The organism is Bacteroides sp. OM08-11 (assembly GCF_003438665.1).
Lineage (GTDB): Bacteria > Bacteroidota > Bacteroidia > Bacteroidales > Bacteroidaceae > Bacteroides > Bacteroides cutis.
In genome coordinates this window covers 1-53,371 of sequence record NZ_QSTJ01000012.1, presented here as the reverse complement: position 1 = coordinate 53,371, position 53,371 = coordinate 1, and the positions used below count along the sequence as shown (strand labels likewise).

The window sequence follows — 53,371 nt, the reverse complement described above, 5'->3', positions numbered from 1 at the left end:
TATTCCTTATGCCAAGTTTCCAACCCTTAAGTTCATAAGTTCCAAGAGAACTTTGTTACATTTCCCCGCATGAGCTTCTTTTCAAAAAGTTTCTTTCCATTCTTCGTACCCTCTGCTATGAAAAATCGTACCTTTGGCAATCATTATTCAATGGATACTCAACTATGGCTAAAGAAAAGACGGTTTATGTGTGCAATAATTGCGGACAAGAATCTCCCAAATGGATAGGCAAATGCCCGTCATGTGGAGAGTGGAACACATATGTAGAAGAGATTGTACGAAAAGAGATGGTAACTAAACGCCCCATATCGGGTATAGAAACAGTTAAACCAAAGCCTGTAACATTCAATGAAATCATAGCTGATGAAGAACCGCGTATCAATCTGCATGACGCTGAACTGAACCGCGTACTGGGTGGCGGATTGGTACAAGGTTCTTTGGTACTGATTGGTGGTGAACCGGGTATTGGAAAGTCGACTTTAGTACTACAAACCGTACTTCATATTCCTGAAAAACGTATTCTCTATATATCCGGTGAAGAAAGTGCCCGCCAGCTTAAATTGCGCGCCGATCGCCTGACAAACACCTCCAGTGACTGTCTCATTGTCTGTGAAACATCCCTCGAACAGATTTATGTGCATATCAAAAATACACATCCAGACTTGGTTGTCATTGACTCCATCCAGACTATTTCCACTGAAACGCTCGAATCTTCTCCGGGCAGTATTGCCCAGGTCAGGGAATGCTCCGCCTCTATTCTCCGTTTTGCCAAAGAGACGCATATACCGGTCATTTTAATCGGACATATCAATAAAGAAGGTAGTATTGCCGGCCCTAAAGTACTGGAACATATTGTCGATACTGTTCTTCAGTTCGAAGGCGACCAACATTACATGTACCGCATTCTGCGCAGTATCAAGAACCGCTTTGGAAGTACTGCGGAACTGGGTATTTATGAAATGCGACAAGACGGATTGCGACAAGTAAGTAATCCATCCGAACTTCTATTAAGTCAAGACCATGAAGGTATGAGCGGCGTAGCTATAGCTTCCGCTATTGAAGGCATCCGCCCATTCCTCATCGAAACGCAGGCACTGGTCAGCAGTGCAGTATACGGCAACCCGCAACGTTCTGCCACCGGTTTCGATATCCGTCGAATGAACATGCTACTGGCTGTACTGGAAAAGCGTGTAGGTTTTAAGCTTGCACAAAAAGACGTATTTCTCAATATTGCCGGAGGATTGAAAGTAAATGATCCCGCCATCGACCTTGCCGTCATCAGTGCTATCTTATCAAGTAATATGGATACGGCAATAGAACCGGAAATATGTATGGCAGGAGAAATCGGCCTTTCAGGAGAAATCCGTCCGGTAAACCGCATTGAACAACGTATCGGTGAAGCGGAAAAACTCGGCTTCAAGCGGTTTATATTACCGAAGTATAATTTACAAGGGCTGAATAGCGCAAAATTAAAAATAGAGTTAGTACCGGTGCGGAAAGTAGAAGAAGCATTCAGAGCACTATTCGGATGATTTTTATCTCTAAAGACAAAGAACTATGATACAAGAATACCAACTCCGTGTATTGCCCGAAATAGCGGCAAACGAACAACGCCTGAAAGAATATCTCGTTTTGGAAAAAGGATTAAATTTACAGGCTATTACCGCAACACGTATACTGAAGCGGAGTATCGATGCACGCCAACGAACCATCTTCGTTAATCTTAGCGTACGTGCTTACATCAATGAACTGCCGAAAGAAAACGAATACCAACCTATTATATATAATAATGTGGAAAGAAAACCACAAGTCATAATAGTAGGTGCCGGTCCCGGAGGACTGTTTGCCGCATTGCGGCTTATCGAACTTGGCCTGCGTCCTGTCATCGTGGAGCGGGGTAAGAATGTGCGTGACCGTAAAAAAGACCTTGCCCTGATCGGACGAGAACAAACCGTGAACCCGGAATCCAACTACAGTTTCGGAGAAGGTGGCGCCGGAGCCTATTCAGACGGAAAGCTTTATACCCGCAGCAAAAAGCGCGGAAATGTGGACAAGATACTGAACGTATTCTGCCAACATGGCGCCTCAACTGCCATACTCGTAGACGCCCATCCACATATAGGTACAGATAAATTGCCGCGTGTCATTGAAAACATGCGGAATACAATCATCGAATGTGGCGGAGAGGTACACTTCGAGACCCGTATGGATGCTTTGATCATTGAAGGCAACGAAGTGAAAGGCATCGAAACCAATACCGGAAAAACCATCCTTGGCCCCGTTGTCCTGGCAACCGGCCATTCTGCCAGAGACGTTTATCGCTGGTTGGCCACCAACCAAGTAGAGATTGAAGCCAAAGGGATTGCCGTGGGGGTCCGTTTGGAACATCCCGCCGATCTGATAGACCGGATACAATATCACAATCGCAACGGACGGGGCAAATACCTGCCTGCCGCTGAATACAGTTTCGTAAACCAAGTAGACGGACGAGGTGTATACAGCTTCTGTATGTGTCCGGGTGGTTTCGTAGTTCCTGCCGCCAGCGGTCCACAGCAAATTGTAGTCAACGGCATGAGTCCCAGTAGCCGCGGTTCCCGTTGGAGTAACTCAGGAATGGTAGTGGAACTCCGTCCGGAAGACTTAAATGACCAAGAATTAAAAATTGACAACAAGGAATTAACTATGCCGCATGAAAGCACAGTACATTCCCAATCTTCCATTCTCAATGCCCAATTAAACATGATGTTCTTCCAGGAGGCCCTGGAACGTCTTTGTTGGCAGCAAGGCAATATGAAACAAACGGCACCCGCACAACGAATGACTGATTTCACCCAAAAAAAACTTAGTTACGATCTCCCTGAGAGTTCATACGCACCGGGGCTGGTTTCTTCTCCCTTGCACTTCTGGATGCCGTCATTCATAGCTAACCGGTTAAGTAAAGGTTTCCAGCAATTCGGAAAGTACAGTCACGGTTTTCTGACAAACGAGGCAATCCTGATAGGAGTAGAGACAAGGACTTCCGCCCCAGTCCGCATACTGCGAGATAAAGAAACCTTGCAACACATCCGGCTGAAAGGCCTGTTCCCTTGTGGAGAGGGAGCAGGATACGCCGGAGGTATTGTATCAGCAGGTATCGATGGAGAACGATGTGCGGAAGCTGTTAAAGCTTACATGATTTAGAACTCTTTCTTTAATAGTACGCACCACTCCTTAATACGTCTATCAGTCATCTTCGACTGGTTCTCGATATCAATCACCAGTCCGCACCATTTGCCGTCGCGCAGAGCCCTGGACTGATTGAAAGAATAATCATCCGTAGGAGTAAAGCCTACGAGAACAGCCCCCGCTTTCTCGAAGGCTTCTCCCAAGATACCTAAACCATCAGCAAAATTATCGGGATAATTCACCTGATCGCCCAATCCGAACAGAGCGACCTTCTTTCCTTTCAAGTCCAGCGCCTCCAGTTCGGGTATCAACTCGTCCCAATAAGTCGGCAATTCACCGTCAAACCAAGTAGATACACCGATTATCAAGTCTTCATACGCTTCGAAGTCGTTTCCCCACGCTTTCTCTACCGGAATTATATCCATATTCTCCGCACCGAACGTCTCGCGGATTTTTTTCGCTATCTGTGAAGTTTTCACGGCATTAGCCGAATAAAACAATCCTATCTTCTTCATACTGTTTACTTTTTTATAGTTATTAGAATTCCAATAACTTTTTAGCAGCTTCATAAATCTTGTCTCCATCCGGCAGAATGGCACGTTCCAATACCGGGTGGAAACCCACCGGGGTAAAGGTAGCCCCAACCCGCTGAACCGGCGCATCCAGATACTTGAACAAATCGGAACCGATACTTGCAGCAATCTCGCCGCCAAAACCGGCAAACACCTTATCCTCGTGTACCACCAACGCCTTACTTGTCTTTTTCACCGACTCGTAAATTGTCTCCTTATCCAGCGGTATCAAAGAACGTATATCGATGACTTCCACACTCCATCCGCCCTCTTTCTCCAAGCGTTCCGCCACATTCAGGCAGAAATGGGTAGTATTACCATAAGTAATGATACTCAAGTCGGAACCTTCCCGGCGGATGCGTGCCTTTCCAAAGGGAACTTCAAAGTCTTCGGGAACGACGGTTGCCGCATCTACCGAGTTATACAATGCCTTCGGCTCAAGGAACAAAGTAAATCCACGCGAGCGCATACTTGTACGTAACAATCCCGCGGCATCATCGGCAAAAGACGGACACACAATCCTTGCACCGGGCAAAGTGGCCAAAGCTCCCTCGATATTTTGCGAGTGATACAAACCGCCACCGATATACCCACCGGAAGCCAGGCGCAAAGTCACATTCGGAACGAACTTACCATTACTGCGCCAATACTCATGCGTACACTCCACATATTGCTCCACAGCAGGCCAAAAGTAATCGGCAAACTCCGCGCCCTCTATCACTACACGTATTTTGGGGTCGTAACGGCTCATGCCGTTTGCTGTTCCCACGATATAATCCTCAGCGATAGGCGCACTGAACACACGGGCTTCCCCAAACTCCTGTTGCATGCCTTTCGTCACATTGAACACGCCCCCCTTATCCTTATTGGCAACATCCTGCCCCCAGATAAAGGTATCCGGATTATGACGGAACTCCGCTTTCAACGTCTCATTGATAGCGTTCACCAAGAACTTCTTCTCACCCTCCGTCTCGTTGTGCGTTCCATCCTTATACTTCCTGGGCTCATACGGTTCGGGAAGTACATAGTCAAAAATGGTTTTCGGGTCAGGATCCTGCGCAGCAAGCGCTTTACGGTTTGCAGCAGACAAGTCTTTTCTGGCTTTTTCTTCTATCGTTTTCAATTCCTCTTCAGTAAGACGTTTGTAGCGCAACAACATCCGGCGAAACTTCATCAATGGATCAGCTGCCTTCACGTATGCCAATTCTCCCTCATCCCGGTACAAGGTATGTTTGTCCGAATTAGAGTGCGAACCGATACGGACACAGTTGGCATGTACAATGACCGGATTGCGATTGAGCAACGCATACTCTTTGGCTTCTGTCATGGCATTCATCGAATCGAACACATCCTTGCCGTTGCAGTGAATGATTTTCAAATTCTTGAAGCCCGAGAAATTGTCGGCAACCTTACGTGCAGCCGTCTGATCTTTCTTCGGGACAGAAATGCCGTAACCATTATCTTGCCAGACAAAGATTACCGGTAGTCGTTCCAGACTGGCACCATTGACCGCTTCATACACAAATCCTTCGGAAGAAGCCGACTCGCCGTGCGAAGTAATAACCACCCCCTTGTGACCATAGTAAACCATGGCACGTGCCACACCGGCCGCATGCAGATCGTGTGTCCCCGTAGCCGAAGATATGTTCTCGATATGCCATTCGGGTTTCGCAAAATGGTTGGACATATGCCGTCCACCACTACCTGGGTCAGTAGCCTTAGAAATACCGTTCAATATCAGTTCTTCCGCAGTCATTCCGGCAGAAAGAGCCGTCAGCATATCACGGTAATAAGGGAAGAGGAAATCTTCTCCTTTAGTAAATATCTGCCCCATAGCCAGCTGGATACCATCGTGTCCGGCATAAGGAGCATGATAAGACCAGCCCAGGGATTGTAACAAATAAGATGGGGCCTTTTCGTCCAGTGCACGCCCCAAAGTCATCAGGTAATACCACTTCTTCAGGGTTTCCACATCCGTGGTCTTTATATCATATTTCTTCATGATGTGATTGTTTTAATGTTTATTCTTTCCAGTTTTCAAGGTACTCTTTAATGAAGTAGAGGAATTTTCCTCCCAACGAACCATCCACCACCCGGTGGTCGTAAGACAAAGACAGATACATCTTGTGGCGGATAGCTATCACATCCCCCTCGGGAGTCTCGATAACCGCCGGTTTTTTCTCAATCACCCCTACTCCCAAAATCGCCACTTGCGGCTGGTTGATGATAGGCGTACCGAACAAAGACTTGAACGTACCGAAGTTGGTGATCGTAAACGTACCTCCGGAGATATCGTCCGGCATCAATTTGTTGATACGGGCTTTGCCGGCAAGCCCGTCAATGGAGATTGCCAATCCGTTCAGGTTCAGCCGGTCTGCATCATGTACCACCGGAACTATCAGGTTACCGTCATTCTGCGTCACGGCAATACCGATGTTGACATGCTTTTTATAAAGGATATTATACCCTTCTACCGACACATTCACCTGCGGATAAGCAACCAGCGCTTTCGCCGTAGCTTCGGTGATGGCAGGCATGTAGGTCAGCTTCACCCCTTCGCGTTTCCGGAAAGCTTCTTTATGCTCTTCGCGCCATTTCACCAGTCTGGTCATATCCACCTCAACCAGCGTAGTAACGTGTGGAGAGGTATGTTTGGACATCACCATGTGGTCGGCAATCATCCGGCGAACACGATCCATTTCTTTCACCTCTACCCACGGATCATTAGGAGCTACGGGACTTTGCTGTGCAGCAGATGATGATACGGTTTCTGAAACAGATTGAGGAGCAGATTGCGGTTTCGAAGCAGAAGCACCGGCAGTACCTTGCTGTTTTTGCACGATATACCGTTTGATGTCTTTCTTGCTCAACCGCCCCTGATATCCCGTTCCGGGAACAGTATCCAGTTCTTCTTTCTGAATTTTTGCCTCGCGAGCCAACTGAAGGACAACAGGAGAATACCAGCGTTCATCATCAGACTTCACAGCCTTAGCCACCGGTTGCCCGGAAACAGAAGCGGAAACGGATCCAACAGCAGATGTAGATGTAACCGTATCCGCAGCAGATACCCCGGCAGATACTTCTTCCGCAATTTCCTCTTCTTCCCCGCCAATATCCACCACAGCAACCACCGTACCGACAGCTACCGTATCACCTTCCTTAAACAGGATTTCCACCATCTTTCCAGCTACCGGGGACGGTATCTCGGCGCTGACTTTGGCAGTATTTACTTCAAACAGCACATCATCCTCTTTGATGACGTCTCCCACTTGTACCGACCAGGAAATAATAGTCCCTTCGGTTATACTTTCGCCCAGCTTGGGCATCTTTATTTCAAATCTTGACATATCGTTAAGTTTTAGGTTTCAGTCCCACTCTCATATAAACAAACATTTAATAAATATGGTTTTAACTTAAGTAAAACTTAATATCACCTTATTGAATATCCACTCCTCGCCGGCATACTTCTGCTGCCTTAAACACTCTATCGCCTTTAAATCTTCACCGGTAAAGCGATATATCGAATTTCCCGCTTCCTCCAGAAACGAATGGAGCAACAACCGCATGAAACGCTTGATGGACATGGCAGGAGACAGTAGTCCGCTGAGATTAGTCACCTCGCTCGGCACGGAAGGCACGGCATGTACCTTCTTCCGAGAACCCGGCAACCAGTTTTCCTCCTCCGAGTTTCCACGCAAGGCAGCATTCAGTTTATTCAAGTCTGTGGAATACAGCAAAGTACAATGATACATTACACGGTTCTTATGGATGCACTGAGCACTGCCCGATATCTTCCGTCCACCCACATAAATCCCCATCCGCTTATCGGCATAAGCATCAATCCCCATCGTTTCAAGGAAATCGACTGTCCGTTGCAGGTAATATTCAAAGTCTGGACGCTCCACGGTTTCGATAAAGCTGAGATTGATATTCCCTTCATCATGATAGACCGCACCACCACCCGAGAAACGACGAGCCAACGCAATACCATTCTGCCGGAGATACTCTTCATCGACCTCTGCCTGTACACTTTGATGTTTCCCTATCACCACCGAAGGCGCAGATTGCCAAAGCATGAAAAAGTTATCCCGTTTCTGTTTCAAAAGATATTCCTCTGCTGCCAGATGAAAATGGACATCCGTACAACGGTTGTCTATGCAGAACATTACGCAAAGAGTGTTTCGTGGAAAATCTCGCCCACCGTGGGATGCGGGAATACGCTCTTCTGGAATTCCTCTACCGTATAACCATGCTGCACGGCAATGCCCGCTATCACAATGAGTTCCGACGCCGGATTGCCCAGCAGATGACAACCTATGATATGGTCACCGTCATCCAGTATCAATTTACAAAGACCATTCGCTCCTTCATTCTCGGCAACGAAACGCCCGGAATATACCATCGGCAGTTTCTGCACATGATAGCTGACACCGGCGGCTTTCAGTTCCTCCTCCGTCTTGCCCACACCGGCAACTTCAGGATTGGTATAGACCACACCCGGGACACAATCGTAGTTCATCCGGTCTTCCACATTCAAAATATGGTTAATGGCAACTTCGCTCTCGCGGATAGCCGTATGTGCCAGCATAGAGCGCCCGGTTATATCTCCACAGGCATATACCCCGGGATGGGAAGTGAGCATATGCTCGTCCACCTTCACGCCGTTACGCAGCAGTTCGATGTTCAGCCTGTCCAGCCCCACTTGTCCCAGATTGGCCTTTCGCCCTACACTTATCAACGTCTTTTCGGCTTCTATCCGAGAAGTCTTACCCTCCCTTTCAATAGTAACCCCCGTATTGGAGACTGCGGTCACTTTGGTATTCAGGTAGAAGTCAACACCCCGTTTCAAGTAGTCCGAGCGAAGCATTCCACTGGTTTCCTTATCCATTGCCCCCAGAATTTCGGGCATCATCTCGATGACGCTGACCTTTACTCCCATACTATTAAAGAAAGAAGCAAACTCCATCCCGATGACCCCTCCGCCGACAATGGCGAGCGACCGAGGAAGTACTTTACTTTCGAGCGCTTCCTTTGAAGTCCAGTAATCGGTTTCGGCCAGTCCCAGGATGGGCGGAATGACGGTATCGGAACCGGTACATATCAACAGATAAGTCACTTCATACCTCTCCCCTCCTGCCGAGATGCGGAACAGCCCGTTTTCCTCGCCCTCAATCACGGCTTCCTGTTCCACAACGGCAGTACCGTATGAGGTGACCGTCATCTTTACACCTCCCGTCAGCATCTTCACGACTTTATCTTTCCGGCCTATAATCTTCTCCATATCAAAGGCAGGAGCATCGGGTAGAGATATTCCATATTTGGAAGTCCCCTTCATGCTGTCCCACAACTTGGCAGAATAGAGTAATGTTTTAGTGGGAATACACCCTTCATTCAGGCAAACGCCACCTATGGTCTTCTTTTCAAACAGAACAGTCTTCAAGCCGCCTGCCGCCGCACGTTCGGCCGCTGTATAACCGGCAGGCCCTCCGCCGATTATGGCTATATCATATTTCATAACGTTAAGGTTTTAAGTTAATTATAAACTGAATAACAAACAAAAGACGGTCAGAGTTCTATGTTTATATAAAAATCGTTCAATAAGACTATCTGTGGTATTCGATATAAAGAGAAAACTTTCGCTACTTTCATAAAAAACTTCTTCGTTATGGCTTACAAAATCTCTCATCATCCATAAAATTCTATATTCGCAGACTAAGAATATAAAATCTTAAGTTGCGAATAATAATTCTAAGCTTAAGTTTATATATTCTTAATCATCGTATAAAAATTATCATAAATAAAATGGAACTTTATACTTAACAAAGAGGAATTTAAAAATAAAGAATGAATAACTTTTCTCTTTATATCAATACCACTGTATCATAACACAAAAATTATCCGTACTTTTGTAGCAAACAAATTATCCTTATGACAGCTCCCGAAATAGCAATCGTCGCTCCCAATACATTGACTTGTATAGGTTTGCAGAACCTTCTGGAAGAAATTATCCCGATGGCTACTATTCGTGTGTTCCACTCTTTCAGCGAGCTGATGGACGATACACCCGACATGTACGCCCATTATTTTATTTCTTCTCAAATCTATTTTGAACATACCGTGTTCTTTCTACCCCGCAAGCCAAAAACAATTGTATTGGCAGGAGGTAATAATCAGCCTCAACTGTCGGGAGTGCCCACACTGAATATTTATCAGGACGAAAAAGGTTTGGTGAAGGATATCCTCCAATTGCATCAGTACGGGCATCATCATGGACATCCGGGCACGCAACCGGATGGTAACCACCCGGGCATGTCTCCTCATGCCCACACCAATGCAGCCAGTGAGCACGACCTGTCCGCACGCGAAATAGAAGTACTGGTGTTATTGACCAAAGGTTTCATCAACAAGGAAATAGCCGACAAACTGAACATCAGCCTAACCACCGTTATCTCACACCGTAAGAATATTGTAGAAAAACTGGGCATCAAATCCGTATCGGGCTTGACTATTTATGCCGTGATGCACGGATATGTGGAGGCAGACCGGATATAAATTGTAATATCCTCATAAATTAGGATTGCATAGACTGAAGATTTCGCTTTCCTTTGCAAACGAAATAAAACCAGTTTATGAACACATATAAAATCATTACCCTAATTCTGACTGTCCTGTTTGCCGGTAACGTATTGGCGGAAGACCTGGATACGCTGAAAGTAGTAGACGTGGAAGAAGTTCTCGTCATTGCAGCACCCAAAGAAAACAGGAAATTACGTGAACAGCCTACTGCCGTGACTCTACTGTCGCAAAAAGACATGCGAGCCACGCAGGTCGGTTCCATCAAGAACCTGACGGGACTTGTGCCGAATATGTTTATCCCCGATTATGGTTCACGGCTGACTTCGGCGGTTTACATCCGTGGTATCGGTTCACGTATCAACACGCCTTCGATCGGACTGTATGTAGACAATATCCCCTACATTGACAAGTCTGCTTTCGATTTCAATTATTCCGATATCGAACGTATCGATGTATTGCGTGGCCCGCAAGGTACACTGTACGGACGCAACGCAATGGGAGGGCTGATAAAAATTCATACTAAATCGCCATTCAGTTATCAAGGTACGGACTTACGTATGGGAGCAGCCACGCATAATGCTTACAATGCATCGGTGACACACTATCATCGTACCTCTGAACGGTTCGCTTTCTCCACAGGAGGTTTTTATGACTATACGGGAGGTTTTTTCCGTAATGCCTTTCTGAACAATAAGAAGGTAGACAAAGGACAATCTGCCGGCGGACGCTTCCGTGGTATCTACCTGCCGGCGGAAAACTGGAAAGCGGATCTTAATATCAGTTACGAATATAGCGACCAAGGGGGATATCCTTATATCTACACAGGTAGCGTAAATCCTGCCGCTCAAAAGGAGGAGTTGAAACCCTATATCGGTACCATCTCCAACAATCAGGAAAGCAGTTATTACCGGAACTTGATGAATGCGGGGTTAAACCTGGAATATCAGGCATGCAACTTTACGCTGAGTGCCGTAACGGGTTATCAGTTTCTGAAAGACCGTATGTTCATTGACCAGGACTTCACGGCAGAAGATATTTATACGCTGGAACAGAAACAGCGTATCCACACACTGAGTGAAGAAATTGTCATGAAAAGTAAAGGTAACCGTCGCTGGCAATGGGCAACGGGTGTTTTCGGTTTCTATCAATGGCTGAACACAAGTGCTCCCGTAACCTTCAGAGAAGGTGGAATGAACATGCTGGACCGTATGCTGGGCAGCGTGATACCTTCTAAGATAGAAGTTCCCATGGGACCGGGAATGAACATGAACATTTTGCCGTCTTTACAGATTAATGGGGACAATCTGCCTATCAACGGCGATTTCGATACGCCGTTGATGAACGGTGCATTATTCCATCAGTCTACTTTCAGGGATTTGTTCGGATTGAAAGGCTTGTCGTTCACAGCTGGGTTGCGTCTGGATTATGAGAAGATGAGGATGGATTATAATTCGGGAACGGCAATGGGATATACGGTAGGTATTAAAGGTGAAATGGTGCAAAACGGTCAGGTTATCAGAGAGATACCAATGATGCCCGAAACCGCCCTGACCGTACAGTCACGTTATCAGGGTTCTATCGAAAAAGATTACCTGCAATTGTTGCCGAAATTCGCCTTGCAATATGATTTCAAAAATAATTTGGGAAATGTGTATACTACGGTCAGTAAGGGCTACCGCTCGGGAGGATATAATATCCAGATGTTCTCTGACTTGTTACAATCGAGTTTGAAGAATGACATGATGAAACAGTCTAAAGATGAAATCATGCCTCATGTACCGGACCGGTTCAAAGAACTGGTTGACGGATATTTTCCCGATGCAGGAGAAAATCCGGATGCACGCTCGGCAACGGAATACAAACCTGAGCAAACCTGGAACTACGAAATAGGAACTCACCTGAACCTTTTTAATAACCGTTTGCGTACTGATGCCGCTCTCTTCTGGTTGGAGACACGCGACCAGCAAATTTCGCGCTTTGCCGGAGAAAGCGGATTGGGGCGTGAAACGGTAAATGCAGGAAAGAGCCGTAGCCTGGGAGCCGAGATTTCTCTTGCCATTGCCGTAACCACAGATTTCACGGTAAACGCCAACTACGGATATACGTATGCCACCTTCAAAGACTATGTAACCAATGCCCGTGTAAACGGAAAACTTCAGGAAATCAGCTACAATGATAATTATGTACCTTTTGTTCCCAAACACACATTGACTGTGGGAGGACAGTATATCTTCCGTATCAATCCGGGACATTGGTTAGACCGTATCCAGCTGAATGCCAACTATACAGGTGCAGGGCGCATCTACTGGACAGAAGGAAATACCGTCAGCCAGTCTTTCTATGGAACATTGAACGGAAGAGTATCTTTTGAAAAAGGCAATGGCGCCATCGCTCTTTGGGTGAAAAATATGCTGGATAAAGATTACGCCGCTTTCTATTTTGAAAGTATGAGTAATGGGTTCTTGCAGAAAGGACGTCCGGTACAGGCAGGAATAGAGTTGAGGTGTAAATTCTGAAAGATTATTTATTGATAGCCCCGCAATGCGGACACACTCCTTTCGCTTTCAATTTCTGCCCACAGTTGCCACAACGATAGCGGGAGGTGGATAATGAAATCCGAAATCTTCTGTAAAATACGTATATAAAAACAGCCAAGAACAAGTAACCGATGTATATGTGGGTGGTCAAAATAAAGAAGAAGTAACAGAAGATACAGCAAGAGGCGAGACCTAAAAGATAGAATACTGCCGCTGCGGGAGTGAGCTGGCGAAAAAGGTCATCGAGCACCGCTAATAATACCACAATGAAAAGCCATAGGCTTAATAAGAAAGCTGACAAGATGAATGGGACTTTGAAAGGTGACAAAGTGGGATTGAAATAAAAGTGCTGCCACGTATCGGGTACAAAGACTTGGATAGATTCATAAATCGTGGCGCTAAATGCCATAAGCAGGCATAGCAACAAGGGGTATACGCTATCGATATCATTGAAATAGACCATTCTCAATTGTTTGCGACGGAATGCACGGAATAACCAAACCGCCACGAACAATGCAAAGACAACAATGAAGTAGGAAGCGTGGGTATCACTGAACAGATAGATGGATTGCGATATGCTATCTGTAGGCACAAAAGAGTGGATCATATCTGTTTCACGGATCCAACCTTGTATGTCTTGTGTATGGGCAAGTTTTACCCAAACACTATCTACACTGTCCTGAGGATGAATGGCAAATTCGGCCACTACTACACGATCGCCTTTATAGAGCATGTTATAGCAGTCTTTCACCGGCAAACAAGCCAGACTTACGGAGTCGTTCCGAACTTCAAGGTTGGTATTCCAGGTGTAGTGGCGTTCATACAGATAAGTCAGAGAATCGCGGGTCTTGGCACTCAGAGTTTCATCCTCAAGATTAGGGCGAGGATAATGGCAGGAAGAAAACATAAATAAGAATCCTATCATCCAGAAGAAAGGAAACAAAAGAGTATGTAGCCGTAAAAATTTCATCCTTATTTATTTTTCTTTTTTATTACCATTATTCTGTCACCACTTTCATCTGGCAGTGCTTACAATCAAAATCCAAACGGAAACGCTTACCATCGGCCGCTACAAGATAATAGGGTTCACGATAGGGAGATCGTAGCTTTTGATGTGTAGGACACCAACCCATGCTATAGCGTAGACAATGTTTGCAAAACATAAGTACCGCATTCTGAACCGGTTGCTTTTCGTAGGCAGGTTCTACAGACAATACACCATGCGACAAATAAAAGCTCTTGGCAGCCGTGTTCATTACATTACCCAAATAAGTCAACGAAGTCATAGGAAATGCATGTCGGGTAGGTTTCCAAACGGTCAATTCCCTACGATAGGTAATGCGACGGACAGCTATCAGCTTCTCTATGACTCGACGACGCCAATCAGCTATTACGGATGCCGGAATAAACCAGTTCTGTGACAATTTGAGTACAAGACCGGAAGCTTCATCTGAAACGTTGTTTACGACTTCGAACGGAGTATTTCCCAATTTGCTCAATTGGGTACGTAGATTTTCTGCTTGCGGAGTACGTGCCAATTCCTTTGAATAAGGGAATGACAGCGTTACACGGTTATCATCCTCGTCTGTAGCAGTTAAAGCAAAGCCCCAAGAGGTGTCTGATAGTTCCCAGTTGACTGCAAGTTTTCGTTCGGAAGACTTACGGACAAGAATACGTTCGAAATCCTGATCGAAATTACGATAAAGACGGGTACGAGGTTTGATATGCGGCACTTCTCCTGCCGGATAAAGCTTATTACCATCTACCCGATTAATACGAAATCCTTGCAGACCATTTTGTTCATCCAAAAAACATACTCCATCACCATTATGGAAAGGTTTCACACCGGCAACAGTAAGATAATTACCACGTTGTTCCTTCAACGTTCCCATTTCTTCGCCCAAGGACTTAGGGGTATCAAAGGAAGCAATATCCTGCCGACGACCTTGCAGAAAATAGTTCGTGAAGCCACGGCTGAAGCTTTTATCCAACTGAGGTTTAAAATCAAAATGGCAAGCTCCGGAAGAAGCACGAACATATTCTTTACGACGAGCAAAGATGGCATCCAACTTTTGGCGGTAGGCGGCAGTAACATTCTTCACATATGAAACATCCTTCAGACGCCCCTCTATCTTCAGAGAAGTGGCTCCAGCATCAAGCAAGTCTTCCAACACTTCACTTTGATTGAGGTCTTTCAAAGAAAGCAGGTGTTTGTCACGTACAATCGTTTTTCCATCAGCATCTATCAGATTGAAGGGTAAACGGCAGAATTGTGCACATTCCCCCCGGTTGGCACTACGGCCAAAGCATGCCTGGCTTACATAACATTGTCCGCTATAACTGACACAAAGCGCACCATGTACAAAGACTTCAAGTTGAGTCTCAGGACAAGCTTCATGGATCGTGCGAATTTCCTGCAACGAAAGTTCACGGGCCAATACTATTTGCCGGAAACCGGCGTCTGATAGGAAACGCACTTTTTCCGGTGTACGGTTATCCATTTGAGTACTGGCATGCAAAGGAATAGGTGGCAGGTTCAGACGTGTTATTCCCATATCCTGTACTATCAGCGCATCTACACCGACACGATATAATTCATTGATCATCCGTTCGGTCTCGACCAACTCCTCTTCTTTCAAAATGGTATTGACAGTTACATAGATACGTACATTATACAGATGGGCATATTTTACTAAAGCGGCAATATCTTCCAAAGAATTGATAGCGGCGGCACGCGCACCAAAACGAGGCGCGCCTATGTATACCGCATCTGCACCGTGGTTTACTGCTTCAATACCACATTCCAAATTCTTGGCAGGAGCCAAAAGTTCTATTTTACGTTGCCTGCTCATTCTATATCTTCAATATTATACGGAGTTTCCTGATACACGAAATAATTCAGCCAATTGGAGAATAATAAATTGGCATGTGCACGCCAGCGTACTAATACACCTTTATCCGGATCATCATCCACATAATAGTTACGAGGCATTTCAATGGGAAGTCCTTTACCCAAATCACGGCGATATTCCGTATCTAAAGTCAATGGAGAATATTCGGAATGTCCGGTTACAAAGAATTCACGTCCGCCACGGGCCACAACCAAATGCACGCCTGACTCTTTCGATTCGGAAAGTAGTGTCAGTTCAGGTACTTTCAAGATATCTTCTTTTCTTACTTCCGTATGGCGACTATGAGGTACAAAGAATATATCATCGAAACCTCGGAATATGGGATGCAGGGGAAGTAAAGTACGATGTTCGAAAATACCGAACATTTTCTGATCTAACGCATACTTGGGCACACCGTAATGATGATACAGTCCGGCTTGAGCAGCCCAACAAATATAAAGAGTCGAAGTGACGTGTGTACGTGCCCAATCAAAGATATCTGTTATTTCATCCCAATAGGTGACTTCTTCGAAATCCATTTGTTCTACAGGAGCACCGGTAATAATCATACCATCGTACTTCTCACCACGCATTTTATCAAAGTCGGTATAAAACGCTTTCATGTGTTCTATCGGAGTATTCTTAGATGTATGACTCTTGATTTTCATGAACGAAATTTCTACCTGCAACGGAGTATTGGATAGTAAACGCACAAGATCCGTTTCCGTTGTAATCTTTAACGGCATCAAGTTCAATATCACAATCCGTAGCGGACGAATATCCTGTTGAGTTGCGCGAGAGTTGTCGATGACGAAAATATTTTCCTCTTTCAGTAGTTCTATCGCAGGAAGTTTATCGGGTAAATTTAAAGGCATGACTTTGTTCTATGATTTAACTGATTACTATATACGATTTTAGCGTGTAAAGTTAGATAAAAAATCAGTGTGCTATGAATTATTTATAGAAGTTTTTATTGAATTATAGTCCTAAACAATATAAATTATAATACATTTGTCTTCACAAACGATAAATATGTGCCAAAAAAGAAGAACGAAAAGCACCACGGCATTAAGTGTACTGCCGAATGAGAAGCATTCAAAAGTGTAAATACTTTTCTATACCAACTATGGTTCTGTTCAGTCTAATATTTTGATACACAATTTTATGAGAATGAACCATAGGCAGAAATACATCTGTCTCATAAATAACACATGAAATGAAAAGAAATGCTTTAAAGAGAGAGGTATGTAAAATACTGTACGCAGTACCTATCAGTCTTGCTTTGATTAACACATCTTGTATCAACAAAATCGGAGACGACATCGAAGAAGGAACTATACCTATTTCGTTTTCCACAAAAATCAGTAAAAGTACAACAAAGGCAACCACATCTGCCTTTGAATTAGGAGATCGAGTAGGTTTATTCGCAATGTTGACATCTACTTCCTTAAATAACCAGCGATATATTGATAATCTTTGTCTGGAATGTGGAGAAGATGCACTATTGATACCTGAAAAAGAGGTGTTTTATCCGGAGGGCGATGCTACTTTGGATTTTATCAGTTATTATCCCTATCATAAAGAAGGAATATCTAATGGAAATTCTATCTTGAATATTTCGGTAGAAGCTAATCAAAGCACGAAAGTCAAACACTCTGTTTCTGATTTTCTAACTGCAAAAGTCAACAAGGTACAAAGTGGAAACGAACCGGTAGAATTAACATATAAACATCAACTTGCCAAAATCAATATTACTCTATCGCCCAAAGAAGGTGAAAATGCAGATGACATACTGAAAGCTAATCCTAAAATCATTGCCACAGGATTTAATACACAAGCCTTGTACGATCTTCAAACTGGAAACATATCAGGATTGACAACAAAGGCAGATATCTCACCTTTCGGAAACTGGAAGAAGCAAAGTAACGGCACATTGTCAGGAAAAGAATTCATCATTATCCCTCAGGAAGACACAAACGGCGAACAGGCTTTCCTATTAGAATGGAACGGTAAATTATATACCTGCCCAATGCCGGCAGTCACAATGAAAGGTAATACAGAGTTTGAAATTTCTATCGATGCCATACAAGCTACCAGTCAAGTTCTAAACTGTATTACAAGTAGCATAAAGGCATGGGAATATCAGGAAAACGGACAAAGTGAAAATAATCATAACTTAACCGGTGTCCGCATTGCAGCATTGTCTTTCTCCACATCTGATGTATACAGAGTATACTATCAAAGTATGCCTGTCGCTGAGATATGTAAAGAGTATCTTTATTCGGCTAACAATATTGCTTCGCGCGCTATTGTTGTTTATCCGGTAGTGAATGAAAAGACTGATTTACAAAAAGGAGACGTATTACAATTACTGGATGAGAAAGGAAAGGTACATGGCGGTAACGTAAGTTGGGATACAGAAAAGAACTCACTGACCTATACGGCCGGAAACTCTGAAATCATTGAAAGCTTCTATATCAATGAAAATGGGAAAATCACTTTGGTAAAGCCCAATACTCCGACAACTATAAATGTTAGCAACTATCAAATAAGAGATATACGAAACGGGAAACTACAAACTTATCCTATCGTAAAGATTGGCACACAGTATTGGATGAAAGAAGATTTACAGGCAACTTATTATTTAGACAAGACACCGGTTACTTTCAAAACAAAGTTAGGTGAAGGAGCCGGTTACTTTCAGGACGATAACAAAACGCTGTTTTTCTATAATGGAGAAGCATTATTAAAGGGAGAATTAGCACCTCTAGGATGGGAGGTACCCAATAAAGAGGATTGGAATAAACTGATAACATATATCAACAACAGCGCCTCTACACTCAAATCAGGGATTTGGAAAACATTTAACGCCGAGCAAGAAATTTCTCCTGTTACTAACCTTAGTGGTTTGAGTATCCTGCCCAATGGACTATATACCGAAGGAAAAGACACAGGAAACCCCCTCCACGGTAATGCAGGTACTACTGCTGTCCATTGGATAAATGGAGACACCCAAGGAACATTAGCAGAAGATGGTATCCTCCTTATGGGCAATACAGACCTCGTTACTTTTGGCAGCAACAAAGTTAAAAATAAAGATTACTACCAAGCCTTTTCCATACGCTGTATAAAAGAATAGCCACTCAAAAAGGCATATCTCATTTCTTTTTCGTATTTTTGTTCCCAATGTGCAAGTTTTTTGCCAATTGGACAAAGATAACGAAAAAGAAATGAGAGTAATCGACCTGATACACAGTAACGAAAAAACAGCTTTTTCATTTGAAATACTGCCGCCACTGAAAGGTACAGGCATCGAAAAGTTGTACGAAACCATAGATACATTAAGGGAATTCGACCCTAAGTACATAAACATCACTACACACCGCAGTGAATATGTGTACAAAGATCTCGGTAACGGACTGTTTCAGCGTAATCGTCTACGTCGCCGTCCCGGCACGGTAGCTGTGGCTGCCGCTATCCAAAACAAATATAATATCACTGTAGTGCCCCATCTTCTTTGCAGTGGTTTCAGTTGTGAAGACATTGAATACGAATTGCTCGACCTGCAATTTCTGGGGATTACGGATTTATTGGTATTGCGCGGTGACAAAGCTAAGCACGAATCTGTTTTCACGCCCGAAACTGACGGTCACAGTCACGCTATAGAACTGGAAGAACAAATCAATAATTTTAATAAAGGTATCTTTGTAGACGGTTCGGAAATGAAAGTTACAAAAACACCTTTTTCATACGGAGTAGCATGCTATCCCGAAAAACATGAAGAATCTCCCAATATGGCAAGTGACCTGTATTGGTTAAAGAAAAAGATGGAAACCGGAGCGGAATATGCCGTTACCCAGCTTTTCTTCGATAATCAAAAATATTTCCACTTTGTGGAACGTGCACGTAAAGAAGGTATCACCATTCCCATTATTCCAGGTATCAAGCCATTTAAAAAGCTATCACAACTTAGCATGATACCCAAGACTTTCAAAGTGGATTTACCTGAGGAGTTAACGCATGAAGCTTTGAAGTGTAAGACTGATGCGGATGCTCAAGAAGTCGGTATAGAATGGTGTATAAAACAGTGTAAAGAGTTGATGATACATGGGGTACCAAGTATTCATTTCTACTCTATTGGCGCAGTAGACAGCATTAGGGAAGTTGCCAAACAAATATATTGATGAAAATAAATTCAACCGGAACCATATCTTAAACTATAGATAGGTTTTGAGCAAAGATAAATCGTAAATAAACAGTGATTAGTTTCAAGGACGTAATAGGACAAGAGACTGCCAAGAAGCGGTTAATTCAAGAGGTACAAGAAGGGCGTATCCCTCATGCCCAGCTCTTTTGTGGACCAGCAGGAACCGGAAAACTCCCGTTAGCAATGGCGTATGCCCGTTATATATGTTGTCCTAACCGTACGGAAACAGATGCTTGCGGCACTTGTCCATCCTGCGTCAAATGGAACAAATTAGTACATCCAGACGTTCATTTTGTTTTTCCCATCGTAAAAAGTGCTAAAGGGAAAAAAGAAGTGTGTGACGATTATATAGCAGATTGGAGACATTTTGTCCTGAACAATCCTTATTTTGCTCTGAATCATTGGTTGAACGAGATAGGTGCAGAAAACGGACAAGCCATCATATACGCCAAAGAAAGCGATGAAATAACTCGTAAACTCAGTCTAAAATCCAGCGAAGGAGGATATAAAGTCACCATAGTCTGGCTTCCGGAAAAGATGCACGAAGTTTGTGCCAACAAATTGCTGAAATTATTGGAAGACCCCCCTGAAAAGACCGTATTTCTGTTGGTTTCCGAAACACCGGACATGATACTTCCAACCATTCTCAGCCGTACGCAACGTTTCAATATCCGTGCGATAGAAGAAACAGAAATAGCAAATGCCTTATCGCAAAAATATGGCATACAACCGGCTGACAGTCAAAATATTGCCCATTTGGCAAACGGAAACTTCATTAAAGCTCTGGAAACAATCCATCTGAATGAAGAAAACGAACTCTTTTTTAATCTGTTCGTCAGCCTAATGCGTCTCTCTTATCAACGTAAGATAAAAGAAATGAAACAGTGGAGCGAACAACTTGCAACAATGGGACGCGAACGCCAAAAGAATTTTCTGGGATATTGCCAACGCATGATCCGGGAAAACTTCATCTACAACCTACATCGGAAAGAGATGAGCTATATGACCATATCGGAACAAAACTTCGCCACCCGCTTCTCACCGTTTGTCAACGAACGAAACATCATGGGAATTATGGATGAGTTAAGTGAAGCGCAGGGACATATCGAACAGAACGTAAATGCGCGTATGGTATTTTTTGATTTCTCACTGAAAATGATTGTATTATTAAAACAATAGATAAAAATGGACTTTATACTACATAATGGAAGCGGAGGTCTTTGCTGCAAAAGTTGTGGCAGACAAGATAAGCAATTGAATACTTACGACTGGCTAGCCGATATACCGGGTAATGCCGAAGAGTCGGACATGGTAGAGATACAGTTCAAGAATACCCGTAAAGGATATTTCCGTAACAGCAATAAAATTCCTTTGGAAAAAGGAGATATCGTAGCCGTTGAAGCCACACCCGGACATGATATAGGTATAGTAACGCTGACAGGCCGTCTTGTTCCTCTTCAGATGAAGAAAGCCAATATCAAATCGGAAGCAGACATCAAGCGTATTTACCGCAAAGCCAAGCCGGTGGATATGGATAAATATAACGAAGCCAAGTCACGTGAACATGACACCATGATCCGTGCACGCCAAATAGCCCTCGACCTCAATCTTAACATGAAAATCGGTGACGTGGAATATCAGGGAGACGGAAATAAAGCCATCTTCTACTACATTGCCGATGAACGTGTAGATTTTCGTCAATTAATCAAGGTACTTGCCGAAGCATTCCATGTACGTATCGAAATGAAACAAATCGGTGCGCGCCAAGAAGCAGGTCGTATTGGAGGTATCGGTCCTTGTGGACGTGAACTTTGTTGTGCCACTTGGATGACTTCTTTCGTTTCAGTATCTACCAGTGCCGCACGCTTTCAGGATATCTCATTGAATCCGCAAAAACTGGCCGGACAATGTGCCAAACTAAAGTGTTGTCTCAACTACGAAGTAGATTGTTATGTAGAAGCCCAAAAACGTTTGCCGTCCAAAGAGATTGAGTTGGAAACCAAAGATGGTATATTCTACTTCTTCAAAGCAGATATTCTAAGTAACCAAATAACTTACTCCAGCGATAAAAATATACCGGCTAATCTGGTTACTATCAGTGGCAGACGCGCATTTGAAATAATAGGTCTGAACAGGCGAGGTATTAAGCCGGAAAGTTTATTGGAAGAAACACGCCAACAAGAGCCCAAGAAACCTGTAGATTTACTGGAACAGGAAAGTCTGACCCGCTTCGACCGTAACCGCAAGAATAAAGGTGGTGACAACAACGGGGGCGGCAATAACGGAAATGCTAACGGTAACCGGAATAAGAAGAAGAAAAAAAATAATCGTCCGCAAGGAGGCGAACAAGTTGCCACTCCACAATCAAAAGAGCAGCAGCCTAAACAACCCCAGGACCGACAATCCAGGTCGGGAGGAACATCCAGACAAAACAGTGAACAACAAGGTGGACAGGAGCAAGGAGAACGTTCGCAACGGAACAACAATAACCGGAGGAATTTCCGCAACAACAAGTCCAATCCTCAAGGAGACAAATCCACTGCTCCTCAAGGAGATAAACCCGCTCAAAATGACAAACCTGCCTAAAAATAAGAGGTTACATTTAAAAGGTATCATCCTGCTGTTTATCGTAAGTGCATTGAGCGCTTGCGATAAACAGACGGTATATCATACCTTCCAAGCCATAGCACAAGAAGGTTGGTTGAAGGAGGACACTTTATTTTTCAACGTCGAAGTACCCGATTCTCAAACTTATTACAAACTTTCCATTGAAATCCGTAACAAAAACAACTATCCTTATCAAAACTTAGGACTCTCCATTTGTTATGATGGTCCTGAAATCGTAAAGTTACCGGCAGATACACTGAATGCCATCTTAGCCACAAAAGAAGGTATTTGGAAAGGTGACGGCTGGGGAGGTTTATATCAATCAATTCTTCACGTAGGCAGTATAAAAATAGACAAAGCCGGTACCTATCACTTTAAAGTCGCCTATACTCTACCCGATAAAAGCTTACAGGGAATCAACGATATCGGTCTTCACATAAAAAGATAAAGTCCCCCTATCAAAGTCTCCGATTACGTCCCGCATCAATACGTAGGAAGATAAAAAGTAGAATGGTAAATCCCCACAGAGAGGAACCGCCATAACTGAAAAAAGGCAACGGAATACCTATCACAGGCGTCAATCCCAATACCATACCGATATTGATAAACAAGTGAAAAAGGAAGATACTCAATACAGAATAACCATACACCCTACCGAAAACAGACTGTTGCCGTTCCGCCATCACTATCAGGCGAAGTATCAAGATAAGGAATAATAACAATACAGCTGTAGAACCTACAAAGCCTTCTTCTTCACCTACCGTACAAAAAATAAAATCAGTATCCTGTTCGGGTACATATTTTAATTTTGTTTGGGTACCATTCAAAAAGCCCTTTCCTGTCAGCCCACCGGAACCAATGGCAATCTTTGACTGATTAACATTATATCCGGCACCAGTCAAGTCTTCTTCCATACCTAATACTACTTTTATACGTATCTGCTGGTGAGGCTCCAACACCTTATTAAAGAAGTAGTCACTGGAGTAAAGAAAACCTATAGACCCTATCGCAAACAATCCGATAAGAAAATAAGCTATATGGCGTTCGCTTAAAGAAAGAAAAACGAGATAACCGACAACAAGCACACACAATCCCCACTGTACCCAGACAAGATTGAAAGAAGTTATATACTCTGAAACCAGATAAGCAATAAGCAATACACTCATTGAACCCGCCAGTATATTACGGACAGGTTCCCAACGTTTTTTATAAACCCATATCATGCCACCGGCAAAGAACAACACCATCGACAATACGGTAAACTCTCCAATAGGCGTCGGTGTATCGGCTATAAAAACATTATCAAAACGAATGCCAACCACGAAATAAATTACCGCGCAAATCCCCGAGAACAATACCACCCCCGGCATACCTTCCCTATAAAGCATCAAGAAAAAAGCCATATATACCAACGCCGAACCGGTCTCCCGTTGCAAGATAATCAGCATCATAGGAAAAAGAATAAGAAACATCAACATCAAGGCGTTTTTCCAATTCTTCATTGTAAACGAATACGCACTCATATATTTGGCAAGCGCCAGCGCCGTAGCAAATTTGGCAAACTCAGCCGGTTGTAAACTAACGGGACCCATCACCAGCCACGATCGAGACCCTTTCGTATCGGGCGCTATAAATATCGTGACTATCAAGAGCAACATCAACCCTATATATATAAGGTACGCGAACATGTCATAAACAGTATCGTCCAGCATCAACAAAACAAAACCAAGTCCAAAGGAACAGATGATCCATACGAACTGCTTACCGGCACGAGTGGAAAAGTCCAAAAAATCACGATCGCCATAATCATAACTTGCGCCGCAAACACTGAACCATCCGAAGACAATGAGCAACAGATAAACGACAATCGTCACCCAGTCCAACGATTTCCATATATTATCTCTCCTCGTCACCATACAATATCACTCGATTACTGAATTCTTCTGCCCGTATCTCATTCTCTGGAGACAACTTCCCATGTAAATACTGATCCATCATCATAGCACCAATAGGCACACCATAGACTGCACCGAAACCACCGTTTTCCACATAAACCGCAATGGCTATTTTCGGGTTATCCATCGGAGCAAAGCCCATAAACACGGAGTGGTCTTTTCCACGGTTCTGCGCCGTACCTGTCTTACCACAAGCTTCCACACCCGGCAAAATCGTACCTACCATACGACAAGTAGCACTACCTGTACTTCCCGTAACAGCCGCACGCATACCTTTGACAATCTCTTCATAATATTCCCTCCTAATTGTCGGTACACGTGGTGTACGGTAGATACTGTCTAACTCGTTATCTTGTATCTCCTTCACGATATGCGGTGTAATGAAATGTCCACGATTGGCTATAGTTGCACTAAGATTGGCTATTTGTAAAGGAGTTGCAAGAATTTCACCCTGTCCGATGGAAATACTGATCACCGTCAAACCGTTCCAATATCCCCGATACGCCTTATCGTAGAATTTGGCATTGGGTATCAATCCCCGTTGCTCACCGGGAAGGTCGGTACCCAGACGATAACCAAAGCCTTGAGAAACCATATGATCTTTCCATACCGTAATGGCATTTTGCGGAGAGCCGTATTTCTTGTCACTGAACATACGGAATAATCCCCAGCAGAAATAAGAATTACAAGATGTAGCAATCGCCGGAATTAATGACAAAGGCGAAGCATGCCCATGGCACCCTACGTGTAGACTTCCATAATTAAACCCATGCGCACATGGAAAAGTAGGATAATCTTCGTGGATAATCTCTTCTTCCAAAAACGTCAAGGCTTGTGCTGTTTTAAAAGTAGACCCCGGAGGATAGGCTCCCATAATAGCACGGTTCAACAGAGGTTTCCTCTTATCTGCCTGCAACATACGATGGTTCTTGCCACGCTGGCGTCCAATCATCAAATGGGGATCGAAACTAGGTGAAGAAACCATACAGAGAATTTCTCCGGTAGCAGGTTCAATGGCAACGATCGCACCTATTTTATGTTTCAATAAACGTTCACCCAACATTTGCAGGTCAATATCAATACCCAATGTCAGATTCTTGCCAGGTACGGAAGGCCGGTCCAACTTTCCATCCATATAATGTCCTTGAATGCGTCCGTGCGCATCACGAAGCAATATTTCCACTCCTTTTTCTCCACGCAGATACTTCTCGTATGATTTCTCAATACCTTGTTTGCCGATATAGTCACCACGGATGTAATAATCATCCGTTTCAATATCTTTCTTTGAGACCTCACCGATATCACCCAAGGCGTGAGCGGCAGAATTATAGGTATATTGACGAATAGTACGTCTTTGAATATAGAAGCCGGGAAACTTGAATAGTTTTTCTTGAAACACTCCACATTCCTCGGCAGAAAGCTGGGTCATAAACACCTGATGTGTATATTTGGAATAACCGGGATTCATCCAACGGTTTTTCACGTCCTTCATACGTTTGGTAAACTGTTCAAGAGTTATATTCAACGCATGACAAAAATCAAGTGTATCCAGTTGCGTCACTTCACGCGGAACGAAAGTTATATCATACGCAGGCTGGTTGAACACCAACAACTTGCCATTACGATCATATATAGCTCCACGGGAGGGATATTGTATTTTGTTCAGAAAAGCATTACTATCCGCATTCTTCTTGTAATCATCTGTCATGATCTGCAAATCGAACAAACGGAACACATAGAGCAGAACGATGACAACAGCCGCCGCACCTATCACATACTTCCGTTTTTCAAGCGTATAATCTTTCATTTCTTTCTAATCCCTTCTATTGCCATAATACAGATTACAGTCAGCAATGTGCTCGCCACAATCCTCAACAACAAGGTTCCCATATGGGCAAAGGAAAAGAACTCAATGACAAGCAACATACCATGATGCACAAAGACACAGGCAACCAGATATTTCAAAAAAGGAGAAACACCCATTGTATGTATCGCAGGTACAAGTGCATCCAACGTATCACGAGGTACAAACAAACGCAGAAAAGCAGGACGCAAGAAAGCCAATAATACTGTAGCCGATGCATTCATCCCCGGAGTATCAGAAAAGATATCGACCGTCAGTCCAAGGAAGAAAGCCCACAACATCAAAACATTGCGCGATACATCCGACTCGAACTTCAATATCAGATAGATATACAGAAACGGAGTGGCATATCCAGCAATATGCACATTATTCAGAATTAGTACCTGTAACAGTACCAGACCTATGAACCATCCTATTTTATGTAGATAATTGAGAGCCAAGTTTCCTACGATTTAACGATTTACAATTGGAATTAGTTTATTGTATTATCACAGTTTCATCTCATCACGCTATCACCTTACTACCTCATCACCCTGTCACCTCTCTTCACTCTTCTTCCCTCGCTTCCAATGCCTTTTGTTCTTCCTGTCCACTACGCGAAATCACACGCACATTACTTACCTTTCCAAAGTCTGTAGCCAACTTAATTTTCAACAAATATGAAAGTCCATCATGCGAATCGGACATGTCATCTACCGTACCGACCAATACACCTTCGGGAAATACAGTGGAATAGCCACTGGTTACAACCGTATCACCCAGATTAAATTCCGCATGGCGAGGCAAGTCTTTCAGATAAGCAAAACGGGAATCACCTCCTTCCCATTTCAGATAGCCGAAATAATCGCTACCCACAATCTTACAACTGATACTGGACTTACTATTCAACAAAGGAAGCACCAGCGAGTAATGGGGAGAAGTCTTATAAACAATGCCTACCACACCATTAGCATCCACCACTCCCATTTCAGGACGAATACTATCCAGCGTACCACGATCAAGGGTCATGTAGTTGTCTGCCCGTGTCAGACTGTTTTTCACTACATTTGCCTTAAATATGGCATACTTTTCAGGAGACAGACGTTCCAAACTATATAACCTTGTAGAATCCAAGCCTTTTTCCTGCAAAGTCTTCTCCAAAAAAGCTACCCGTTGTTCCAGCCATATATTCCGGTCAAGCAGATCTTCATTAACCGACTTTAGATGAAAATAAGAACTGATACCTCCCGAAATTTCATAAACCTTCCCGGCTATTCCGTTGGCAGATGTAAAATAAACGCTCTGCTGGTAATGGTTGAAACGAAACAATAAAACAAAACTGGTAACCTCTAACAACAGGAAGAGGAACCAGTAATTGTATTTAATAAGGAAGTTCAGTAAATTTCGCATGCCTGTATTATCTCATTAAGAATGAGAAGCGGTCAACATTCTTCAATGCTATGCCTGTACCTTTGGCAACTGCATGCAAGGGATCTTCCGCAATGTGAAACGGTATGTTTATCTTATCAGTCAAACGTTTGTCGAGTCCGCGGAGCAAAGCACCACCACCAGCCAGATAGATGCCGTTGTGTACAATATCGGCATACAGTTCGGGAGGGGTATTCTCCAATGCGCTCAAGATAGCAGTTTCAATCTTGGAGATAGACTTCTCCAAACAATGCGCTACCTCCTGATAACATACGGGCACTTCCATAGGCAATGCAGTAATACGGTTCGGACCATGAACAATATAATCTTCGGGAGCATCCTCACCCAGTTCGGTCAAAGCAGCACCTACATTGATCTTAATACGTTCGGCCATACGTTCACTGACCTTTACATTATGCTGGCGACTCATGTATTCTTGAATATCAGCAGTCAAATCATCACCGGCAATACGGATAGAATTATTAGAAACGATCCCCCCTAAAGAGATAACGGCAATTTCCGTAGAGCCACCACCTATATCGACAATCATATTGCCTTCCGGAGCTTCCACATCGATACCGATACCGATAGCGGCAGCCATAGGCTCAAAAATCAGATATACGTCACGTCCGCCTGCATGCTCGGCAGAGTCGCGTACGGCACGAAGTTCTACCTCAGTACTACCCGAAGGGACACCGATTACCATACGGAGTGAAGGAGAGAACAAACGGTTACGGTTGTTCACCATCTTGATAAGTCCGCGTATCATCTGCTCGCAAGCGTAGAAATCAGCAATCACACCGTCGCGCAAAGGACGGATGGTACGTATGTTTTCGTGGGTCTTTTCGTGCATCAACTTTGCCTTTTCGCCCACGGCAATCATCTTATCGGTACGACGGTCCAGTGCCACTACCGAAGGCTCATCCACCACAATCTTACCATTCGTGGTGATGATGGTATTGGCTGTGCCAAGGTCCATCGCTATTTCTTGTGTAAAAGAGAATAATCCCATCTAAATTAAAAATTGAGAATTAAAAATTGAAAAATATATCTTACATCGGGAACTGAGAATTAAAAAGAAAGAGTATTATTTTTCAATTTTTAATTCTCAATTCTCAATTCAATTAGTGTTTAAAGTGACGGAATCCTGTCGTTACCATTGCCATGCCATGTTCGTTGCAATATTTAAACGAAAGCTCGTCTTTAATACTTCCACCCGGTTGGATAACGGCCGTCACACCTTCATTACCCGCAATCTCCACACAATCGGGGAAGGGGAAGAAGGCATCGCTTGCCATGACGGCACCATTCAGATCGAAACCGAAGTTCTTGGCTTTCTCAATAGCTTGTTTCAAAGCATCCACACGACTGGTCTGGCCAACACCGCTTGCCAACAATTGTTTACCTTTTGCCAATACGATAGCGTTTGATTTACTGTTCTTCACAATCTTGTTGGCAAACAACATATCTTCTATTTCCTGAGCTGTCGGAGCTTTCGCGGTCACAGTTTTCAACTCCTCAGGAGTTTCCACTTTAAGGTCACGATCTTGTACCAATACACCATTCAGCAAAGAGCGGAACTGTTTCTTGGGCAAAGCAGTTTGTTTACGAACCAAGATAATGCGGTTCTTCTTCTGACCCAGGATTTCCAATGCATCAACATCATAATCGGGAGCGATAATCACCTCAAAGAAAATCTTATTGATTTCTTCGGCAGCAGCTTTGTCAATCACGGCATTCGTGATAAGTACACCGCCAAAGGCAGATACGGGATCACCGGCAAGCGCATCGTTCCATGCCTCCAACACCGTTGGACGTGAAGCCAATCCACAGGCGTTGTTATGCTTCAGGATAGCGAAAGTTGTATCAGTAAATTCGTCAATCAAATCAACGGCAGCGTTAATGTCAAGCAGGTTATTATAAGAAATCTCCTTACCGTGGATTTGGTCGAACATAGCATCGATGTTGCCGTAGAAATAACCTTTCTGATGTGGGTTTTCACCGTAACGCAGTGTCTTTTGATTGTTGGCCGACTGACGGAAAGCAGATCCCTCCTCACCGTCGAAGTAATTGAAAATAGCCGAATCGTAATGAGAAGAAACGGCGAAAGCTTCTTTGGCAAACCAACGGCGCTCTTCGATCGAAGTAACGGCTCCATGTTCCATCAACATATCACGCAACGGTTGGTACTGAGCTTGTGAAGCAACAATCACCACATCGTTATAATTCTTGGCAGCGGCACGAATTAAAGAGATACCGCCTATATCAATTTTTTCGATAATAGCAGGCTCTTCAGCACCACTTGCCACAGTTGCTTCAAAGGGATAAAGGTCAACGATGACGAGGTCTATCTCAGGAATTTCATATTTTTCAATCTGTTGCATGTCTTGTTCCAATCCACGACGGCAAAGAATACCTCCGAATATTTTCGGATGCAAAGTTTTTACACGTCCGCCTAAAATGGAAGGGTATGTAGTAAGGTCTTCCACTGCCTTGCAGGGATATCCCAAAGATTCTATAAATTGACGTGTTCCACCGGTTGAAAGGAATTCTACACCTTCTTCGTGCAGTTTGGTAATAATTTCGTCCAAACCCTCTTTGTGGTAAACAGATACCAGAGCTGTTTTAATTCTTTTTGTTTCAGACATGATTTGCTTATTTAAAAGTACGCGTATATTTAAATTAGTGGGGCAAAGTTACAAATTTTGTTCTTTCGCACATACATTCATACACAATAAATTGATGTAATTATTTGCAAAACATTACGATCCTCTCTCTTTCTCCATTCCGCATCCCACAGAAACTCCTCAAACAGGTAAAACCAATTATATAATAAGCATAGTTTGTGCCACCTAATTGGCACGACTTTGCCACTTATTTGGCACAGTTATGCCAATAAACAGGCAAAGCAGTGCCAATAAAGTGGCAACGATTGACGCTCAGACAGGCAAAGAATGAACAATATCTTCGATAAGGGCAAGCGAATGAAACACCCTCTTTTTCTGTTCCTCAGTAAAAGGAGTACCACGTGAAATTTCCAGGATTTTAAGCTGTTCCACCAACTCCGTAGCACCAATCAGAACAAAAAGAGGTATCATCTTATGCGAAATGGCGGCGACTTCATCCATATCCGCGGCATCTACCGCTTTTTGCAAACGTTCGGCATTGAGACGGGTTTCGGAAACGAAGCTTTCAAGAATAGACTTTGCCGCTCCGGCATCATCACCGGAAAAAGCAGTAAGAGCCGAAAAATTATAAGAGAGGTTCGGAGATGAAGAAACAGAAATGTTATCCGATAATTTTTCACTCAGCGAGGCATCTTCCTGCAAAGCACCACCAACCTCTACCTTCAATTCTTGAAGCAGCTCAGTTACCGTGAAGGGCTTATGCAAACAACCGGCAAAGCCGTGGGCTATAAACTCTTCCGACTTCATATCGCTACGGGCAGTAACGGCTATTATGGGAATAGTTTGCGCTTGAGAAATATTTGAAGCACGCAACAACTTCAAAAGATCGAAGCCATTAATGGCAGGCATTTGTACGTCTGTAAGAAGGACATCAAAATGAGCTGAACGTAAAGCATCCAGTAGTTCGTCCATTTGCAGGCAACAAACAGAGGTGATACCCTGCTGTGAAAGCATGGCGGCGGTAAGCGTCAACTGGATACGGTCATCGTCGATCAGCAGAACGTGCAAGGGAGCGATTTTTCCTTTCTGCACAGAAGAAGTTTCAGTAGTTTCAATGGTTTCCTTCATATCTATCGTAACCGGATAAATGGGGATACGAAGAGTGAAGGTACTTCCTTTTCCCAGTTCACTTTCTACCTCAATTGTTCCTTCAAGCAATTGTACCAACATCCGTACGATAGAAAGTCCCAAACCGAAGCCTTCTTCTCCTTGCGCTCCCGGTAAACGTGTAAATTCCTGGAAGATACGTTCACAGTCGGCTGTATCCATACCTTTACCTGTATCGGTAATAGAAATCACAAGTTTCCGGCTTTCGTAATGAGCCGTCAACGTAATGCTACCCTGCGAAGTAAACTTCACGGCATTGGATAGCAGATTGTTGATGATTTGCCGCAAGCGAAGCGGGTCACTGATATAAGTAGTTTCCAACCCGGAAGATATATCACAGTACAGAGCCAATCCTTTTGCCGACGTCAGCGGTTCGAAGCTGACACGTATTTCTTCGAGCAGGCGTGCCGGATAAAAAGTTACCCGGTTAATCTCAGCCTTATGCAGGTCAAGACGATGAAAATCGAGTAAATCGACAACTAGTTTCAACAGATGCTCCGAAGAGGTCTTCATATTATCGAGATAGAAACGCTGCCGTTCATCAACCGTAAGGCGTGCAAGTAAATCGGCATATCCCATGATGGACCCGAGTGGTGCCTTGAAGTCATGGGTAATGGCAAGCATCAGTTTTTCACGCGTAGCCAACAAATCTTCGGCACGGCGGCGAGCTTCTTCCAACTCACGACGATAGCGGTTACTGCGAGAGATATCCCGTACACTCAATATCAAAAACAGAACGGCAATCAAGACAGCTCCCGCTGCAATGCCAGCAATTATCTTGGCAGAATGCCGACGGATAGCCTGCTGATAATCTGCCTCCTCGCGTGCCTGTTGCAGAGTTTCTTTTTCATAGTCTTTCAAAAGGCTATCAATACGCGCTGTGAGCAGATGGTTAACACGTTGCAAGTTACGTTTACGACGTTGAACAACTGTACTTTCCGTTTTTTTTTGTTGCGCCACAGCACGCAATTTCTCATGTAGAGAGTCTACAGGATTATAAATATCGAGAACCGTATCTGTCGCAAACTCAAGAGAAGTCTTTACCTGAATGGCCGTATCTTTTTTGGGAGGTACAAATACTTCACCCAAACGACGGAAAAAACCTTTCTTCTTAGGTTTGGTCACCACGGTATCGCGATGGGTTATGATACGGCGTTGTACACGTTGCTGGGTTATCACCGAGTCTTGTGTAGCTATAATATTCTCTATCTCACGGGAAGATACCATACTGTCATTCGCCTCGCTCAGCGTACGCAACATACGGATGGTATTCGTGTCTTTCTCACGCAGTAAAGCAATCAGGCTGTCTGTCCACTGGACATCCCGATTATCTGAGAGCATAAGATTTTCCATTTCCCTGTGTACGAAAAACAGGGAAAAAAGCAACACCGCCAGTAATAAAGTATATCCAACGGTTATCTTAACTTTAGATACACTATTCATTTCTCGTTTTATACCTGAACCGCAGCCATAGCATCAATCCTGCGCTTGTCAGTCCAAACGGGAATGCCATCCAGACACCGACCAATCCCCAATTGAAGATAAACCCGCAGAGATATCCCACAGGCAAAGATATAATAAAATACGAAATAAATGCAATGAACATCATCGGTTTCACATCGGATATGCCGCGCAGGGCATTGGCAAAGTTGATTTGCAAGCCGTCGCCAAACTGATAAATCAAGAACGGAAAAAACAGAGTGGACACCATTGTGGCTACTTCCGTACTATCCGTAAACCAGCCGCCCACTTGTCCGCGCAGGGAAAATACAATGGAAAGCAACACCACTTCCATACACAAAATCAGATGAAAACCCGCATAAGCGGAACGACGGACATTCTCCATATCGTTCTGTCCCTTGAAGTTACTGACGCGCACGGCAACTGCCGCTCCCATTCCATAGAACATCATAAAAGTAAATTGCGAGATAGTCAGCATAATTTGATGTGAAGCCAGAGCAATCGTGCCCAACCACCCCACCATAATGGTGCTAAGACTGAAAGAAGCTGTTTCCATACCCATTTGCAAGCCGACAGGCCATCCGAGCGCATTCAGTTGCCTAAATACTTTGCCCGACCATCCTAAACGGGAGAAACCTATCCGGTAACGTAAGAAACGACGGCTGCGAAGTACAATTATCGCAAAGACAATCACCATCACAATACGTGAAAACAACGTACTGATACCGGCTCCCAACAGACCAAGCTCGGGCAAGCCCAACTTACCGTTGATAAGAATGTAATTTCCGATAATGTTGAGCGCATTTCCACCCAGCAAGATCCACATAGCGGTTTTAGTATCAGTGATGCCATCTGTGAATTGTTTGAAACCATTGAAAAGCATTACAAAGACAAGCGAGGCAAGCAAGACCAGATAATAGGGTTTTATGAGTGGCATCAACTCTTCCGGTTGTCCCAGACGATCTACGTTGAAGTAAACGATCGTCATGATAAACGTCAGCAATAAAGAAACGAGCACATTTGCCACAAGACTGCATCGCAGCGCTTGTCCCGCTTCTGCAAAATGACGATTACCGTAGAGGCTGCCCACGATCGGGGTCAATCCGTAACTAAAGCCAGTACTGAAAATGATACAAAGCGTAAATATATTATTTACAAAAGAGGCAGCTCCGAGTTCTGCAGTACTGTGATGCCCTATCATCAGCGTATCTGCAAACCCCAGTACAATGACACCTACTTGTCCGATAATTATAGGAAAACCAAGAAGGATCAAAGCTTTGTAATGCTGCTTGTATTGGTCGATAAAATGTTTCATAATTGACGAACTGGTAAATGGGAATTTAGTTCCTTTTTTTGTAATACAACACCGCACTGTTCTCTTCCCGGAAAGTTTTTTGAGCAACAATGCGCAACTGTTCTGCGGTTACAGAACGGTTACGTTCCACCTCCAAACTAATATCTTCCGCTTGGCCGGTCAGTTCAAACCAGGCAAGATTAGTAGCAACATTCAAATAGTTGATGTTACCGAATATCTGGGTAGACTCAAATTTGTTCTTGACTTTTTCAAGTTCCTGTTCACCGACGAGCGATTGCTTCAACGTATCCAATTCCCTACGGATAGCCGTCTCAGCCTGTTCTAACGATACACCTGCCGAAGGTTTACCGCTTATATGTATCAATCCTGCATCCCGTGTGCCACTGATATATGCATCAATATTGGAAAACAGTTTCTCCTCCTGCACCAATTTACGATTTAAACGGCTGGAACGCCCATTGCTGAGAATATCCGACAGGATATCGAATGCATAATAATCGGCATCATCCCGACTACACATGTGATAAACCATAAACAATGCATCAAGCGGTACATTACGTTCCACCTCCAGCCGGCGTTCTTCTGTTTGTAGAGGTTCCTGTGGCAACCGTCTTACGGGAACTTCCCTATGGGGAATGGGTGCAAACCATTTCTCCGTCAATCTAACAGTTTCTTCCCACGAAATGTTTCCAGTGACGGCCAATACGGCATTATTAGGCGCATAAAAACGATAGAAGAAAGATTTCACTTCATCCAACGTAGCCTGTGAAATATGAGACAACTCCTTACCGATAGTGGGCCAACGATAGGGATGGACTTTATATGCCAACGGGCGCAATAGATGCCCTACATCTCCATAAGGCTGATTCAAACAACGCTGTTTGAACTCTTCCATCACAACACCACGTTGCACTTCCAGGCTCTGTTCACTAAATGCCAACCCCAACATCCGGTCTGATTCCAGCCAGAAACCGGTTTCTACATTCGGTCTGGGAACGGTGAGGTAGTAATTGGTAATATCATTGTTTGTCCAAGCATTATTTTCACCTCCCGCCAGTTGCAAGGGAGTATCATAATCGGGAACATTCACCGATCCTCCGAACATAAGGTGCTCAAACAGATGGGCAAATCCGGTATGCTCGGGATGCTCGTCACGAGCGCCCACGTCATAGACAACATTCAATGCCACCATTTGCGTACTGGTATCCTCATTATGAACAAGACGCAAACCGTTATTAAAACGCAGTTTATTTATTTTCATTATCACAGATAGTATCTGTCATTCTGAGCGAAACCGAAAAATCCACTCTCCATAACATAGATTTTCTTCAACTTCGCTCAGAATGACAAACACAAAAAGATAAATACAGAATGACAGATGCTAATATCAGTCCAATACTTCAACTTTTATAATTTTCACATCGTCTTCAGGACGGTCACTGCGATCGGTCTTCACCCGCTGGATTTTATCCACGATATCCATCCCTTCCAGTACTTCACCAAACACGGTATATTCGCCATCCAGATGCGGAGTACCTCCTACCGTGGTATATGCCTTTACTTGCTCCGGCGTAAAACGAAACTCAGGCTCATTGGCAACTTGCTCTTCCGCCTGCGCAATCAGTGTATCCTGCAAATTCATTAATCCATCCTGATCACCTGCCTTACGCATCTTATAAATCTCTTTTGTATATTTTTGCGCCAACGTATTAAAAGCATTATTCAAACGCATCTGATTCATCTGCTGTTCCATACCCAAAAGAGTAGAATCGTTGTATACCTTTCCGGTAACGATATAGAACTGGCAACCGGAAGATTCTTTCTGGGGGTTTACGTTATCTCCCTGGCGGGCTGCCGACAAAGCACCTTTCTTGTGGAAGTACTTGGGATAAACAAACTCGGCAGGAATGGTGTAACCCACATCACCTGTACCCAACATCTTGCCCTTGGGAGCATTTTTTGATTCAGGATCACCGGCTTGTATCATAAAGTCTTTAATAACCCGATGAAACAGCGTACCTTCATACGTGCCGTCCTCTGCCAATTTGATGAAATTATCACGGTGTTTCGGCGTTTCGTTATACAGTTTTACGATAATATCACCCGCACTTGTCTCAATTTTCAACTTCGTTTCTTTTTCCATATTTCCGTCTTTCTTTTGACCTGATTTGCAAGCAGTAAGTCCACAAAGCAGTATAGTTAATAATACAATGAGATTTCTTTTCATACTTCCTTTTTGTTTAATTTAAGTTTGCAAATATACTAAAATCGAACAAAAGGATTTACCTTTGTATCATAAAAGAGATAAAAAGCAAAGGCTATGAAATCCATACTAATCGTAGAAGATGACATCACATATGGCATGATGCTGAAAACATGGCTTGGAAAGAAAGGTTTCCAAGTCAATTCTGTCAGCAGTATCGGCCGCGCTCAGAAATATATAGAGTCTGAGAGCGTAGATCTGATATTGTCTGATTTACGATTACCGGATAAAGACGGTATCGACCTACTGAAATGGCTAGGGATACAAAAGCTGACCATACCGCTCATCATAATGACGGGGTATGCCGATATACAATCGGCCGTACAAGCTATGAAACTTGGAGCTTGCGATTATGTTGCCAAGCCGGTAAATCCCGACGAGCTGTTAAAGAAAATAGCCGAAGCACTGAATGTATCGTCTGATGCGTCTAAACATGCCATGCATCTCGATGAAACCAAAAGCCAACCTCGGAAAGACACAAAAAGTGTTTCTTTATCATCCGATTTCCTCGAAGGAGAGAGCGATGCCGCCAAACAGCTTTATAATTATGTAAAACTTGTTTCCCCTACCAATATGTCTGTACTCATCAACGGAGCTAGTGGTACGGGTAAAGAATATGTGGCTCACCGTATCCATCAACTCAGCAAACGTGCCAATCAGCCGTTTGTTGCTATTGATTGCGGCTCCATCCCTAAGGAACTTGCCGCTTCCGAATTCTTCGGCCACGTGAAAGGGGCTTTCACAGGGGCATTGACTGATAAGACAGGTGCTTTTGTTGCAGCCAATGGGGGTACCATCTTTCTAGACGAAATAGGAAATCTCAGTTACGAAGTACAGATACAATTACTCCGTGCATTACAAGAGCGTAAAATACGTCCGGTAGGTTCTAACAAGGAAATACAGGTGGATGTGCGGTTGATATCCGCCACCAACGAAAATTTAGAGCAAGCCATTGAAAAGGGAATATTCCGTGAGGACCTGTTCCACCGGATCAACGAATTTACACTGCGTATGCCTCAACTAAAAGATCGCCGCGAAGATATTCTTCTCTTTGCCAATTTCTTCCTCGACCAGGCAAATCGCGAACTCGACAAACATCTTATCGGCTTTGATGAAAAAGCTTCCAGAACATTATTGGAATATCAATGGCCGGGAAACTTACGGCAAATGAAGAACATTATCCGCCGTGCCACATTGTTGGCTCAAGATAATTTCATCACGCTAAATGAGTTAAGTGAGTTACAGAACCAAATTCCTGCACATATCGGTATGCCGCTTCGAAATGAAGAAGCCGAAAAGCAACAGATTATTGAAGCGCTGAAACAAACCGGATATAACAAAAGCCGTGCCGCCCAACTGCTTGGCATAGACAGGAAAACATTGTATAATAAGCTTAAACTTTACGGGATAGAGCTATAAATGTAGAATAATTCTACACCCGCCTCCACACTTTCCACAGATTTCCACAGATTACCACAGCCCACATATACCGGCAACATACTATATTTCAACGTCTTGCCAATTTACCATTTATTTTGGCACATCATTTGATACATATAAAATGTAAGCGTCAAGCTTCCTAAACAAACAAGACACTTAAACCGAACTATCATTATATATCAATCGTATAAAAAAGCAAATGAATTATGAGAAAGTTAGTATTAGTAGCAGCCCTGTTTATGTTTGTTTGTGGAGGATCGTTCTTGGCCCAAGCAAAGGCTCCGGTAGAACAGCCAAGTAAGACAACAACATTGTCTAACGACACTGTAATCACAGATACTTTGCAGAAGGCCAAGAGCGTCCAAGACACAACAAAAGTGGCCGAATAATAGTAAGCGCACAACAAAAAGCCTTTCCCTACTTGTCTATTCCGGGGAAAGGCTTTTTTATGCTATAATGGTGGGATAATAATGTGTAGAATGACAAACTGATATTTTATCACATTATTATTTTACCAGTGTCGTTCCGGATAGAGATCATTCCACCATGCCGGGCTGTCCTGTAACCAACGTGCAAACCATGCCATAATGGAATTATGCCACAATTCACGTTTAGGATAATCACTAATAAAGTGATTTTCTCCATCTACCGTAATAAATTCAACGGTTTTACCTAATATCTTCAGAGCGTTGTACAACTGAATACTTTCACCAATAGGTACATTAGTATCTACTGTACCGTGCAGCAACAACAAAGGAGTTTTGATCTTATCAGCATTAAACAGAGAACCATGCTTAGTGAACAAATCTAGATTGTTCCACGGATAACTTTCAGCAGCAGCAACAGTATTGTAGGAATATCCCCAGTAACCTTCACCCCAATAACTCGTAACATTACTGATACCGGCATGTGAAACGGCAGCGGCAAAGATATCGGTTTTCGTCTGTAGATATTGGGTCATGAAACCACCATAGGACGCTCCGATACAACCGATGCGTTTCGCATCAACAAACGGATGGGCGACGCAGAATTTCTTCGTTCCTTCAATTATCTCATCAGCTGTACGTTCGCCCCAAGCATTGACATGACGGGCAGAGAACTCTTGACCATATCCGATGGCTCCACTGGGCTGAATTACATAGACCACATAGTCACGCGAAGCAAACAGTTGTGCACAGTAAGGAGAAGTGATACCACGCGTAGTAGGCGTTGTTCCACCATAGTAGTAAACGATGAGTGGGTATTTCTTATTGGGGTCGAATGAAGGGGGCAAACAAATCATACCCTTTATCTGCGTACCGTCAGCAGCGATAAAGTTCCATTCTTCCATCTTTCCCAATTCAATTTTATCCAACGTCTCTTTCATCGGATTGGCAATCAGGGTAGAAATTTTCTTCTTTCCATCATACATGTAAGCTACACCGCTACTGGTATTACCTCCACCAACGTATGCTGCTATCAACGGGTTATCTTCTGCCAACGTGAAAGAGCTGATGACATCTTCCTTCAATGGCAACATCTCGAAACGCCTCGTCTTCGGAGTATAACGGTAAATATGACGACAGTCTTCGTCAGTGGTATTAAAGTAAATACAACCGTCTGTACGGTTCCATTCAAGGAAGTTTACCGTGGGATTAAAATCACGGGTGATAGGATCGATATTTCTTGTTGCCAAATCCATGATGAAAGCTTGGGTGTCAAAGTCATTGGCAATGGGATGTGGCGCACAGTTCTTACCTATACCGTTGAATGCAGAAGGGCTAGCGGTCAACAGCAGTTGTTTACCGTCTGGAGAATAGGAGGCCCCACCAGCATATGGTTCCCAAGAAACAAGAGTATCAACTTTTAATGTTGCCAGATCAATTTCAAAGATGGATGAAAGTGAGAAGGGACATTTAGTGATATTGGATTTACTTGTGGAACATAACAATTTCTTACCGTCAAGCGAAATATCATTCAGATATACACTGTGGCTACCATACGTCAGACGTTCAGAAAGTCCTGAAGCAGGGTCATACTTTACCAAATAACTACGGTTGCGAGAACCGGGAATACGATCGTCAGGGTGCAACAGACGTTTCAAGGGGCCATTCACTTTTTCTCCTTCATCACTAGAAGAATAAATCAGATAATCTTCTGTAGGCGACCAACTAAAACCTCCCTCAGGTACATTTTTCAATGCCACCTCTTCGCGCATCGTCATCGGATCGAACACTACCAAATCGTTCTGTCGCTCACCAGTCACCGTATAATACAGTTTATTGCTACGAGGCATCCAACGAGCATTAGTCGGAATATTTGGATGAATAATTTTTCCGGTTTTTACTTCAGTCAGTTCCTGCCAAGTACGTGAACGCTTCGTGGAATAGTTATCCCAATAATACGTCAATAGATATTTGCCATTCGGAGATAAAGATACAGAATAGACTTTCGAGCCAAATGCAGTATTATAGAGTGAAAGACGACGCTGCAAACCAGGCTGTATTCGGCAACCGACTTCCATAAAATTTTTCTCCTTCTCAAATTCGCATTTCAACACCGGCTGTGTCTTGTCATCCGCCGAAGAAAGTAATTTAATAACAATCTCATAATCAGCTTCAGGTTCCAAACGAAGGCTTACAGCTGTAGGACGAACTTGTGAGAGACTATCCTCGGCTGTAGTTTTCGTCTGTTTGGACTCACCATTTACGAATACTTCAAATCGTGCCGGAGAGTATACTTTCAGCATACCTTTCATAAACCGTTCTGCACGCAGATTGGTAGAAAACAGATAAAAGAGGTTGTCTTTATCGGCCTTCTCTACAGCCACATATCCTGTGGTATCAGCCGACATGGTTTCATACGAATGTCTGTCAAAATCAAGACTGATTTTTGTCTTCAGCAAGTCGTCCGATACAAATTTTTTTCCTATAAAGTTAATACTATCACCCTGAATAGGGGTACGTACAACCACAGCAGGACGCACATAATACTCAGTCACCTTTTCTTGTGCATGGGCTGCCAAACCTATTAAAAGTAGCAAGCCCGATAAAATCGTAATTTTTTTCATTGATGGTTAGTTATAATAAGGTTATTCAGATTGTTTCAAATAAAATCAGATAGTTTCAAATCCATTCCATAAATTACCGGAAGGTACAGGCGCTTCCGCCTCTATCATCTCTCTGGATACCGGATGTACGAAACGGATAAAACGTGCATGCAAACAGATACTGCCATCCGGATTGGAACGAGGGAAGCCATACTTCAAATCTCCTTTGATAGGACATCCCATCTTCGCCAACTGGCAACGTATCTGATGATGACGTCCGGTTTTCAAATCTATTTCCAATAAATAATAGTTCTGCGACTTTCCGATGAGACGGTAATGCAAGATGGCCTTTTTACTACCTGCCACCTCTTTATCGTATGCGTAACTTTTATTCTGTTTCTCGTTACGGACTAAATAGTTTAGTAATTCCCCTTCTTGTTGTCGAGGCGGATTCTTCACTACTGCCCAATAAGTTTTTCTCACTTCACTATTCTTGAACATTTCATTCAGGCGCGAAAGTGCTTTGCTGGTTTTGGCAAAAACAACAAGACCGCTTACGGGACGATCCAACCGGTGAGTGACACCGATGAAGACATTACCTGGCTTCTGATACTTCTCTCTCAAATACTGCTTTACAGTTTCCGAAAGTGGCGTATCGCCTGTTTTGTCTCCCTGAACGATCTCCGAAGCGGTCTTGTTGACTATAATAATATGATTGTCCTCGTATACGACAGTCATAGTTTACATATTCATACCACCATCTACTTGAATAACTTGTCCTGATACATAAGAAGACATATCAGAAGCCAGGAAAGTAGCAATATTTGCCACGTCTTCGGGTGTACCGCCGCGACGCAAAGGTATTTTCTTGCACCATTCCGCTTTTACCTCCTCAGAAAGAGCGTCGGTCATAGCAGTCATAATAAAGCCCGGAGCGATGGCGTTGGCACGGATACCACGAGAACCGAGTTCCTGTGCAATAGATTTAGCCAAAGCAATCATACCAGCTTTGGATGCAGAGTAGTTGGCCTGACCTGCATTACCATGAACACCCACTACAGAGGCCATATTGATAATACTACCACCTTTCTGACGCATCATAATGGGAGTACAAGCATGAATAAAGTTAAAAGCGGATTTCAAGTTCACGCCGATAACCATATCCCACTGCTGTTCGGTCATACGCATCATCAAACCATCACGGGTGATACCTGCATTGTTTACCAAGATATCGATACGTCCGAAATCGTTATGAATAGCTTCCACCACTTTAGCGGTATCTTCAAAGTTAGCTGCATTTGAAGCATACGCTTTAGCTTTCACGCCCAACGCTTCTATTTCCTTAGCAGTGTTTTCAGCATTCTCATCAATCACCAGATCGGTGAATGCGATATTAGCTCCTTCCTGAGCAAACTTCAAAGCGATAGCCTTACCAATGCCACGTGCAGCACCAGTTACAATGGCTGTTTTTCCATCTAATAATCCCATACTGTTTTTAGTTATTGATTAATATTATTCTATTTCTTTCCTGTCGCGCCTAATGCTCCCAATACCAGTCGGGTCACATAATCATCACGCGTCTTGTCATCCAGATAGGCTCCTACATGTCCACGGATGTAAGGTGTTTCAATCCCTTTAACGCAATAGTGCACAATTTCAGCTGTCATATCCAAATCATCTATTTGGAAAACGTCTTCCTCCAAGCCTTCACGCAATACATTCTTAAACAGTTGGATTTCTTTGGAATCAAAGCGTTTCCGCACTTTCTCCACACGCCATATATCACGAAAGAAATTGGCACGGAGGGTTCCATTACGGAAAACCGCCTCCTTCACCGCATCCAAATGTGTATAAATCATCTCCATCAATTTTTCATCCGGCCTGATATCTTTCTCAGCAACACGCTTCATCATATCAGAGAGAAGGTCCAACTCCGACTCGACAACAGCCATATAAATATCTTCCTTACTTTTAAAATAGGTATAAAGCGTTCTTCTACCTTTTTTAGAAGCAAGGGCGATATCGTTCATCGTGGTATTTTCGACGCCCATCTTCGCAAACAATTGACGGGCGACATCCACTAATTTAGCTTTTGTCTTCGATACAGCCATAGATTAATTGCACATTGCTTAATAATTTGAGCAAAAGTAAGACATTTCCGCATATTCTACAAACAAATGCACATTTTATTAACAATTGACATATAAAGGATATATTAAAAAATATAGGAATACCATGCTATATATCAACACCTTATACATTAAAATACATTTATCATTAAAAATAAGGCTGATTTTATTTGCAGGTTTAGAAAAAAGCTGTACCTTTGCACCCACAAAACATCGCGGAGTGGAGCAGTTGGTAGCTCGTTGGGCTCATAACCCAAAGGTCGTCTGTTCGAGTCAGGCCTCCGCAACTAAAAAGGTAGAAGATTTTCAATCTTCTACCTTTTTTTTAGAGTAATACAAAAAGAGAACGTGGATCACACAAAGCAGAATTGTATTTTTCTGTTATTATCAGAATCTAATGATTTATTCTGCTATTCGTGTAATCCACATTCTAATATCTGTATTGGTCATCACGGCTCAGTCACTATCACTCTTGCAGCTTGCTTCAAAGAAACCTGTAGCGAAGCCTTTTTCGACTGAGGTTTCCAAACAATCTGCCGACACTCACCTTTCTGTAAAATACAATTGTTCTCACCCATACCGTATAAGTATTCCGTATCGATATGGAATGAGTCAGTGTTTACTTGCCAGTTACGAATATTATCCAAATGCAAATGCAGGTTTTCCACCTCACCTTTATTAAAGAACCACTTACCGCCCTGGACAGTCAAAGCGTTGATCTTACAATTTTCCATCCGCCCATAACTCATCTGTCGCCATCCGCCATTAATAATCAAGGACAATGTATCATCATGAAGATTTTCGAAAACCACCTCCTGTTGATGAAGGTTATTTTCCAGTAATTGGATAGCTGCCGGTAAGCGTAGGCTCATGGCTTTCGCATGCAGATACAAGGTAGACATATTTTTCTGCTTATCGGTCAAAATTTCATCCGGAAAGTTAAAAGAAATTCTTACGGTATCTTCCACCGTAAGTATTTTCATAAAACGGTCTATCTCCGAAGGATAAGTAAAACTGCCGGTAACTGTCTCTGAAGAATGCACCTTCAAGGGTATGTCCCGAAAAGAAATGATCTGATTATAGCTGACTTTTGTCCCATTCCCCTTCTTTACATAAATGTGTCTTGGTTCTACCGTCAGCAACACTACTTTACTTTCAGGGAACTGCACGGTTTTATTTTCGCCTTTGGCGTATATAAAGCTGTCCTCAACATCACCACTATAGAACGACAGAAGCAGCATCGAGCCGAATATCAACCCCACTCCCGCCAAAAGCATTCCGAATAATATATAAGTTGTTCGTTTCATAATTTGTCTCTTTATTTTTGTTGTTCTGTAAACTCACGATACATTTCCAGCAGTTCTTTTCCGGAAATACCCAGTGTATAAATCTGCCTGAAGAAGTAATCGGCTTCTTCCTTTAGAAAATACTCTTTACGCAACGAAAGGATGAGTGTACCTGCCCCTACGGACACAAAATAACCAATTCCCCGCTTGTTGTAAATCACCCCTTGTGACTGCAAGTAATCGTACGAGCGCATCACTGTATTGGCGTTGACCTCTACCACAGCCGCATACTCGCGCACCGACGGAATGCGTTCTTCTTCCCGATATTGATGAAGAAGAATTTCGTCACAGATACGGTCTGCTATTTGCAGATAGATAGCCTTACTTTCTTTAAAGTTCATAGTATCTTACCAACGATTTATGATTTCTGACTCTTTAAAACGGAAATAAGCGAGCACCCAGTTAAACAAGGCACAACTCAAGAAGAAGAATGTCATCAAAGTTTTCATTGTTTCGTCTGACATGAATACTGCGTTCACAGAGGGGCGATGCGCCAAAAATGAATGAAACAATAGTGTACCTATAAGCATATAGATCAAAGTAATGGCAACACCTACTGCAAAGGTCTTAATAAATGCATTCTTTGGCCAGATAGCCCCACCCAATACAAAAAGCGACTGAATAAAACAATAACCGCCAATTCCCATTACAAATTCCTGATTATCCCTGAAAGCTGTCCAATAGCCGGTTTTACCCACCAGATGCGAGAGAGGCACTTGGGCAATGACATCATTTTCGGGATAAGCAATGGTATAGATCAATACCCGGCTCCAGTCAGCCAACTTATAAGCTATCAAAAAAGCGACGACAGCACCGACTGTGAATATCAGCCAACGTGAGATGTATTTTTCGAACATCGTGGCGGGTAACATCAACATAGCTTCCCTATTTATCTTGGTTTTCATACGTTCCATGATAAACGATGCGCTCAGAGTACCCATGATGACTATTCCCCAAATAAAAGTTATGCATCCGAAAACTACAACACTTTTTTCACGGGACACATACGAACCGGGGGAAGCATATCTGTATTCCAAATAGGCATTCCAGACCAAGGCAATTGCCAACACGCCATACATCAATACGAAGCGAAGCAGATTGGTCTTCCAGTTCTCCACCATTTCCTTGCGGCAGAGTTCCACGAAACGCGGCATACTAAAAAATGTATCTCGTATCATTGTTCAATTGTTTTAGGATGAAACATTTGTATAATCTTCTCAGGTTCGGCTAGTGTAGCTCCAAACAACAGTTCCAGATTAATTTCGGTTTCTTCGTTTTCAGTGTTCGGAAGCATCAGGAAGTTGCCTTGCACGGAAGGCAGGGTGTAGATCGCTGTCTTAGTCAGCTCACGATCGTCGCTCTCAACAAAAAGGAACTTACTGCAGATGTTACCTACCGGCTCATCCAGAAGCACACGGCTGTTGTCCATAATCAGTACATGGTCCAGTATCCGGTCAATGTCACGTACCTGATGTGTAGAAATCACAATAGTACGTTCGTCGGACATGCCCGAAGCAATGAATTTACGGAACTGGCTTTTTCCAGGGATATCCAATCCATTAGTAGGTTCGTCCATCAGCAACAACGAAGTGTTTGTTGCCAAAGCAAAGCTCATGAAGACTTTTTTCTTCTGTCCCATGGAAAGCGCTCCCAAGTCGGTACTCAAATCCATTTCAAAGAAATGTAGATACTTCATCATATCTTCTTTGCTAAAATGGGGATAGAAAGGGCTGTTCAGTTCGATATAACTAACCAATGAAATAGAAGGTAATTCAAACTCCTCAGGTACCAGGAACATGTCCTGTAGCGTGACGGGTAACCGGCGACGTACATCGGTATCGTAAAATGTAACCCTCCCGTTGCGGGGAGTGAGTAACCCGCTCATCAAATAGAGTAATGTAGACTTACCGGCTCCATTTTTCCCCAAAAGCCCATATACCCTACCCTTCTCCAGCGAAAGCGAAAAATCGCTCAGGACTTCTTTCTTGCCCCGGCGATAGCTGAATGAAATGTTTTCTACTTGTAACATGCTTTTCTCTTTATTAAATTAATAAGAAAACAAGGGGGCAGAATACAAAATGCAGGCCTTTTTCAACTTGTATCTGACACCTCATTAAATACAGATTAAGTGTATTAGTACAATAGTACACCGCAAAAGTATATATTCTTTTTGAAATAACAAGAGATTTCGGGAAAAAATGATATTTAGAAAAGAGTTTACTATCAGACATAAAAAAAGGAGGAGCTAAGAATCACTCTCCACTCCTCCCGACACGACAAACAACTAAAATTATTGCTATTTGATGCCGTCTAATGCTTTCTTTGCAGTAGCATTAGTGGGGTCGATAGCCAAAATTTTATTCCAAAACTCTTTCGAAGTCATATATTCACTCTTTAGTAGATAGTAGTACCCCAGATAACTGTAGCACTCTATTAGAGCTGTATTATACTTCGGCTCGTTTTTTACCAGTAGCACATCCATTACCTTCTCATAATAAGGTTTTGCCAATCCTTCCGTCGTTTCTGGATCCATGGCCGAGTGGGTACGTGCACGCCATAAATCTCCCAGATAACTGCCGGGAGCTTGTACTGAAACAAGTGCGAACACAGAGTCAGCAGACTGCAACGCCGCCATGCGGTCAGCAGGCTGTACGACAAGGGTGTCTGTAGACGTTCCTTGTCCGTAATACAGACGTCCCAACTGGAATAAGGTTTCGGGCGTCTTTTTATCTTGATTTAAAGCATTATAGTACTTTTGGTAAGCAATGATAGCTTGTTCATAGTCATTTTCTTGTTCGTATGCGTCAGATATCTCACGCCATACCTCTATTTGTGTATTGTCTTTATCCAGTGCCTTGTTATACTGTATGACAGCCTGATCATATTTTTTCAGTGCACTAAGCAAAGCACCGTAATACCTGTAGTCCAAATATGAATAATCGGCATCATCCGATGCATTGAAGAAAGCATCCGCCGCCTTTTCAGCTTCTTCATAACGTTTCAAGTCGGTATTATTATACATGACGAGACGATTAAAAGCAGCATGACGGCTATTATTTTGTAACCCTTTTTGAGCCACTTGCAACGATTTTTCGAAATTATGATTCAAGAATAAAGCAAAAGCGTATTTCAACAAATCAGCTTCTGTAGCAACGGGTGTATCAATGAACTGTGCATAGGCAGCCACTGCTTTACCAAACTGATTGTTGGCATAATATACTTCCGCCAATTCTTTATCAGCTTCCAGATAGTCGGGAGCAATACCTTTAAGCTGTTTCAATTTTTCAATTGCTTGTGTAGGACTTGCAGTCTTATAGGCCTGTGCATATTTCAAATAAGCCTCTTTACAGTTCGGATCGAAATAAATGGCTTGTTCATAAAGTTGGCAGGCAGTTCCCACATTCTTTTGTGCGAGAGCTATATCACCTTCGAGCACAGAGACTCTTGCATCTTTATTATCAACTTTCTTCGCCATACCCAGATAAATTGTTGCTTCCGACAGTTTTCCGGCATCCAGATAAGCACGGGCAACGGAAATAACAAGTTCAATATTTTTTTTGTTTTTCCCTTTTAATAATTCGCTCGCTTCATCAGAAGCTTGTCCGGGATTTGTCTTTATCAGACTTTTTACTTTATCTATTCCCACCTGCCATTCGGGTACAGGCGATTGTGCAGCGAGTGTACCGGCCAGTAACATCGCTCCCATACATAATATAAATCTACGTTTCATTTTAGTTTTCATTTTAGTTATTCATCTTTTACATTTACCACACGTACCGGTTGGGTGGCGGGTACTAATCCCGATTTTAATATAATCCGCTGTCCTCGGTCAGAAGCGAGGAAAGAAGCAAATCCCCACGGGAGTGCACTCCGAGGATCATTCAATAGAACATAAATGCTACGTGCCAATGGATAATCACCATAATATAAATATGCTTGATAAGGTTTATAACTATTTTCCGGCCTTGCCTTGGCGGCAGCACTGACTGCCATCACACGAATCTCCTTGCTGAAAGAAAGTCCTGTGCTGTCATTCTTGTTGCTCAACCAGTTTACGCCAATAATACCGATAGCATCGGGCATGTCTGCCACATAGTTGATAACTTCTTTATTAGTTTTCAATGCTTTTACTTGATTGGAAAGTGGTACACCCTCACAAATAGAATCCACTGCAAAACGTACAGTACTGGAGTTCTTATTGTCGAAAACGAGACGGATATCCTTCAAATGTGAAGACGGATAAATATCCTTCCACTGTTTAGCCTCCCCCGTCAATATACGACGGATATCTTGTACGCTTATCAATGTATCGGGGTTTTCACGATTAACAATCAAAGCCAAACCATCTGTCGCAATCTTCATCTCTTTTGGGAAAAATTTCCGACTATTAAAAGACTCCATTTCCTCTAGAGTCAGTTTACGGCTGGTGATAACCAGCCGTAAACTGTCTTTAAGCAAAAGATTGACGGCTTCTACCTCCGTCACGTAACGGGGAACAATTCCTGCCAAAGGGTACAGGCCTTCAAACACATCGATCTCTTCCTGTACAATAGGTTGGAAGCTTTCATCTGCAGCAATGGCAATGACACCGGATGTATAGGTATCCGTTTGTCCATCCTTGGACTTGTGTTGACAAGCTGACAATAGTATCAATGCTACCAACAAACCTAACCCCTGAATCTGTTTCACCGTTTCCATAATACACATACTATTGCAATTTAAAAATAATAGGAACTGTATATTTCACAGATACAGCTTTACCGTTTTGCTTACCGGGTATCCATTTAGGCATGGACTTAATCACACGGATCGCTTCTTTATCCAGATAAGGATCTACTCCTCTCAGAACTTTTACATCGCGCACACTCCCATCGGAACCTACTACAAACTGACAAGTTACACGCCCTTGAGTTCCATTCTCCTGAGCGATAGTTGGGTATTTCATGTGATCAGCAATGTACTTCATCAGTTCTGATGGACCACCGGGAAACTGTGGCATCTGTTCTACCATATCAAATACTTTCTCCTCCTCTATAGGTGCCTGCGTCACTACCTGTTTCAAGTCGGCAATATCTTTTCCATTTTCTTCGTCGTTACCTTTTACGTCGGCAATGGAAATAGCAACTTTAGTCTGAGTCAATTCTGTCTGACTCTTGATCTCGTCTTCATCCCTCACTTCCGCATCTTTCTTAATAACGGGAGCAGTGAACTTGATAGAACTTTTCAGTGCCGGGGGAGGTGGTGCTACAGGTTCCACACGTTTCATCTCTTCCTGTTTCACTTCAGGTTCTTCCAATTGCGACAAGGTAGTCACTTCGGTCATCACTTCCTTTTGCTTGGGAGTAGCCATCTTTATCAGAGTAGGAATACTAAAACCTATCAGAGCGATAATTATCACCAGTATCACGGCAATACTATGACGCTTGGGAGAATTCTCCCGCATCTTATAGGCGCCGTATGCTTTATTCTTATCACTGAATATAAGGTCACACCATTCCGCAGAACTTAAATCTACTTTAGCCATATTCTTCTAATTTTAGGTGTTACACTTTATTCGGCAATGTTTTGCGACAATTCTCCCTTGCTGTTATAGTTCTTTATCAAGAACTGGTCTGCATCGGCAATGTCGGTTATCACATACTTACCTATATTACATATCTGCATTTCATCGAGAGCATCTATCAGATTTTTATACGATGCGGCATCAGTAGCCTTAATAATCACCGTAGGCGTATTTTTTCCACTCTTAATCTCGGAAAGTTGTTTCCGATAATCATCCTCTGATATTTTTAGGTCCAGCTTCTGTTGTTTAAGCCTGTTCACCTCATTCACAGCAGCTCTATTACGTTGTAGAAGCATCGCCCGCAGACCATCCGCATCGTATGTCGTTTCCTTCAACGAAGTATAGTCTTTATAGTTGGGTTCTCCTTCGTAATAATACAATTTATTGTCATCACTCAGTAACAATGTGATTGCCTGTGAAGCCTTTACCTTAGTTTGTTGCTCCTCAGTGAGATTTTTATCATTACTCGGCATGCTTATCTCCATAGTCTGAGGTTTACTCAGAGACGTACAGAGCATAAAGAAGGTAATCAGCAACATATTCATATCTACCATCGGAGTAAAATCTACCCTGACGGTCATTTTTTTCTGTTTACTTTTTCCACCTTTCTTATTACCGCTTTCTTGTATTTCAGCCATAATATTTCCTTTCGTTAGTCTTCAGAAGTAGTTTTCAAAGAAGTAATCAGATTATATCGGTTTTCCCTGAGATCCTGAAGTGAGTTCATTACATTCTTTATTACAGAATAAGGGGTATTGGCATCTGCCTTAATAGCAATACGCAAATCACCATTCGCTGCCCGGGCATTACGTACCCATGCTTTGAACTGGTTATCAATACTGTCAGTCGGTATCCCCTCATTCTTCAACACAGCATCTTGTTGGTCTTGTGGCAAAGCGAGGTACTGTTTCATGCTCTTCATCGGCACCCCAAAAGTGGATGCTAGCATAAATTTTTTCGTTTCCTCTGGAGTAAAAGTTACTCCATATTCTTGCCCCATAGCTTCCAACACATTGCGCAAGTCAGACTGCTTGTCCAGACTCATAAATATTTTTCCATTCGGATCGACCAATATCTGAAGAACATTCGTTTCTGGAATTTTTATTTCAGATACGGAGGCAGGAGTAGTTACCTGTACCGGTTCTTTCTTCACAAACGTCGAAGTTAGCATGAAGAAAGTTAGTAGTAGTACAGTAACGTCACTCATCGCCGTCATATCGATGAACGTACTTTTCTTTTTTATTTTTGCTCTTCCCATGATTATTTAATTAATTGAAAAATGAAAATTAATTCATTGAATTGAAAAATGATACATCACGCTATTACGTACTCAATATCAATTATCAACTATCAATCATTAATTATTTATGAGTAGCTGCAAAAGTCTGCACAATAGAGAAACCAACCTCGTCAAGGCTATAGGTCAACTTATCAATCTTATTAGTATAATAGTTATAAGAGATAACTGCCAACGCACCGGTCAAGATACCAAAGGCAGTATTAATCAAAGCTTCAGAAATGCCCTGTGACAATGCCATAGAATCAGCACTACCACCGGCAGCAAGGGCAGCAAAAGAACGGATCATACCAATTACCGTACCAAGCAATCCCATCAATGTACCAAGCGTGGTTATTGTACCAATAATAGGAAGATTTTGTTCCATCATAGGGAGTTCCAAAGCAGTGGCTTCTTCCAGTTCTTTCTGAATAGCGACCAGTTTTTGGTCTTTAGCAAGTAAAGTATCATTCTCCATCTCTGCATACTTCTTCAAAGTAGCATTCACAACATTAGCAACAGAGCCGCGTTGGTTGTCACATATTTCCTGAGCTTTTTTCATATCACCGGCAGCAAGAGCAGCTTTAATATTAGATACAAATTTTACTAATGATCCTTTACCAAAAGCAGCACGAATAGCAATGTAACGTTCAATACTGAGCGCAATAACGGTTAATAAAAGAGTTTGGATAACAGGAACAATAAAACCACCTTTATAGATAGTTCCAAGAAAGTTACCGGGCAACGGATGGTTGTTCGGATCATTGTTCATAAAGTTGGAAGGATTTCCCAACACAAAATGAAAAACAAGCACGGCAATGATAAAACAAATTACGATTACCCAACCGGCGGATTTAATGCCTTTAAAAGAGGCTGACTTTTTTTGAGTAGTTTCCATGATGAAAAATTTAATTGTTGGTATTAAATTGATTAAAAAAAAATGATACATAGGGGTACAAACTCCCTTTTACGAACCAATAGGGCGCATTTCATCCACATAACCTCACAACAGCACAATCAGTACATAAAAGGTTATCAACTTCTAATTGTTTCTATCAAGAAACAATAGAGAGGAAATTAATATGAAAAGAATTGATTAAATCAAAATCCGCCGAAGCGTAAAGATGTAATAGTCACAACCCACTATAGCATAATAGGGGTCTTGATCTGAATAGTATAATTTAGTTCTACCTTGAACGAGTAAATTTTCATGGTTGGATAACATCAAAAGTATATTCTTGAGAAAAGATTCGTCTTCAAGAACTCTGCGAAGACGTTGTTGATTAGAAAAGTAAGTTTCCGAAATTGATTTATTTCCCAACTCAACATCCTGAGACCAAAAATGCTCAGTATCCGATAAAACAGATTTCCTTGTTCCCAAATTGTCAGATGTAGAAGAATAAGACGACAAATAAGCTGTAACTTCACAGGCCACAGAAGTAACACCTTCAAATGCCTTTGAATAGTTTGCAGCATTACTGCTGAAACTACAACCAAGTGTCAACAGCAAACAAATCCAAAATGTCTTTACAGTTGTTTTCATGTCGTCTAATAAATCTACAATAATAACAGCTGATCTCTTATTTTGTTCTACAATAACCCTACTTTCTTTTATAAAGAGAAAGAAATCTTTATATTCTAGGAGATATTAATCATCCTCCTTTTTGAAGTAAAGATACAAAAAATAAATGAAACCATAAAAGGGGAAAGTATATAAATTACTGGCTTTAAGCTCTTTTAATCATTCACATACACATATATTACAAAGATTTCCAAAAAATTCCCACTAACGTTCCCAACACCACTTTCCATTTTCTATCTTCCCTTTTCCACCAGTATGCGGAGGAGGGGGATGGCGGGCAAGGGACGGACAAGACAAAAAAAAGCCCCCACATCTTTCGACATGGAGGCTTTCCTCTAAAACGGCGACTACCTACTCTCCCACTGTTACGCAGTACCATCGGCGTGACCGGGC

The 53,371-nt window shown here is 42.8% G+C and carries 44 protein-coding genes and 1 tRNA gene; 12 read left to right on the top strand and 33 right to left on the bottom strand.

The features are described 5' to 3' along the window. The first annotated feature begins 164 nt into the window (after positions 1-164). Positions 165-1,532, top strand: coding sequence for a DNA repair protein RadA (radA, locus tag DXC10_RS15955; RefSeq protein ID WP_117738417.1), 1,368 nt, complete (start codon positions 165-167; stop codon positions 1,530-1,532). A 25-nt stretch (positions 1,533-1,557) separates the two neighbouring features. Continuing rightward, entirely contained in the window at positions 1,558-3,180 is a 1,623-nt protein-coding gene (locus DXC10_RS15950; RefSeq protein ID WP_117738415.1) for an NAD(P)/FAD-dependent oxidoreductase, read from the top strand. Here the strand turns inward: DXC10_RS15950 and DXC10_RS15945 are convergent. From DXC10_RS15945 to lpdA, 5 genes are all read right to left on the bottom strand, one after another. Continuing rightward, positions 3,177-3,680: a flavodoxin gene (locus DXC10_RS15945; protein WP_101546083.1), complete on the bottom strand. Its 504-nt coding sequence runs from the start codon at positions 3,678-3,680 to the stop codon at positions 3,177-3,179. The two genes, DXC10_RS15950 and DXC10_RS15945, sit on opposite strands and share 4 nt — an antisense overlap. 22 nt (positions 3,681-3,702) lie before the next feature. After that, positions 3,703-5,739: a thiamine pyrophosphate-dependent enzyme gene (locus DXC10_RS15940; RefSeq protein WP_117738413.1), complete on the bottom strand. Its 2,037-nt coding sequence runs from the start codon at positions 5,737-5,739 to the stop codon at positions 3,703-3,705. 19 nt (positions 5,740-5,758) lie between these two features. Then, positions 5,759-7,084, bottom strand: coding sequence for a dihydrolipoamide acetyltransferase family protein (locus tag DXC10_RS15935; RefSeq protein WP_117738411.1), 1,326 nt, complete (start codon positions 7,082-7,084; stop codon positions 5,759-5,761). Positions 7,085-7,150: 66 nt separating this feature from the next. Then, entirely contained in the window at positions 7,151-7,903 is a 753-nt protein-coding gene (locus tag DXC10_RS15930; RefSeq protein ID WP_101546001.1) for a lipoate--protein ligase family protein, read from the bottom strand. After that, positions 7,903-9,252, bottom strand: a complete 1,350-nt coding sequence (gene lpdA, locus DXC10_RS15925) for a dihydrolipoyl dehydrogenase (RefSeq protein WP_117738409.1) — start codon at positions 9,250-9,252, stop codon at positions 7,903-7,905. The genes DXC10_RS15930 and lpdA overlap by 1 nt, the downstream gene beginning before the upstream one ends. 413 nt (positions 9,253-9,665) lie before the next feature. Here lpdA and DXC10_RS15920 point away from each other — a divergent pair, with 413 nt between their 5' ends. Together DXC10_RS15920 and DXC10_RS15915 are read left to right on the top strand one after the other, a co-directional pair. Beyond that, positions 9,666-10,289, top strand: a complete 624-nt coding sequence (locus DXC10_RS15920; RefSeq protein ID WP_117738407.1) for a response regulator transcription factor — start codon at positions 9,666-9,668, stop codon at positions 10,287-10,289. A 77-nt stretch (positions 10,290-10,366) separates the two neighbouring features. Beyond that, a complete protein-coding gene (locus DXC10_RS15915; protein ID WP_117738405.1) occupies positions 10,367-12,829 on the top strand; it encodes a TonB-dependent receptor in 2,463 nt (820 codons plus the stop codon). Between the two features lie 4 nt (positions 12,830-12,833). Here the strand turns inward: DXC10_RS15915 and DXC10_RS15910 are convergent, their stop codons facing one another. From DXC10_RS15910 to metA, 3 genes are all read right to left on the bottom strand, one after another. Continuing rightward, a complete protein-coding gene (locus DXC10_RS15910; protein ID WP_101546010.1) occupies positions 12,834-13,757 on the bottom strand; it encodes a hypothetical protein in 924 nt (307 codons plus the stop codon). Between the two features lie 91 nt (positions 13,758-13,848). Beyond that, positions 13,849-15,702 carry a U32 family peptidase gene (locus DXC10_RS15905; protein WP_101546012.1) on the bottom strand — a complete coding sequence of 618 codons (1,854 nt, stop codon included), beginning with the start codon at positions 15,700-15,702 and terminating at the stop codon, positions 13,849-13,851. Then, positions 15,699-16,616: a homoserine O-succinyltransferase gene (gene metA, locus DXC10_RS15900; protein ID WP_101546014.1), complete on the bottom strand. Its 918-nt coding sequence runs from the start codon at positions 16,614-16,616 to the stop codon at positions 15,699-15,701. Before metA ends, DXC10_RS15905 begins: the two co-directional genes overlap by 4 nt. A 341-nt stretch (positions 16,617-16,957) precedes the next feature. Between metA and DXC10_RS15895 the strand changes: the two genes are divergently transcribed. From DXC10_RS15895 to DXC10_RS15875, 5 genes are all read left to right on the top strand, one after another. Next, entirely contained in the window at positions 16,958-18,880 is a 1,923-nt protein-coding gene (locus DXC10_RS15895) for a fimbrillin family protein (protein ID WP_117738404.1), read from the top strand. Positions 18,881-18,971: 91 nt separating this feature from the next. Beyond that, complete coding sequence (metF, locus tag DXC10_RS15890) at positions 18,972-19,925, top strand: methylenetetrahydrofolate reductase [NAD(P)H] (RefSeq protein WP_101546085.1); 954 nt, start codon at positions 18,972-18,974, stop codon at positions 19,923-19,925. 77 nt (positions 19,926-20,002) lie between these two features. Next, positions 20,003-21,127 carry a DNA polymerase III subunit delta' gene (locus DXC10_RS15885; RefSeq protein ID WP_117738421.1) on the top strand — a complete coding sequence of 375 codons (1,125 nt, stop codon included), beginning with the start codon at positions 20,003-20,005 and terminating at the stop codon, positions 21,125-21,127. A 6-nt stretch (positions 21,128-21,133) separates the two neighbouring features. Further along, positions 21,134-22,534 carry a regulatory iron-sulfur-containing complex subunit RicT gene (locus DXC10_RS15880; RefSeq protein WP_101546018.1) on the top strand — a complete coding sequence of 467 codons (1,401 nt, stop codon included), beginning with the start codon at positions 21,134-21,136 and terminating at the stop codon, positions 22,532-22,534. Next, complete coding sequence (locus DXC10_RS15875) at positions 22,518-23,003, top strand: gliding motility lipoprotein GldH (protein WP_117738402.1); 486 nt, start codon at positions 22,518-22,520, stop codon at positions 23,001-23,003. Before DXC10_RS15880 ends, DXC10_RS15875 begins: the two co-directional genes overlap by 17 nt. A 10-nt stretch (positions 23,004-23,013) precedes the next feature. Here the strand turns inward: DXC10_RS15875 and rodA are convergent, their stop codons facing one another. The 10 genes from rodA to DXC10_RS15825 all read right to left on the bottom strand — a co-directional run bounded on the left by rodA (position 23,014) and on the right by DXC10_RS15825 (position 36,578). Further along, positions 23,014-24,471, bottom strand: coding sequence for a rod shape-determining protein RodA (gene rodA, locus DXC10_RS15870; protein ID WP_101546023.1), 1,458 nt, complete (start codon positions 24,469-24,471; stop codon positions 23,014-23,016). Continuing rightward, complete coding sequence (mrdA, locus tag DXC10_RS15865) at positions 24,452-26,317, bottom strand: penicillin-binding protein 2 (RefSeq protein WP_117738400.1); 1,866 nt, start codon at positions 26,315-26,317, stop codon at positions 24,452-24,454. Before mrdA ends, rodA begins: the two co-directional genes overlap by 20 nt. Next, the gene (mreD, locus tag DXC10_RS15860; protein WP_101546027.1) at positions 26,314-26,814 is read right to left on the bottom strand and encodes a rod shape-determining protein MreD; all 501 of its coding nucleotides are present in this window, start codon (positions 26,812-26,814) and stop codon (positions 26,314-26,316) included. The genes mrdA and mreD overlap by 4 nt, the downstream gene beginning before the upstream one ends. A 106-nt stretch (positions 26,815-26,920) precedes the next feature. Beyond that, positions 26,921-27,763 carry a rod shape-determining protein MreC gene (gene mreC, locus DXC10_RS15855; RefSeq protein ID WP_101546029.1) on the bottom strand — a complete coding sequence of 281 codons (843 nt, stop codon included), beginning with the start codon at positions 27,761-27,763 and terminating at the stop codon, positions 26,921-26,923. Between the two features lie 7 nt (positions 27,764-27,770). Continuing rightward, positions 27,771-28,793, bottom strand: coding sequence for a rod shape-determining protein (locus DXC10_RS15850; protein ID WP_101546031.1), 1,023 nt, complete (start codon positions 28,791-28,793; stop codon positions 27,771-27,773). Positions 28,794-28,905: 112 nt separating this feature from the next. Beyond that, positions 28,906-30,429 (bottom strand): bifunctional phosphoribosylaminoimidazolecarboxamide formyltransferase/IMP cyclohydrolase, encoded by a 1,524-nt coding sequence (gene purH / locus DXC10_RS15845; protein WP_101546033.1) that lies wholly within the window; start codon positions 30,427-30,429, stop codon positions 28,906-28,908. Positions 30,430-30,720: 291 nt separating this feature from the next. Beyond that, positions 30,721-33,018, bottom strand: a complete 2,298-nt coding sequence (locus tag DXC10_RS15840; protein WP_117738398.1) for an ATP-binding protein — start codon at positions 33,016-33,018, stop codon at positions 30,721-30,723. Continuing rightward, positions 33,011-34,351, bottom strand: coding sequence for an MATE family efflux transporter (locus DXC10_RS15835; protein WP_117738397.1), 1,341 nt, complete (start codon positions 34,349-34,351; stop codon positions 33,011-33,013). Before DXC10_RS15835 ends, DXC10_RS15840 begins: the two co-directional genes overlap by 8 nt. Positions 34,352-34,376: 25 nt before the next feature. Then, positions 34,377-35,612: a pitrilysin family protein gene (locus DXC10_RS15830; RefSeq protein WP_101546040.1), complete on the bottom strand. Its 1,236-nt coding sequence runs from the start codon at positions 35,610-35,612 to the stop codon at positions 34,377-34,379. A 126-nt stretch (positions 35,613-35,738) separates the two neighbouring features. Beyond that, on the bottom strand, positions 35,739-36,578 hold the full coding sequence (locus DXC10_RS15825; protein ID WP_117738395.1) for a peptidylprolyl isomerase: 840 nt from the start codon (positions 36,576-36,578) through the stop codon (positions 35,739-35,741). Positions 36,579-36,671: 93 nt separating this feature from the next. Here DXC10_RS15825 and DXC10_RS15820 point away from each other — a divergent pair, with 93 nt between their 5' ends. Both DXC10_RS15820 and DXC10_RS15815 read left to right on the top strand, forming a co-directional pair. Beyond that, a complete protein-coding gene (locus DXC10_RS15820) occupies positions 36,672-38,033 on the top strand; it encodes a sigma-54 dependent transcriptional regulator (protein WP_101546044.1) in 1,362 nt (453 codons plus the stop codon). Positions 38,034-38,260: 227 nt separating this feature from the next. After that, positions 38,261-38,443: a hypothetical protein gene (locus DXC10_RS15815; protein WP_117738393.1), complete on the top strand. Its 183-nt coding sequence runs from the start codon at positions 38,261-38,263 to the stop codon at positions 38,441-38,443. A gap of 122 nt (positions 38,444-38,565) precedes the next feature. Here DXC10_RS15815 and DXC10_RS15810 read toward each other — a convergent pair whose 3' ends face one another. The 4 genes from DXC10_RS15810 to DXC10_RS15795 are packed head-to-tail and all read right to left on the bottom strand — an operon-like array spanning position 38,566 to position 43,193. Next, complete coding sequence (locus DXC10_RS15810) at positions 38,566-41,103, bottom strand: prolyl oligopeptidase family serine peptidase (RefSeq protein WP_117738391.1); 2,538 nt, start codon at positions 41,101-41,103, stop codon at positions 38,566-38,568. Between the two features lie 45 nt (positions 41,104-41,148). After that, entirely contained in the window at positions 41,149-41,820 is a 672-nt protein-coding gene (locus tag DXC10_RS15805; RefSeq protein WP_117738389.1) for an RluA family pseudouridine synthase, read from the bottom strand. 3 nt (positions 41,821-41,823) lie between these two features. Further along, positions 41,824-42,570, bottom strand: coding sequence for a 3-oxoacyl-[acyl-carrier-protein] reductase (fabG, locus tag DXC10_RS15800; RefSeq protein WP_101546052.1), 747 nt, complete (start codon positions 42,568-42,570; stop codon positions 41,824-41,826). A gap of 29 nt (positions 42,571-42,599) precedes the next feature. Continuing rightward, positions 42,600-43,193, bottom strand: coding sequence for a TetR/AcrR family transcriptional regulator (locus DXC10_RS15795; protein ID WP_101546054.1), 594 nt, complete (start codon positions 43,191-43,193; stop codon positions 42,600-42,602). A gap of 232 nt (positions 43,194-43,425) precedes the next feature. Between DXC10_RS15795 and DXC10_RS15790 the strand changes: the two genes are divergently transcribed. Beyond that, positions 43,426-43,498, top strand: a tRNA-Met gene (locus tag DXC10_RS15790). Positions 43,499-43,660: 162 nt separating this feature from the next. Here the strand turns inward: DXC10_RS15790 and DXC10_RS15785 are convergent. The 11 genes from DXC10_RS15785 to DXC10_RS15735 all read right to left on the bottom strand — a co-directional run bounded on the left by DXC10_RS15785 (position 43,661) and on the right by DXC10_RS15735 (position 52,939). After that, the gene (locus DXC10_RS15785) at positions 43,661-44,518 is read right to left on the bottom strand and encodes a hypothetical protein (RefSeq protein ID WP_117738388.1); all 858 of its coding nucleotides are present in this window, start codon (positions 44,516-44,518) and stop codon (positions 43,661-43,663) included. 11 nt (positions 44,519-44,529) lie between these two features. Further along, positions 44,530-44,898 carry a GntR family transcriptional regulator gene (locus tag DXC10_RS15780; protein ID WP_101546059.1) on the bottom strand — a complete coding sequence of 123 codons (369 nt, stop codon included), beginning with the start codon at positions 44,896-44,898 and terminating at the stop codon, positions 44,530-44,532. Positions 44,899-44,904: 6 nt separating this feature from the next. Beyond that, on the bottom strand, positions 44,905-45,735 hold the full coding sequence (locus DXC10_RS15775; RefSeq protein WP_101546061.1) for a hypothetical protein: 831 nt from the start codon (positions 45,733-45,735) through the stop codon (positions 44,905-44,907). Then, complete coding sequence (locus tag DXC10_RS15770) at positions 45,732-46,586, bottom strand: ATP-binding cassette domain-containing protein (protein WP_117738385.1); 855 nt, start codon at positions 46,584-46,586, stop codon at positions 45,732-45,734. The genes DXC10_RS15775 and DXC10_RS15770 overlap by 4 nt, the downstream gene beginning before the upstream one ends. Before the next feature lie 267 nt (positions 46,587-46,853). Further along, positions 46,854-48,299 (bottom strand): hypothetical protein, encoded by a 1,446-nt coding sequence (locus DXC10_RS15765; protein ID WP_101546065.1) that lies wholly within the window; start codon positions 48,297-48,299, stop codon positions 46,854-46,856. Positions 48,300-48,304: 5 nt separating this feature from the next. After that, positions 48,305-49,255: a PstS family phosphate ABC transporter substrate-binding protein gene (locus DXC10_RS15760; protein WP_117738419.1), complete on the bottom strand. Its 951-nt coding sequence runs from the start codon at positions 49,253-49,255 to the stop codon at positions 48,305-48,307. Positions 49,256-49,265: 10 nt separating this feature from the next. Further along, entirely contained in the window at positions 49,266-50,081 is an 816-nt protein-coding gene (locus DXC10_RS15755) for an energy transducer TonB (protein ID WP_101546067.1), read from the bottom strand. Between the two features lie 26 nt (positions 50,082-50,107). Then, a complete protein-coding gene (locus DXC10_RS15750; protein WP_180949236.1) occupies positions 50,108-50,758 on the bottom strand; it encodes a biopolymer transporter ExbD in 651 nt (216 codons plus the stop codon). A 14-nt stretch (positions 50,759-50,772) separates the two neighbouring features. Next, positions 50,773-51,378 (bottom strand): biopolymer transporter ExbD, encoded by a 606-nt coding sequence (locus tag DXC10_RS15745; RefSeq protein ID WP_101546071.1) that lies wholly within the window; start codon positions 51,376-51,378, stop codon positions 50,773-50,775. A 103-nt stretch (positions 51,379-51,481) separates the two neighbouring features. Beyond that, a complete protein-coding gene (locus tag DXC10_RS15740; RefSeq protein ID WP_101546073.1) occupies positions 51,482-52,294 on the bottom strand; it encodes a MotA/TolQ/ExbB proton channel family protein in 813 nt (270 codons plus the stop codon). Between the two features lie 198 nt (positions 52,295-52,492). Further along, positions 52,493-52,939: a hypothetical protein gene (locus DXC10_RS15735; protein WP_117738383.1), complete on the bottom strand. Its 447-nt coding sequence runs from the start codon at positions 52,937-52,939 to the stop codon at positions 52,493-52,495. Positions 52,940-53,371 lie beyond the last annotated feature (432 nt).

What these genes read in the sequence shown, in the direction of transcription:
- radA (WP_117738417.1), top strand. Translation starts at nt 165, where the DNA reads ATGGCTAAAGAAAAGACGGTTTATGTGTGCAATAATTGCGGACAAGAA.
- DXC10_RS15950 (WP_117738415.1), top strand. Translation starts at nt 1,558, where the DNA reads ATGATACAAGAATACCAACTCCGTGTATTGCCCGAAATAGCGGCAAAC.
- DXC10_RS15945 (WP_101546083.1), bottom strand. Translation starts at nt 3,680, where the DNA reads ATGAAGAAGATAGGATTGTTTTATTCGGCTAATGCCGTGAAAACTTCA.
- DXC10_RS15940 (WP_117738413.1), bottom strand. Translation starts at nt 5,739, where the DNA reads ATGAAGAAATATGATATAAAGACCACGGATGTGGAAACCCTGAAGAAG.
- DXC10_RS15935 (WP_117738411.1), bottom strand. Translation starts at nt 7,084, where the DNA reads ATGTCAAGATTTGAAATAAAGATGCCCAAGCTGGGCGAAAGTATAACC.
- DXC10_RS15930 (WP_101546001.1), bottom strand. Translation starts at nt 7,903, where the DNA reads ATGTTCTGCATAGACAACCGTTGTACGGATGTCCATTTTCATCTGGCA.
- lpdA (WP_117738409.1), bottom strand. Translation starts at nt 9,252, where the DNA reads ATGAAATATGATATAGCCATAATCGGCGGAGGGCCTGCCGGTTATACA.
- DXC10_RS15920 (WP_117738407.1), top strand. Translation starts at nt 9,666, where the DNA reads ATGACAGCTCCCGAAATAGCAATCGTCGCTCCCAATACATTGACTTGT.
- DXC10_RS15915 (WP_117738405.1), top strand. Translation starts at nt 10,367, where the DNA reads ATGAACACATATAAAATCATTACCCTAATTCTGACTGTCCTGTTTGCC.
- DXC10_RS15910 (WP_101546010.1), bottom strand. Translation starts at nt 13,757, where the DNA reads ATGTTTTCTTCCTGCCATTATCCTCGCCCTAATCTTGAGGATGAAACT.
- DXC10_RS15905 (WP_101546012.1), bottom strand. Translation starts at nt 15,702, where the DNA reads ATGAGCAGGCAACGTAAAATAGAACTTTTGGCTCCTGCCAAGAATTTG.
- metA (WP_101546014.1), bottom strand. Translation starts at nt 16,616, where the DNA reads ATGCCTTTAAATTTACCCGATAAACTTCCTGCGATAGAACTACTGAAA.
- DXC10_RS15895 (WP_117738404.1), top strand. Translation starts at nt 16,958, where the DNA reads ATGAAAAGAAATGCTTTAAAGAGAGAGGTATGTAAAATACTGTACGCA.
- metF (WP_101546085.1), top strand. Translation starts at nt 18,972, where the DNA reads ATGAGAGTAATCGACCTGATACACAGTAACGAAAAAACAGCTTTTTCA.
- DXC10_RS15880 (WP_101546018.1), top strand. Translation starts at nt 21,134, where the DNA reads ATGGACTTTATACTACATAATGGAAGCGGAGGTCTTTGCTGCAAAAGT.
- DXC10_RS15875 (WP_117738402.1), top strand. Translation starts at nt 22,518, where the DNA reads ATGACAAACCTGCCTAAAAATAAGAGGTTACATTTAAAAGGTATCATC.
- rodA (WP_101546023.1), bottom strand. Translation starts at nt 24,471, where the DNA reads ATGGTGACGAGGAGAGATAATATATGGAAATCGTTGGACTGGGTGACG.
- mrdA (WP_117738400.1), bottom strand. Translation starts at nt 26,317, where the DNA reads ATGAAAGATTATACGCTTGAAAAACGGAAGTATGTGATAGGTGCGGCG.
- mreC (WP_101546029.1), bottom strand. Translation starts at nt 27,763, where the DNA reads ATGCGAAATTTACTGAACTTCCTTATTAAATACAATTACTGGTTCCTC.
- DXC10_RS15850 (WP_101546031.1), bottom strand. Translation starts at nt 28,793, where the DNA reads ATGGGATTATTCTCTTTTACACAAGAAATAGCGATGGACCTTGGCACA.
- purH (WP_101546033.1), bottom strand. Translation starts at nt 30,429, where the DNA reads ATGTCTGAAACAAAAAGAATTAAAACAGCTCTGGTATCTGTTTACCAC.
- DXC10_RS15840 (WP_117738398.1), bottom strand. Translation starts at nt 33,018, where the DNA reads ATGAATAGTGTATCTAAAGTTAAGATAACCGTTGGATATACTTTATTA.
- DXC10_RS15835 (WP_117738397.1), bottom strand. Translation starts at nt 34,351, where the DNA reads ATGAAACATTTTATCGACCAATACAAGCAGCATTACAAAGCTTTGATC.
- DXC10_RS15830 (WP_101546040.1), bottom strand. Translation starts at nt 35,612, where the DNA reads ATGAAAATAAATAAACTGCGTTTTAATAACGGTTTGCGTCTTGTTCAT.
- DXC10_RS15825 (WP_117738395.1), bottom strand. Translation starts at nt 36,578, where the DNA reads ATGAAAAGAAATCTCATTGTATTATTAACTATACTGCTTTGTGGACTT.
- DXC10_RS15820 (WP_101546044.1), top strand. Translation starts at nt 36,672, where the DNA reads ATGAAATCCATACTAATCGTAGAAGATGACATCACATATGGCATGATG.
- DXC10_RS15815 (WP_117738393.1), top strand. Translation starts at nt 38,261, where the DNA reads ATGAGAAAGTTAGTATTAGTAGCAGCCCTGTTTATGTTTGTTTGTGGA.
- DXC10_RS15810 (WP_117738391.1), bottom strand. Translation starts at nt 41,103, where the DNA reads ATGAAAAAAATTACGATTTTATCGGGCTTGCTACTTTTAATAGGTTTG.
- DXC10_RS15805 (WP_117738389.1), bottom strand. Translation starts at nt 41,820, where the DNA reads ATGACTGTCGTATACGAGGACAATCATATTATTATAGTCAACAAGACC.
- fabG (WP_101546052.1), bottom strand. Translation starts at nt 42,570, where the DNA reads ATGGGATTATTAGATGGAAAAACAGCCATTGTAACTGGTGCTGCACGT.
- DXC10_RS15795 (WP_101546054.1), bottom strand. Translation starts at nt 43,193, where the DNA reads ATGGCTGTATCGAAGACAAAAGCTAAATTAGTGGATGTCGCCCGTCAA.
- DXC10_RS15785 (WP_117738388.1), bottom strand. Translation starts at nt 44,518, where the DNA reads ATGAAACGAACAACTTATATATTATTCGGAATGCTTTTGGCGGGAGTG.
- DXC10_RS15780 (WP_101546059.1), bottom strand. Translation starts at nt 44,898, where the DNA reads ATGAACTTTAAAGAAAGTAAGGCTATCTATCTGCAAATAGCAGACCGT.
- DXC10_RS15775 (WP_101546061.1), bottom strand. Translation starts at nt 45,735, where the DNA reads ATGATACGAGATACATTTTTTAGTATGCCGCGTTTCGTGGAACTCTGC.
- DXC10_RS15770 (WP_117738385.1), bottom strand. Translation starts at nt 46,586, where the DNA reads ATGTTACAAGTAGAAAACATTTCATTCAGCTATCGCCGGGGCAAGAAA.
- DXC10_RS15765 (WP_101546065.1), bottom strand. Translation starts at nt 48,299, where the DNA reads ATGAAAACTAAAATGAAACGTAGATTTATATTATGTATGGGAGCGATG.
- DXC10_RS15760 (WP_117738419.1), bottom strand. Translation starts at nt 49,255, where the DNA reads ATGGAAACGGTGAAACAGATTCAGGGGTTAGGTTTGTTGGTAGCATTG.
- DXC10_RS15755 (WP_101546067.1), bottom strand. Translation starts at nt 50,081, where the DNA reads ATGGCTAAAGTAGATTTAAGTTCTGCGGAATGGTGTGACCTTATATTC.
- DXC10_RS15750 (WP_180949236.1), bottom strand. Translation starts at nt 50,758, where the DNA reads ATGGCTGAAATACAAGAAAGCGGTAATAAGAAAGGTGGAAAAAGTAAA.
- DXC10_RS15745 (WP_101546071.1), bottom strand. Translation starts at nt 51,378, where the DNA reads ATGGGAAGAGCAAAAATAAAAAAGAAAAGTACGTTCATCGATATGACG.
- DXC10_RS15740 (WP_101546073.1), bottom strand. Translation starts at nt 52,294, where the DNA reads ATGGAAACTACTCAAAAAAAGTCAGCCTCTTTTAAAGGCATTAAATCC.
- DXC10_RS15735 (WP_117738383.1), bottom strand. Translation starts at nt 52,939, where the DNA reads ATGAAAACAACTGTAAAGACATTTTGGATTTGTTTGCTGTTGACACTT.